We start from the raw sequence: 57,671 nt of genomic DNA on the forward strand, positions 1-57,671 counted from the left end.
AGATTTCTTTAGGGTCGTTGAAGACGACAACGTTGATAGGATGCAGGTGTAAAGCTGGAGACAGCAAAGCCGAGCATTACTAATTGCCCGAAAGCTTTCCTTATCCGCGCCGGGCGGATGGAAGACACAATAATCCATGAAGGATGATATATACGTTTGGCCGTTGTGCTGAGATTGCTTGCTTGTGAGTCATGACAATATAATGATATTAAGGTGACTATGGCGCGAAGGTTCCACCTCTTCCCATTCCGAACAGAGAAGTTAAGCTTCGCCACGCCGATGGTACTGCGTACAAGTGGGAGAGTAGGTAGTCGCCGTTTTAGATAGAGCCTCGAGGCAGAAATGCTTCGGGGCTTTTTTGTGCCCTCACGGGAACGGGAAACGGCGGGGCCGGATATACATTCGGAATACGGGGGGTCAACGTAAAAACCTGAGGGATTCGTTGGTCAAGCATAAGTTTTAGCTGGCCGGAATAGAAAGGATACGGCCTTTGGCTCAGGAAAGACTATTTCGCCACGGTGTTCCTTCCGCTTTCTTCTTTTTATGCGGTACACTCCGGAAATACGGCCTTTTCCGTGGCGGAAGGAACCTCTACCGGAGGTTTTCGAATGTGGATTCTTTTAAGCAGGAGGTAAGGCGCATTGTTTTCTTTTTCCCTTTGCTTGCTTTGTCTGTAGAATCTCTCTTTTTGAATTCTTTTCCTCTTTTCTTACACTGTTTCTTGTTTCGTCGTATATTCCTTATATTATTCTCTTTTCCCTTGTTATAGCGTTTTAAAAGGCTGTAGACTTGAATTTAATCCGTTTTTCTTGTTAAAAGTTTCGTTTATGCTTGTGGATTTAAGAAAAAGCATTACATTTGCGGTGTACTATTAAACTATTACACTAATATCATTAATCAACAACATGAACACGTCTATGATAAGAATCGAAGGATTGACCTTCAGTTATGGAAAGAAAGCTTCCATTTTCCAGGATTTTTCCCTGGAAATGGAGGCAGGAAAGGTGATAGGCCTTTTGGGAAAGAATGGGACGGGTAAATCGACTTTACTCTATTTGATAAGCGGTTTATTGCGTCCGCAAGGTGGCAATGTCTGGATGAAGGGGATAGATGTACAAAAACGTTTACCGATAACTTTATCCGATCTGTATTTGGTTCCGGAAGAATTTACCTTGCCTAACTTGAGCCTGAAACAGTTTGTGAAAGTAAATGCCCCGTTTTATCCTCGTTTTAGCTGGGAACTATTGCGGACCTGTCTGAATGATTTTGAATTGAATGAAGACATTCACTTGGGAGAGTTGTCCATGGGACAGAAGAAAAAGGCTTACATGTGTTTTGCTTTGGCCACTAATACTTCTTTACTCCTGATGGATGAGCCGACCAACGGACTGGATATTCCTTCCAAGAGTCAGTTCCGTAAAGTCATCGCTTCGGGTATGACGGAGGAGAAATCGGTGGTGGTTTCTACGCATCAGGTGAGGGATATTGACCGTTTATTGGATCAGGTAGTGGTAATCGATGGGAATGAGGTGCTGCTGAACCGTTCGGTGGTAGACATTACGGACAAACTCTTATTTGCGGAACAAGGGATGAATGAGCCAACGGATGATGCCCTTTTTGTACAGCCTTCTGTACATGGGAACAGCGTGATATGGCCTAACCTTTCGGGAGAAGAAAGTCCGTTGAATCTGGAGTTGCTGTTCAACGCTCTGTTGACGGAACGTGGGAAAATACAAGCGATATTTAATGATAAATAAACGACACGGCATGATGAATACAACTTTTAGTATGGTACGCGTGCGGAATATTATGCGACGCGATTTGATGGAGAACTGGAAAAGTAACCTTTATGGTTTGCTGGGTATTTTTGCAGCCTTCTTTTTCCCTATGTTGGGCCTTTTGTGGTCGGCAGAGGATGGGGTAGAAACAGTATATCCGGAGGTTTATTCCTTTTATCGCTTTTGTGGCAATATGTTAGGAGTAATTGGCATGGTAGTGAGTTTTGCGATGCTTTTTTATGCTTCCCGAATTATGAAATGCATGGACAGCAAGGAGAAACGCATCTCTTATTTGTTGCTTCCGGCTACGAAGCTGGAAAAATTCTTTTCACGGGCTGTATTTGTGACCATAGGTACCTTGTTGATGGTGCTGGTAGCCTTACTGGCATTGGAACTTACTCATTATCTGTTGCTGCCTTTGTTTGATTTATCGGCGATATATAGCCAGCCAATATTAGTGGAAGTATTTTCCATGAAATGGGCTACACATGCTTCGGTAGATGCAACAGGCGAACCCGTATATTCTTGGTGGTTGATGCAGCTACTCGTATGGATATTCTCCCTGTGGAATCACTCCCTCTTCATCTTGGGAGGAAGTTTCTGGTATAAGCATCCTTTTCTGAAAACCATTGGAACCTGTCTGGCAGTGACGATTCTCGGAGGGATTATGTTTGCCAGTTGGGCAGAAGGAGGAGCTTTGATTCGTCTTTCCGAGTGGATGCAGAAGCATTTCCAAGATACCCCCCAATTTGTAGATGGGGTGTTGGCAATAATTACTACTTTCTTCTTTTTATTTACTCTTTTCAACTGGTGGCTGTCGTACCGACTGTTTACCCGTTCACAAGTAATTAAACGAAAACTGTAGCGCCTATGACTTTTAAAGAGAATAAACCGATTTATTTGCAGATTGCCGACCGCATCATGGATGAAATTCTTCAGCATGTATATGAGGAAGAGGGACGCATCCTGTCGGTCCGTGAATATGCGGGCGTAGTGGAGGTCAATGCCAATACAGTGGTCCGTACGTACGATTACCTGCAAAATCAGGGCATTATTTACAACAAGCGGGGATTAGGCTATTTCGTGTCCCCTGGGGCTGCACAGAAGATAGTGGCACTTCGAAAAGAAACTTTCCTTCAACAAGTATTGCCCGATGTGTTCAAGGAAATGTATTTGTTGCATATTCCGATGGAAACCTTGGCAGAAATGTTCGAGGCTTATCAAAAAGAACGGAGGAAGTCTGAGTAAGTCTGGGGAAGATAAAACTGGTACCGATGATTTTTGTAAGGAATCGGTGTTACAACAGGAAAGATATATGATTGCTGATAAGAAGACCAGACATCGCAACAAGCCCAATCGTATGAGCAATGTTGAGATGACGGTTCTTTTGAATGCTGTTAGATAAAAAGAAAGGAGCTGAAGTAGGAAAGAAACCAAATATTCCTCTCTTCAGCTCCTTTTTATTTTATGCGCACGGATTATAGCGTCACTGTATGCATAATCTTTTCCAAGGCACCGGCATTGTCTCGTACATAGTTTCCGGCTTTTTTGCCTGCTTTGTCCAAGGCTCCGTAATTGGTCAGGAACTCGTCCATGATTTTCTTGAAGTCTTTCGCTCCCTGTATTTCGAAGCCACCCTTGCATTGCAGCAAACCCTGTGCTTCGCGGAAACGTTTGTTGTTCGGACCGAAGATGACTGGCATACCGTATACCGCCGCTTCCAGTACGTTGTGGATACCCACTCCGAATCCACCTCCGATGTAGGCTATTTCTCCGTAGCGGTAGATAGAAGACAATAGACCGAAACAGTCAATCAGCAGGCAGTCGGCTTCTTTCACCTTTTCCTCTGTGGCCTGCGTGTAGCGTACGACCGTACGGTTCAGTTTACCGATAATCTCTTTCAAATGGCTTTCCTCAATCACGTGGGGAGCTATAATGAGTTTCACCTCTGGATGTGCGTTGAAGTACGGGATGAAGATATCCTCATCTGGTCCCCATGAACTGCCGGCCACAAAGGCGGTATGTTCTCCTTTGAACAGTTCTACCAAAGGAAGTTCTTTGGCTTGACGGCAGATTTCCAGTACGCGGTCGAAGCGGGTGTCACCAACAATCGTTGTATTCGTGATGCCGATGGACTGCAACAGCTTCACGGATGCTTCATCCTGTACGAAGAGGTGTGTAAACGTGTTCAGTACCTTGCGGTAGCTTTTCCCATACCAGCGGAAGAAAATCTGTTCTTTCCGGAAGATGGAAGACACACTGTAGACCGGAATATTCCGTCGTTGCAGTTCCGTCAGGTAGTTCTGCCAAAACTCATACTTGATGAAGAAAGCCATGTAGGGCTGGGCCAGATCCAAGAAACGCTTCACGTTGCCCGGCGTGTCCAGCGGAAGATAGCAGACGATGTCCGCTCCCTTGTAATTCTTCCGTACCTCGTATCCGGAAGGCGAGAAGAAGGTTTGGAGAATTTTATATTGCGGATATTTTTTCCGGATTTCCTCAATCAGTGGACGGCCTTGTTCAAATTCTCCCAAGGAAGCCGCGTGAAACCACAGGTACTTTTCGCCGCGTACAATCTGATTCTTCAGAATGTCGAAAGATTCCTTTTCCCCTTTGACCATCAGGGCCACTTTCTTATTAAAAAGTGCAGCCAATCTGACTGCACTTGTATAAAGGGCGATAATAAGATTATAAATCATGTCTTCGTTTATTTGAGTACCTCTACTGCACGGCGCATACGTGCCACTGTTTCTTCTTTGCCCAATACAGCTGAGATATCAAACATGTGAGGACCTTTTCCTTCTCCTACCAGTGTCAGGCGGAAAGCGTTCATGATGTTACCCATGTGATAACCTTTGTCCTCAATCCATTTCATGACCACTTCTTCCTGATGAGCCAGTGAGAAGTCATCCAGTGATTCCAGCAGGTCAGCCAGTTCAGTCATGCGTGCGGCTGAATCTTCTTTCCAGCGTTTCTTTACGGTCTTTTCATCGTATTCTGTCGGAGCCACGAAGAAGAACTTGCAAGTATCCCACAATTCCTTGATGAAGCTAACACGGCCCTTCATCAATCCGACCACGGTAACCACCTTGTCCATCGGTGCATCGATGCCGTGCTCTTTCAGAATCGGCATGAACAGCTGGGCGATTTCTTCGTCGCTCTTCATCAGGATATATTCATGATTGAACCATTTTCCCTTTTCATAATCGAATTTGGCACCGGCCTTGCTGCAACGGTGCAGGTCGAACAACTTGATCAGTTCGTCCATCGACATGATTTCCTGGTCGTTGCCCGGGTTCCATCCCAACAGGGCCAGGAAGTTGATGACTGCTTCTGGCAGATAACCAGATTCACGGTATCCGGAAGAGACTTCCCCTGTCTTCGGATCGTGCCATTCCAAGGGGAATACCGGGAAGCCCAGACGGTCGCCGTCACGTTTGCTCAGTTTTCCGTTTCCATCCGGTTTCAACAGCAGCGGCAGGTGAGCGAATTCCGGCATGGTATCTTCCCAACCAAATGCACGGTACAGCAGTACGTGCAACGGAGCAGAAGGCAACCATTCTTCTCCACGAATCACGTGGGAGATTTCCATCAGATGGTCGTCTACGATGTTGGCCAGGTGGTAAGTCGGCAGCTCGTCAGCAGATTTATATAATACTTTGTCGTCGAGGATAGAAGAGTTGATGACCACTTCTCCACGGATGATGTCGTGTACATGCACGTCTTCGTTCGGCTCAATTTTGAAGCGGACCACATACTGCTTGCCTTCTGCAATCAGCTTGTCTACTTCTTCTTTAGGCATGGTCAGCGAGTTGCGCATAGACATACGTGTGGAAGCATCGTACTGGAAGTTCGGAACTTCCTTGCGTTTGGCTTCCAGTTCTTCGGGCGTGTCAAATGCGATGTAAGCCTTTCCGTTGTCCAGAAGTACCTGTACATACTTCTTGTAAATGTCACGGCGTTCCGACTGGCGGTACGGACCGTAGTTTCCTCCGAAGCTGACACCTTCGTCGAACTTGATGCCCAGCCATTTGAACGATTCGATAATGTATTCCTCAGCACCCGGAACGAAACGGTGTGAGTCGGTATCTTCAATACGGAAAACCAGTGCTCCCCCGTGCTGGCGGGCAAACAGATAATTGTACAAAGCGGTACGTACGCCGCCGATATGCAACGCACCTGTGGGACTCGGTGCAAAACGGACTCTTACTTTTCTTTCTGACATTGTGGTTTTTATCTAAAAATACGCCGCAAAATTAATCTAATTTTCCCGTTTTTTTCTTATTTTGCACGCAAAATATCTTTTTGACATGAAAAGTTTACAGACCGAACGACAGTTTTCCTATAAAGGATTGTTATATAAATTAGGTATATTCATCGTAACCGTTAGCGTAATTGTCTATTTCCTGCCGCGTGAAGGGAGGTTCAACTATCAATTTGACATCAACAAACCTTGGAAGTACGGACTGCTTCAGGCCTCGTTTGACTTTCCTATCTACAAGGAAGATGCTGAAGTGCAGCGCGAGCAAGACAGCATCATGCGGTTATATAGTCCGTATTATCAGATGGACAAAACGGTGGGCGAACGGATGATACAGCAGTTTAAGAAAGCCTATACTGACAGTTTGCATCGCATCATTCCTGCACCGGCTTATGAGCATCACATCGAACGCTTGCTGAAAGTGGTGTATGAAAAGGGTATCTTTGCGCCCAATGATTGGGAAAAGTTACGGAAAGACAGCGTACATGCCATTCAGTTAGTGGACAAGAATACGGCCAATCAGGTGGATGTGAACAGTCTTTACACTTTCAAGACTGCCTATGAGACCTTGATTTATTCGGATACGCTTCATTATCGGAGGAGCTTGTTGCAACGGTGTAACTTGAATGAGTACATTGCTCCGAATATGGTATACGATGCGTCGAAATCGGAGGCTGCCAAACAAGATTTGTTGTCCGAATTGTCGTGGGCTAACGGCTTTGTGATGAACGGACAGAAAATTATCGACCGGGGAGAAATTATCGACAGTCATACCTACAACATCCTGAAATCACTGGAGAAGGAGTGGAACAAACGTAGTGAGACCGTGTCAGAGAAGCGGCTGACTTTGTTGGGACAATTGCTTTTTGTGGCCTTGCTGGTAGGCTGTTTCATGATTTACCTGGAATTGTTCCGGAGAGATTATTACAAGAAACACCGGATGTTGGTTCTGCTGTTCATTATTATGATTGCCTTTCCGGTTATTTCTTCCGTCATGGTGGAACATGCCTTCATGAGTGTCTATATTGTGCCGTTTGCCATGATACCTCTGATTATACGTATATTTCTGGATTCCCGTACGGCATTTATGGCCCACATCATTACCATTCTGCTGTGTTCCATCTGTTTGCGTACGCCCCATGAGTTTATCTTGCTGCAGACAGCGGCAGGCATGGCCGGTATTTATAGCTTGCGGGAGCTGTCTCAGCGTTCCCAGCTGTTCCGTAGTGCGTTGATTGTGGTATGTGCCTATTGCTTGATGTATCTGGCCCTCGATTTGATACACGTCAGTGAAATCGCACAGTTGAGTACGCACATGTATATGAATTTTGTATTGAACGGCATCCTGCTGTTGTTTACGTATCCGTTGTTGTTTATTTTAGAAAAGACCTTCGGCTTCACCTCAAACGTGACACTGGTGGAATTGTCCAATATCAACAACAAGCTGATGCGGGAAATGTCGGAAGTGGCACCGGGCACGTTCCAGCATTCCCTTCAACTGGCCAATCTGACGGCTGCCGCAGCCAACCGCATCGGAGCAAACAGTCAGCTGGTACGTACAGGAGCCATGTACCATGACATCGGTAAGATGATGAATCCCGCTTTCTTTACGGAAAACCAGTCGGGCGTGAATCCGCACGACCAGCTCAGCTACAAGCAGAGTGCACAGATTGTCATCAGCCATGTGACCGACGGAATGAAACTGGCCGACAAACACGACTTGCCGCAGGTGATCAAAGATTTCATCTGTACGCATCATGGAAAAGGACTGACCAAATATTTCTATATCTCCTATCAGAATGAACATCCTGACGAGGAGGTCGATAAAGAAGCCTTCCGTTATCCGGGACCGAATCCGTTTACCAAGGAACAGGCCATTCTGATGATGGCCGATTCAGTGGAAGCCGCTTCCCGAAGTCTGCCGGAGTATACGGAGGAAAGTATTTCGGCCTTGGTGGAGAAAATTATCGACAGTCAGGTAAACGAAGGCTATTTCAAGGAATGTCCGATTACGTTCAAGGATATTGCTACGGTAAAGGCAGTGTTCAAGGAGAAACTGAAAACCATGTATCACACCCGCATCAGCTATCCGGAACTGAAGAAATAAGAATGACAGAAAAGAAAAGAGTCACGGCGTCAGAAAGGGATGCCGTGACTCTTTTTTATATACGTCCGAAAGATCAGAGTTTAATCAGTTTATACTTCGGTACCAATGCTTTCATGACGCACCATGCAATCAGGTAAGCTACGGCACAGATGCAGAAGATAATGAAGTAGCCGGCTTCCTTTCCTTCGAATCCCAGGAAAGCCATTTTGGTAGCTTCTGCATAATCGAACAAGATACCTGAACACATGTTGATGAGGAAGGCACCTACGCCTCCTGCCATTCCGCCGATACCGATGATGGTTGCCACTGCACTCTTGGGGAACATATCGCTACCTACGGAGTAAATGTTGGCCGACCAAGACTGGTGGGCAGCTCCGGCAATACCGATGATGATAACCGGGAACCAGTAGGAGATATTACCTAACGGCTGGGCAAACAAGGCCAGCAACGGGAAGACGGCAAAAATCAGCATGGCTTTCATGCGGGCGGCATACGGGTCTTTTCCGGTCTTGTTGATGATAATGGTCGGCAGTTTGCCGCCGTAGATAGAGAGCATGGTGATGGCGTACAATACAAAAATCAACAGTTGGGCAGTAGAACTGTCGGATGAGAAACCATACACATCGGAGATGTAAGCCGGGGTCCAGAAGAGGAAGAACCACCATACGCCGTCGGTCAGGAACTTACCGAGGGCTACGGCCCAGGTCTGACGATAAGTGAAACACTGCCAGAGGGTAAGCTTCGGTTCATTTTCCGTATGGTGAGAGGCATCTTCATTCTCTTTGTCCTGCTGGATGTAAGCCAGTTCCGCGGCATTGACACGCGGATTTTCTTGGGGTTTCTTGTATACGAACAGCCAAAGGCCCATCCAGATGAAACCCAACGCACCGATGACGATGAAAGCCATTTCCCAGCCGTTGCCTACACCGATACTCTTGAAATAACTGGCCAGTGAAGGAATACTGACCGGGGCAATGAGGGCACCGACGGTAGCTCCCGCATTGAAAATGGAAGTGGCGAACGCGCGGTCCTTTTTCGGGAAATATTCGGCGGTCACTTTGATGGCGGCCGGGAAGTTGCCGGATTCGCCTACAGCCAGCACGATGCGGGCCGCAATGAAATAATACACGCTGGTAATGGCGATGGTAGAGGTCAGGGCACCGGAAGCGGCAAGCATGTCATTTACATCCTGAAGGCCTACACTCATTTCGGTAGCCCAGCCGCAGAGGGCATGCAGGCAGGCACCGACCGACCAGATGGCAATGGCCCATAAATATCCTTTTCTGCTACCCAGCCAGTCGACGAAACGGCCGGCAAAGAGATTCGCAATGGCATAGATGATGGAAAAAATGGCGGTAATGGTTCCGTAGTGTGTATCTGTCCAGTGAAATTCAGGAGCAATAAAGTCTTTCCAGGTGAGGGAAAGTACCTGACGGTCCAGGTAGTTGACTGTAGTGGCGAAAAATAGCATGAAGCAAATAATCCATCGGTAGTTGCTTATTTTTTCGCTGGTTGTTTTAAATGTACTCATATGCTGATATTAGATTAAAGATATTTCTTTTACAAACGTTTTGCTTGTAAGTACGGATGAGAGAATTCAGCCCATGTCAGTCTGAATTCTCGAAAATATTTGGTGAATTGGGGTATGGTTTCTTTCCAAACTGGAAAGAATGTGTTATCTCATTTCTGTATATTGGATTTTGTCCATGTCGCCATAGTCCAGATTTTCCCCGGCCATTCCCCAGATGAACATGTAGTTGCTGGTTCCGGCAGCTGCGTGAATGGACCATTCCGGCGACATGATGGCCTGTTCGTTGGCCATCCATACCAGGCGTTCTTCCTGGGGTTGTCCCATCAGGTGGCAAATCATGTTGCCTTCAGGCACATTGAAGTAGAAATAAGCTTCGATACGGCGGCTGTGTGTATGGGCCGGCATAGTGTTCCACACGCTTCCCGGTTTCAGTTCTGTCAGTCCCATTTGCAGCTGGCAAGGACCTTCTTTCAGCACGTTTTTCACAATCAGCTGGTTGATGACGCGGTCGTTGCTTTCTTCCATCTTACCGGCAGCAAAAGAGTTTGCTTTCAGCGAGCCCTTACGCCCATCGATGGTAACCCATTGAGTCTTGTATTCTTTGTGGGCGATGGCAGAATTGAGGTAGAACTTGGCCGGTTGGCTGGCATCCTTGCTCTTGAAGGTCACTTTCTGCTTGCCGCGTCCTACGTAGAGGGCTTCCTTGAATTTCAGTTCATATTCCTTACCGTCTACCGTGACAATACCGTCACCGCCGATATTGATGACTCCCAGTTCCCGGTTGAACAGGAAGTAAGGAGCTTTCAGCGGATCGATGGTATCCAGTGACAGTTCTTTGTGGACCGGCATGGCACCACCGAAGATGAAACGGTCGTACATGGAGTAGGTGACGTTGATTTCATCGGCCACCAGCACTTTCTCCATCAGGAAGCTGCTGCGCAGCCTTTGGGTGTCGTAGGTTTTTACATCTTGCGGATTGCAGGCGGTCTGCATCCGGTAGTTTACCTGGGCATGAGCCGAAAGAGCCGCCACGCCCAGCATCATAGCCATTGCTAATTTTTTCATAAGCGCTTTATTTATTTTTTTATTCTTTATTCTGTAAAGTCTCGTGCAGGATACGCCGGCGGTTGTATACGGCCATGCCCAAAGTGACAAGGACCAATACCACCGAACCGATTATCTTGAGATGATAGACTGCATGGAAAATCACCCAGGAGAAGATGCTTGAGGCAAAGTCGAGGGCACCTCCCTGGAATCCTTCCGGTATCTGTACGGCAGTGTCGTGCGTCTTGACAAAAACATCCTGGGCGGCTTGTGTGAAGAACGGGGCCAGGTCGGTCACGAAATACAGACCAATAATCAGAGCCACCAGTCCGACGAGGAAGGTTTTCAGCACGTTGCCTTTGGTGATAGGCAATACGGCCGGGAATAGATAGAACATGCCGGCCAGTGAAGCCAAGGGCAAAAACTGGTTGCCGGGCAGAACCACCGACAGGAACAAAGTGACCGGAATCAGCAGGAGGGAAACCACTAAGGTGGTAGGATGGCCGATAACCAGTGCCGGACTCATGCCGATGTTCAGGCTGGTACTGTGCTTGAATTTGCGGGCAATCAGTTCACGGGTGGCGTCGGAAATCGGGCGCAGCCCCTCAATGAATAAGGAAGTGATGCGCGGAATCAGTTCCATGACCGCTCCCATCTTGATGCCCAGTCCTAAGATAGACGGAATCCTGTCAATCAGTTCCTGGGTGTTTTTGCAGGCCAGGACTCCGATAAGGCAGCCCACGATTACGCCGAGAAACAACGGCTCTCCCATGATGCCGAATTTCTTTTTCATTCCTTCCGCATCGATGTTGAGCTTGTCGAAGCCCGGAATCTTGTCGAGTAGCTTGCTGAGGACGAGGGCAAAGGGCACAAATCCCTGACAGAAAGGCTGGGGAATGGATATGCCCTCCATTTTCTCATAATAGGTCTGGAACTGCTTGCTGGTCAGGTCGGCCATAATCAGTGTGAGAATATAGCAGATGATGGCCGAGAAGAATCCCCACCAGATGTTTTCCGTAGCAAAGTAGACCACCGCACCAATGAAGGCATAATGCCAGTAGTTCCATAGGTCGATGTTGACCGTTTTGGTCGTCTTGGTCAGCAGCATGAGGATATTGATGCCCAGGCATACCGGAATGATGAAGGCTCCCACGGAAGTGTTGTAGGCCACGGAGGCGGCCGCCGGCCAGCCCATGTCGAAAATACCCAGGCTCAGGCCATAAATTTCGGTCACTTTCTTCAACGGTTCCCCTAAGCTGCTGGTTAAAAGTGCCGTTACCACGGAGAGTCCCACAAAACCTACTCCGACCAACAAACCGCTTTTCAGTGCTTTGCCGAATTTAATCCCAATACATACGCCTGAAATGGTAAACAGGATAGGCATCATCACGGCTGCCCCAAGCCCGATAATATAGCTAAAAACTTGTTCCATGTTTTTCTTTTCGTTCCCTCTATCAGGTGGATTTCAGGTTAAAAATAAATGATTGCGTGTCAAAATTACGTCCTTTTATTCTAATATCCAATTGACAAGACCTTAATTTTCGCAACTTTGCCGATTAAATAACATTTTTTCGTTTACGCACACGGATATGTTTTCTCAAAGAATCCTTTGCGATTTGTGTCAATTTGGTGGATGAGGGTATCCGTAGGAAGAAAAGGGACGGGGAAAGATTAAATGCGAAATGCAGAAGAACTAAAAAAGAAATGGCAGGGCAGTTTCTCTGTTTCGCAGTGCGGGATTTGTATCCCACACTGTGAAATATATATCCCACACTGTGGTTTTTGTATCCCACAGTGTGAAACAGAGAATTCATGGGCATGTTGAGGCAAATTTTCCGATGCGTTTAGGGGTTTTCAGTCTCCTGAATGAAGATTTTTCCGTTCTTCTTTTGTATCTGTACCTGGCTGCCTTTGGTGTTCAAGTTGAAAGGAGTCACTTCGTCGGTACGGTTGTCCACCACCATCAGGGTGTTTTCTTCGGCAAAGCGTTTCACTTGGAATTTGACGGAACTGTTGCCTAAAGTGGAATTGAACAGCAGGCTGTCATTGATGTAGACCGAAAGGCTGTCGCCGGTGAAGGAATCGGCTATCTCTATGGCATAAAGTCCTTCGAAAGTCTTGGTCTTGTCATCGTTTTTTGACTGTCCCCGGAAGCCTAAATACAGGAAGAGGCATACGATGAAGAATACGCCGAATGCCAGGATTCCGTTGCCTATCATGAATTGCTTGTTGCTGTTGATACTTTTGTTGTTCATAAATTAAGGTAATTAAAAAAGCGATATTACCCTGCAAAGTAAGTTATTTTCAGTTTGTTTATCGTGTATGTTATAATTTTTTTTCTACATTTGTCCCGAAAAATATAAAAAACGGAATACAGAATATCATGCAAAATAACCTGGTCATAGTGGAGTCTCCGGCAAAAGCTAAGACAATCGAAAAGTTTTTGGGGGAGGGTTATAAAGTTATGTCAAGTTACGGACATATCCGCGACCTGAAACAGAAGGCGTTTAGTATCGACATAAAAGATCATTTCAAACCGATTTACGAAATACCGGAAGATAAGAAGAAACTGGTGTCTGAATTGAAAGAGGAAGCGGCCAAGGCCGATATGGTATGGCTGGCATCCGATGAGGACCGGGAGGGAGAAGCTATTTCCTGGCACTTGTTTGAGGTGTTGAAACTGGATCCGAAGAAAACGCGACGTATTGTATTCCACGAAATCACAAAGACAGCTATCCTGAAGGCGATAGAACATCCTCGGGACATCAATATTGATTTGGTCAACGCGCAGCAGGCACGACGGGTACTCGACCGTATTGTAGGTTTTGAATTATCTCCTGTACTGTGGCGGAAAATCAAGCCGGCGCTTTCGGCCGGCCGTGTACAGTCGGTGGCTGTACGCCTGATTGTGGAACGCGAACGTGAAATCAATGCATTTACCAGTGAGGCTTCTTACAAAGTGGTCGCTGTATTCAAGGATGCGGCAGGGGCCTCTATCCGGGCCACGCTGGGACGTCGCTTCAAGACCAAAGAAGAAGCCCGCCAGTTCCTTGAAAAGTGCAAGGATGCTGATTTCACCATCAAAGATATCATTACCCGTCCGGTGAAGAAATCGCCGGCTCCTCCTTTCACCACCTCTACGCTTCAGCAGGAAGCCGCCCGTAAGCTGGGTTATACGGTGGCACAGACCATGATGATTGCACAGCGTCTGTATGAAAGCGGATTGATTACTTATATGCGTACCGACTCAGTGAACCTTTCTGAACTGGCTTTGGCTACGAGCCGCGATGCGATTCTGTCCATGATGGGCGAACGTTATGTGCACACACGGCAGTATGCCACCAAGACAAAAGGAGCACAGGAGGCCCACGAAGCCATCCGTCCGACGTATATGTCGAATGAATCCATTGAGGGTACTTCGCAGGAGGTACGTCTGTATGAACTGATTTGGAAACGTACGTTGGCTTCTCAGATGGCCGATGCGGAACTGGAGAAAACCACGGCTACCATCTCCATAAGTACCTGTGACGATGAGTTCCAGGCAGTGGGTGAAGTCGTTGTGTTCGATGGTTTCCTGAAAGTGTACAAGGAGTCTTTCGATGAAGAGACCGAACAGGAGGATTCTACCGGGCTGCCGAAGATGGAGGTGGGCGAGAACCTGCAACGTGAAGAAATCTCGGCCGTTCAGCGATTCAGTCAGGCTCCGGCACGCTATACAGAAGCCAGTCTGGTGCGCAAGCTCGAAGAATTGGGCATTGGACGTCCGTCTACGTATGCACCGACCATTTCCACGATTCAGCAAAGAGGTTATGTGGAGAAAGGAAATAAGGAGGGTGTGAAACGGGAATATTCCTTGTTGAGGCTGAAAGGCAAGGATGTAAAGGAAACCGTGCAGACGGAAATGAGCGGAAGCGAAAAGTCCAAGTTGATTCCGACCGATGTGGGTTGTGTGGTCAATGACTTCCTGATGCAGTATTTTCCGAAGATTATGGATTATAACTTCACGGCCAGCGTGGAGAAAGAGTTTGATGAAGTAGCCGAAGGCGAAAAGAAATGGACCGACCTGATGGAAGTCTTTTATGAGAATTTCCATCCGCTGGTAGAGACTACACTGGCCACGAAGACCGAACATAAAGTGGGGGAACGTATGCTGGGTACAGACCCGAAGACCGGGAAACCGGTTTCTGTAAAAATCGGCCGTTTTGGCCCGGTGGTACAGATTGGGTCTTCCGAAGACGAGGAAAAACCGAAATTTGCTCAGTTGAACAAGGGACATTCCTTGGAAACCATCACCCTGGAAGAAGCGCTCGACTTGTTCAAACTGCCTCGCACCTTAGGGGAACTCGACGGGCAGGCTGTTTCGGTAGGAGTTGGTCGTTTTGGACCTTATGTACGCCACGGCAACGAGTTTGTGTCTATTCCGAAGGACAAAGACCCCATGACGGTAACCTTTGAGGAAGCAGAGCAGATGTTGCGGGAAAAGAAGGAACAAGAGGCCCAGAAGATTATCAAGCAGTTCCCCGACAATCCGGACATGCAGATTCTGAACGGCCGTTACGGTCCTTACATTGCATATCAGAAGAAAAACTATAAGATTCCAAACAACGTGAATCCAGCCGACCTGAATCTGGAAGCTTGTTTCAAGGTGATTGAACTGCAAAACCAGAAGGCGGAAACGCGGAAAATGAAAGGAGCAAAAGCAAAGAAAAAATAATGAAAAGAGTTTTCTTGATTGGCTATATGGGTTCGGGCAAGACCACACTGGGAAAAGCTTACAGTGCGGCTACTGGACTACAGTTTGTCGACCTTGACTGGTATATTGAGGAGCGTATGCGTAAGCCCATCTCCGACTTGTTTGCGGAAAGGGGAGAAGAAGGCTTCCGCCTGCTGGAACAGCGGATGCTCCATGAAGCCGGTGAGTTTGAAAACGTGCTGATTGCATGCGGGGGAGGAACTCCTTGTTTTTTCGATAACATGGATTATATGAATCATACAGGCGAGACAGTATTTCTGGATGTATGTCCGGAGGTACTGTTCCGTCGTTTAAAGATAGCAAAGGCCAAGCGTCCCTTGTTGGCGAACAAAACGGACGAAGAGCTGATGCAGGTCATCACTTCCGCCTTGGAAAAAAGACTGCCTTATTACACGAAGGCAAAATGGCGTTTCAATGCGGAGGAACTTGAAAGTTATGAACAGATTGACAAGGCGGTAGACCGCTTGAAGAAATTGATAAATTAAAGAAGTATAAATCTAGACTTTATGTAGTGAAATGAGAAAATGGCGTATTGAAGACTCTGAAGAGCTCTACAACATTACGGGGTGGGGCGTTTCATACTTTGGTATCAATGAAAAGGGTCATGTGGTAGTCACTCCACGTAAAGACGGGGTAGCCGTCGATTTGAAAGAACTGGTAGATGAATTACAGCTCAGGGACGTGACAGCGCCCATGCTGGTACGTTTCCCGGATATCTTGGACAATAGGATTGAGAAAATATCCAATTGTTTTCATCAGGCTTCCGAAGAATATGGCTATCAGGCCGAAAATTTCATCATTTACCCGATCAAGGTAAACCAGATGAGACCGGTTGTGGAGGAGATTATCAGTCATGGAAAGAAGTTCAACCTGGGACTGGAGGCCGGTTCCAAGCCGGAGCTTCACGCCGTAATTGCCATCAACACGGATTCGGATTCACTGATTATCTGTAATGGCTACAAGGACGAAAGTTACATTGAACTGGCGCTGCTGGCACAGAAGATGGGCAAACGGATTTTTCTGGTAGTAGAAAAGCTGAATGAACTGAAGCTCATTGCCAAGATGGCCAAGCAGCTGAATGTGCGTCCGAATATCGGAATCCGGATTAAACTGGCTTCTTCGGGAAGCGGAAAGTGGGAAGAAAGTGGAGGCGATGCCAGCAAGTTTGGCTTGACTTCCAGTGAACTGCTGGAAGCCCTTGATTTCCTGGAGAAGAAGGACTTACGGGACTGCCTGAAACTGATTCATTTCCATATAGGCAGTCAGGTGACTAAAATACGCCGCATAAAGACTGCATTGCGCGAGGCTTCACAGTTCTACGTGCAGCTGCATCAGTTAGGTTATCCGGTGGAATTTGTGGATATTGGTGGTGGATTGGGAGTGGATTACGATGGAACCCGTTCTTCCAACAGCGAAAGTAGTGTGAACTATTCCATTCAGGAATATGTGAACGACTCTATCTCCATCATGGTGGATGCCAGTAACAAGAACAACATCCCGCATCCGAACATCATCACGGAGAGCGGACGTTCGCTCACGGCTCATCATTCCGTCTTGATTTTTGAGGTGCTGGAAACGGCTTCTCTGCCTTCCATGGACGAGGATTTCGTGGTGAGCAAAGACGATCATGAACTGGTGCAGGAACTTTATCAGATTTGGGACAACCTGAGTCAGAGCCGGATGCTGGAGGCTTGGCACGATGCGCAGCAAATCCGGGAGGAATCGCTCGACCTGTTCAGCCACGGTATCGTCGACCTGAAGACACGGGCACAGATTGAACGGATGTACTGGTCGGTGACACGTGAAATCAACCAGATAGCTTCGAACCTGAAACATGCCCCGGATGAATTCCGCAACTTGGACAAACTGCTGGCCGACAAGTATTTCTGCAACTTCTCACTGTTCCAGTCATTGCCGGATTCCTGGGCCATCGACCAGATTTTCCCGATTATGCCGATTCAGCGACTGGACGAACGTCCCGACCGCACGGCTACATTGCAGGACATTACTTGTGACTCGGATGGAAAGATTGCCAACTTCGTGACCAGCCGGAACGTAGCGCACGATTTGCCGGTACATACCATCAAGGCGAAAGAATCTTATTATATAGGAGTTTTCCTGGTAGGAGCTTATCAGGAAATCCTGGGCGATATGCACAATTTGTTTGGTGACACCAATGCCGTACACGTGAGTGTGGACGACAAGGGCTACAGCATTGATCAGGTGATTGATGGGGAAACCGTGGCCGAGGTACTCGACTATGTGCAGTATAACCCGAAAAAACTGGTTCGTACATTGGAAACCTGGGTGACCAAGTCGGTGAAGGAAGGACGTATTTCTTTGGAAGAAGGAAAAGAATTCCTGGCCAACTACCGTTCCGGATTGTACGGATATACTTATTTGGAGTAAAATGGGAGATAAGATATGAAAGAGAAACTGACAGTCATAAAGGTAGGAGGAAAAATTGTAGAAGAGCCTGACACATTGAATCAGCTGTTGAACGATTTTTCTTCTATGCCCGGTTATAAGGTGCTGGTGCACGGAGGAGGCCGTTCGGCTACCCGTATTGCGGCACAACTGGGCATTGAGAGCCGGATGGTAAACGGACGTCGCATTACCGATGCCGATACCTTGAAAGTGGTGACCATGGTTTATGGGGGCTTGGTGAACAAGAATATCGTGGCCGGTTTGCAGGCAAGAGGCGTGAATGCCGTCGGATTGACGGGAGCCGATATGAACGTCATCCGTTCCGTGAAGCGTCCGGTAAAGGATATTGACTACGGTTATGTGGGCGATGTGGAGAAGGTAGATGGAGCCGCTTTGACCGATTTGATTCATCGGCAGATTGTGCCTGTCATGGCACCGTTGACGCACGACGGTCACGGCAACCTGCTGAACACGAATGCCGACACCATTGCCGGAGAAACGGCAAAGGCCTTGGCTGAGTATTTTGAGGTGACACTGGTCTACTGTTTTGAAAAGAAAGGCGTGCTACGCGACGAGAATGACGATGACAGCGTGATTCCGGTGCTGACCCCCGACTTGTTCAAACGTTACGTGGACGAAGGTGTGATACAAGGAGGCATGATTCCGAAACTGGAAAATTCTTTTTCGGCCTTGGACGCTGGAGTTTCACAGGTTGTAATTACCTTAGCATCAGCCATTCATAAGGACGCGGGAACCATTATCAGAAAATAATTAAAAAAAATCGACGGGTGGGTGTAACTTTTATGAAACTCACCCGTCATTATTATAGAAAGCAATGCAAGAGATCAGTTTTCGTGACGATATCCTACCGCTGAAGGACAAGCTTTTCAGATTAGCCCTGCGTATTACGTTCGACCGGGCTGAGGCGGAAGACATTGTTCAGGATGCACTGATTAAAGTGTGGAACAAACGCGACGAATGGGCGCAGCTGGAATCGGTAGAAGCCTATTGTCTGACGGTTGTCCGCAATCTGGCCATTGACCGAAGTCAGAAAAAAGAAGCTCAGAATCTGGAACTGACTCCTGAAACGCAAGAAATGCCGGATGCATTGACTCCTGAAAGCCAAATGGAACGGGATGAACAGTTCCGGCTGGTGCACAGGCTGATAAACGAACTTCCTGAGAAGCAACGGACCATCGTACAGCTCAGGGATATTGAAGGTAAGAGTTATAAGGAAATTGCGGAGGTGCTGGACATTACAGAAGAGCAAGTGAAGGTAAACCTTTTCAGAGCTCGCCAGCGCATCAAGTTAAAATATAGTGAAATAAACGATTATGGACTATAAGTACATTGAACAACTTCTGGAACGCTATTGGAACTGTGAAACTTCCGTAGAGGAAGAACAGATTCTACGGATTTTCTTTCAGCAGAAAGAGATTCCTGCTTATTTGCGCCGTTACCGTTCTTTGTTTACTTATCAGGAGGCAGCAGGCGAGATGAAGCTGGGTGAAGATTTTGATCAGCGTGTGCTGGCAGAAATTGAACGTCCGGTGGTAAAGGCCAAACGACTGACGCTGTATACGCGCTTTATGCCGTTGTTTAAGGCTGCAGCCATGATGATTCTGCTTTTCACCTTGGGTGGTGTGGTAAAACATGCGGCAGGTGACGGAGATACTTCAGGCATCGTTTATGTATACGACCAATACGAGAATCGTCAGGGAGACCCTCAGGTTGCTTATGAAGGTGATTCGTTGAGAACCTTGATGAAAGAAACTTCTCCCAAGCCCAGGCTGGAGGAGAACAATAACAGATAGAACATTTTCATTTGCTTTTATATAAATATAGTTAGTGCTTATTAGAACTTAAAACAACAATGAGGCTGTGAAGTTTCAATTCTCTCAAAATTAATCTACTAACTAGATAAAAAAGGATTACCGCGTGAGCAGTAATCCTTTTTTGTTTGGAGCAAGTCCGGAAACTTCCGATGGGGAAAGAGGGGAATATTCTTTTTTCGCTATTTTTGCATCAGATTTTGAATAAGGTTACTACATGTTTACAGTAATAGGTGTCATGTTCGGTGGAATAGCAATAGGCTTTCTGCTTCGTCGTCAGAGATTATCCTGGATTGGTAGGGTGATTACCGTCTTGATCTGGGTACTTTTGTTCCTCTTAGGAGTGGAAGTGGGCGGAAACCGCCGGATTGTGGAAGGGTTGGCTACCTTGGGAGGAGAAGCGTTGATGATTGCCCTGGCTTGTGTACTGGGAAGTTGTGTCCTGGCTTGGGGGTTGTGGCATTGGCTGTATAAGAGGAAAGGGAGAAGCGTATGAAAGGAAGCTTGATTATTGTAGGCTTTTTTGTATTAGGAACCTTGTGTGGAGCTTTTCATCTGCTTCCTTTCGAGGTGGGGGAGAGTGACATCAGCTTCTATGCGTTGTGCGGTTTGATGTTCAGTGTGGGATTGAGCATCGGAAATGATCCGCAGACCTTGAAGAACTTCCGGGCCTTGAATCCGCGACTGGTTTTTCTGCCTGTAGCCACTATTTTGGGCACGTTAGCGGCCGCAGCCTTGGTCAGTTTGCTGTTGCCCCACCGGAGTATGGCCGATTGCATGGCAGTGGGCTCCGGTATGGGTTATTATTCGTTATCCAGTATTTTTATCACCGAGTATAAGGGACCTGAATTGGGGACGGTGGCGTTGTTGTCGAATATCTTTCGTGAGATTATGACGCTGTTAGGTGCTCCTTTGCTGGTTCGCTGGTTTGGCAATCTGGCACCTATCTCTTCGGGAGGAGCCACGACGATGGATACCACTTTGCCCATCATTACCCGTTGTTCCGGACAGCAGTTTGTCATCGTGTCCATCTTTCATGGGTTTGTGACCGACTTCAGCGTACCTTTTCTGGTCACTTTCTTTTGTTCTTTATAGAAGTGCCTTCGTTATCGATAAAAAGACAGCCTCCGGCATTAAATTTTCTTTTCGTGCCGGGGGCTGTCCTTTTCTTTATCAATGTAGTCGGAAGAATCAGTCTTGATAGTATACTCTCTTTACACGGTTGGAAACGCTCGTCAGGATTTCGTACGGAATTGTTTCCAATATATCCGAGAGTACCGTTACCGGAAGATCATCGCCGAAGATAATGGCTTTGTCACCTTCCTTGCAGTCGATGTCGGTCACGTCAATCATGCACACATCCATACAGATGTTTCCTACGTAAGGAGCTTTCTGTCCGTTGACCAGGCAATAGCCATGTCCGTTGCCCAAGTGTCGATTCAGACCGTCGGCATATCCGATAGGAATCGCTGCGATACGGGAATCGCGTGTCAGAACACCTTTCCGGCTGTAACCCACGGTATCGTCAGCAGGTACATTGTGGATTTGCAGGATAGTGGTCTTCAGGGTGGTAACATTATGCAGTATCTTATTGGTAAACGGGTCAATGCCGTAGAGTCCGATTCCCAGACGAACCATGTCGAATTGTGCGCCCGGGTAGCGTTCGATACCCGCCGTGTTACAGATGTGGCGGATGATTTTATGCTTGAACCCCTGTTGAAGTTCGGTGGAGGCTGCTTCGAAAGTTTCTATCTGGTGGCGGGTAAAGGCATCAAAACGTTCTGCATCACTTCCTACCAGGTGAGAGAATACAGATCGGGGGATGACCGCACTTTGTTTTTGCAGGCGTTGTACAAGCTGAGGCATCTCTTCTGGAGCAAATCCTAAGCGGTGCATGCCGGTATCAATCTTGATGTGAATTGGGAAATTGCTCACTCCTTCGCGTTCGGCTGCTTTAATCAGTTCTTCCAGCAGATGGAAACTGTATACTTCCGGTTCCAGACGATAGTCGAACATGGTTTTGAAGGCAGTAACCTCCGGGTTCATAATCATAATGGAGCTGTTGATACCAGCTTTTCGCAAATCGGCTCCTTCGTCGGCTACAGCTACAGCCAAGTAATCTACTCGTTGGTCTTCCAAGGTCTTGGCGATTTCAAAAGAACCGGCTCCATAGGCAGAGGCTTTCACCATGCAGACCATCTTGACTCCCGGTTTCAATTTGTTCCGGTAGTGGTTCAAGTTATCTACCAAGGCATTCAGGTTGATTTCAAGAATGGTTTCGTGTACCTTCAATTCCAATGCGTCGGTGATGTCATCGAAATGGAACACACGGGCCCCTTTTATCAGAATATCTTCGTTATGCAGTTGGTTGAGCAGACCTGAGTTCAGTAGTTCTGCAGTATTCTGGAAGAAATCCTTCTGAATTTCAAACCGGCCGGCTGCCGCAGAAATTTCTTCACCAACTCCGATGATATGATCTACTTTCCGGCTGTGTACCAAGTCGGCCACCTGACGGTAGAGCAACTTGCTGCTTTGTCCGCTTTCCAGCATGTCAGAAAGAATCAGTGTACGCTTGCGGGTTTTGTCTTCCGAGCGTCTCATCATGAAATCCAGTGCAATGTCAAGAGAGGCAAAGTCGGAATTGTAGCTGTCGTTGATCAATGTACAACCGTTTTTCCCTTCTTTCACTTCCAGGCGCATGGCTACCGGTTCCAGGTGAAGCATGCGTTCAGCGATGGCTTCGGGTGGAACCATCAGGTAGAGCGCTACGGCCAAACAATGCAGGGAGTTCTCAATGGACGCATCGTCGATGAACGGAATGCGGTATTCCTTGAAGAATCCCAGGTAGCGGTATTTGATGGTGGTGCCTGTATCGTCTTTCAAGATTTTCTCGATGAAGAGCGGCCGTTCTGAATCTTTGGTAGACCAAGCAATTTCACGGGCCGTGAACAAGGATTTGGTCACGCAGCTGGCAATGAGTTCGTTGTCACCGTTGTACACAATGACATCGCAGTCTTTAAACAATTGCAGCTTTTCCATGCACTTTTCCTGCAGGGAAGAGAAATTCTCCTGATGTGCTCCGCCGATATTGGTCAGAATGCCGATGGTAGGTTGGATGATGGGACGCAGAGCTTCCATTTCACCCATTTCAGAAATACCGGCTTCAAAGATGCCCAATTCAGTATGTTCGTTCATGAGCCAGACAGACAGAGGCACGCCAATTTGTGAGTTATAGCTTCTTGGAGAGCGGGTAATAACACGGTCAGGACTGAGCAGCTGATACAACCACTCTTTGACGACGGTCTTTCCATTGCTTCCCGTGATACCGATGACAGGTACCTGGAACTGTTCCCGATGCTTGGAAGCCAGTCGCTGCAAGGCTTTCAACGGGTTGGGGACAATCAGAAAATTAGCGTCCTGATAAGAGGAAGCCGTTTCAGGTATTTCATTCACGACGAAATTGCGTACTCCTTTCTGATAGAGATCTGGGATGTACTTGTGACCGTCGTTACGTTTTGTTTTCAAAGCAAAAAACAGGGTCTCTTCCGGGAAACACAAGGATCGACTGTCTGTTAGGATCCAGTCGATGGTAGCGGGCGTGTTTCCTCTGCGTTCAGCTCCCAAGATGGAAGTTATTTCTTCAATAGTGCTTGACATGACTTTATTTCCTTTTGAACATCTAAGTACGGTAATTTTTCTTTTAACTCCTCTATCTTTAACAGTATTTGACTTAAAAAGGTTTGATAGGCTTCCGTTTCGGGATTGAAAGGCTTGTGGGCCAATCCACGTCGTATCTTTTCCCATTCTTTCAGGAAAGAGAGGGTGGAAGGAGTGAAACAACAATTGCTGAAACATTCCCAAATATATTGGATGGCGAGGGGAGACGGATGCATCATGTCGTCGGCATAGAAACGGTAATCCCGCAGTTCATCCATCATAATTTCATAGGAGGGAAAATAGTGACAGAAATCGAGTTCCTGGCAAATCTTGTCGGTAGCCAGCAATAGATTGGCCTTGCTGAGCTGGTTGCCGTGAAGTCCGTCTTTGAGGTGACGGATTGGGCTGACTGTAAACAGGCATTGCAAGTTGGGCCGAAGTGTGTGAAGCTGTTGGAGAAGAGGAATATAGGCAGCGGCAATTTCCTCCGCACTGACCATTCTCCTTTCAAAGAGACGGGCTGGCAACTTGTGACAGTTACCTACAATGGCTCCATTTTCTTTCCATGTATACACGAAGGAGGATCCCCAGGTGATGAGTATCCAGTCGGCTTGTAGCAGATTCGCATGCCCTTTACGGATGCGTTCGTTGATTTTTCCCAGGCATTCTTCCTGTGAGGCAGCCGAAAAACAGCTGTGATGCATCAGGCTGTACCATGTATCGTCTGTATGGTGTAAGTCCTTCGGCTCGTAACAAGTTCCTTCCAGCAGGCATTGTATGGAAGTGGCAATCGACAGGGGATTGTATAATACTCCGAAAGGATTCATGTCGCAGGTGAATTTGTTCTCCATCAGCAGATTACCGATATGCTCGGAAAAGCAGGACCCCCAAATCATCAATTTGTCAGAATGATGTAGCTTCGGCCCCTTGACTGGTAGTTCAACTTTTGTCCTAAATTCCATAATCAGAGAAAATTTACTGCAAATGTAAATACATTATGTATATTTGTGCTATTTTTGTACGATTAAAGTTAACAAAGAATAAGGATGGAACAGACAACTTCATACGATTTGTTGAATAAGATAGATAGCCCTGAGGATTTACGGAAACTTTCTGTCGAGGCGTTGCCGGAGGTCTGTCATCAACTGCGCAATAAGATTATAGATGAGTTATCTTGCAATCCAGGACATTTTGCGTCCAGTTTAGGGGTTGTAGAATTGACGGTAGCTCTTCATTATGTATATCAGACACCCTACGACCGCATTGTTTGGGATGTGGGTCATCAAGCCTACGGGCATAAAATCCTGACGGGGCGTCGCGATCGTTTTTATACCAATCGAAAATTAAACGGTATTTGTCCTTTCCCTTCTCCTGCGGAGAGTGAATATGATACATTCACTTGTGGACATGCATCTAATTCAATTTCTGTGGCACTTGGAATGGCTGTAGCGGCTGCCCGAAAAGGAGAAGATAACCGTCATGTGGTGGCGGTTATCGGCGATGGGTCCATGAGTGGCGGCTTGGCTTTTGAAGGCTTGAACAATGCATCTTCTACTCCGAATAATCTTCTGATTATTCTGAACGACAACAATATGGCCATTGACCGTAGTGTGGGAGGTATGAAGCAGTATTTGATGAATTTGCATACCTCCGAAGGATATAATCGGTTGCGGAATGCGTTGTCGCAGAAACTTTACCGTTTGGGAATTTTGAACGATGAACGCCGGAAGAGCCTGATACGTTTCAATAACAGTCTGAAATCCATGCTGATGCAACAGCAGAATATCTTTGAGGGACTGAATATCCGTTATTTTGGTCCGATAGACGGACACGATGTGACGGCCCTGACAAGGGTGTTGCGAGAAATCAAGGACATGAAGGGTCCGAAGCTGCTGCATATCCATACCCGTAAGGGAAAAGGCTTCAAGCCGGCGGAAGAATCGGCCACGGTGTGGCATGCTCCTGGCCTTTTTGATAAAGAGACCGGGGAACGTATTGTTTCCGATACCACGGGGATGCCTCCCTTGTTTCAGGAAGTATTTGGAAATACGTTACTGGAACTGGCCCGCAAGAATGAGAAGATTGTGGGTGTGACACCGGCTATGCCATCAGGGTGCTCCATGAACATCATGATGAAAGAAATGCCCGACCGGGTATTTGATGTAGGTATTGCAGAAGGCCATGCCGTTACTTTCTCTGGTGGTATGGCGAAGGAAGGGTTGTTGCCGTTCTGTAATGTATATTCTTCTTTCATGCAGCGGGCATATGATAATATTATCCATGATGTGGCTATTCAGAAACTGAATGTGGTACTCTGCCTGGACCGTGCCGGTTTGGTGGGAGAAGACGGACCTACCCATCATGGGGCCTTTGATATGGCTTATCTGCGTCCGATACCCAATCTGGTCATTGCTTCTCCTTATGATGAACATGAATTGCGCCGGTTGATGTATACGGCACAGCTTCCCAATATGGGACCTTTTGTCATCCGTTATCCTCGTGGACGAGGTGTGCTGACCGACTGGGAATGCCCGTTGGAGGCAGTAGAGGTGGGAAAAGGAAGAAAACTGAAAGACGGAACCGATTTGGCTGTCATTACCATCGGACCGATAGGCAATAAGGCCGCTGCTGCGATAGACCGAGCCGAAAAGGAACTGGGTTGCAGCGTGGCTCATTATGATTTGCGTTTCTTGAAGCCGCTGGATGAAGAACTGCTGCATGAAGTCGGAAAGAAATTCACACGTATATTGACCGTGGAAGATGGAGTTCGTAACGGCGGTATGGGTAGTGCCATACTGGAGTTTATGAGTGACCATGGCTATTGTCCACAGGTGAAGCGACTGGGGTTGCCTGATCGTTTTGTGCAGCATGGTCCGGTCAAGGATTTGTATGCCATTTGTGGCATTGATGAGGAAAGTATATTGAACACAATCACTCAGATAATCAAGATATGAAAATTATTATAGCAGGTGCGGGTGCGGTCGGTACTCACTTGGCCAAACTGCTTTCGGGCGAAAAACAGGATATTATCCTGATGGACGAAGACGAGGGCAAACTGAGTGCCATGGGAAGCAACCTGGACCTTATGACGGTAAACTTGTCGCCCACTTCCATTAATGGTCTGAAAGAGGCTGGGGTAGCTGGAGCAGATTTGTTTATCGGGGTAATGCCCGATGAGAGTCGCAATATGACAGCTTGTATGCTTGCCACCAGTCTGGGCGCGAAGAAGACAGTGGCTCGTATTGATAATTATGAGTACCTGTTGCCTAAGCACAAGGAGTTTTTTGCCAAATTGGGTGTACATTCCCTGATTTATCCGGAAATGCTGGCAGCCCGTGACATTGTAGATGCCGTAAAGATGAGCTGGATCCGGCAATGGTGGGAATTTGCCGGAGGTGCGTTGGTTCTGTTGGGAACCAAGATGCGCGAGCAGGCAGAGATTCTGAATGTGCCTTTGCATGAGCTGGGAGGAAGAAACATACCTTTCCATATTGTAGCTATCAAGCGGGGGAATGAGACGATTATTCCGCGTGGTGATGATGTGATTAAGTTGAATGATGTGGTCTATTTTACGACGACCAAGAAATACATTCCTTATATCCGTAAAATTTCCGGAAAAGAGAATGAGGCGGATGTGCGGAATGTCATGATTATGGGCGGAAGCCGCATTGCTGTACGTACGGTGCAATACATGCCTGAGTACATGAAAGCCAAAATTATTGAAAGCGACCTTGCCCGGTGTAACCGGTTGACAGAACTGGTAGACGATGGAGTTATGGTGATTAATGGAGACGGGCGTGACATTCAGCTTTTGCTGGAAGAAGGCATCAAAAACACAGAAGCCTTCGTGGCACTGACAGGTAATTCTGAAACCAATATCCTGGCCTGCCTGGCTGCCAAACGGATGGGAGTGACCAAGACGGTGGCGGAAGTGGAAAATGTGGATTATATCAGTATGGCAGAGAGCCTGGATATCGGAACGGTTATCAATAAGAAATTCATTGCCGCCAGTCACATTTACCAGATGATGCTTGACGCGGATGTGTCGAATGTGAAATGTCTGACTTTTGCCAATGCGGATGTGGCAGAGTTTATTGTTAAGCCGGGCGCGAAGATTACAAAGCAGCCGGTGAAAGATTTGGGCTTACCGAAAGGAGCTACTATTGGTGGACTGATTCGGAATGGAGAAGGTATTCTGGTTACCGGTAATACCATGATTCAGGAAAACGATCATGTGGTGGTTTTCTGTCTTGGAATGATGATAAAAAAACTGGAAAAATATTTTTAACAGCCTTTTCTCGTGCTGTAGTGGTAGACGAATGAGTCTGGATACGTTATCCCAAATAAAAAGACTATGGAATTACGTATGCAGACTCATTTGCTTTTTGTCCTGTGGACCTGTGTGTTTCTTTTCTCCGGATGTGGTACTTATCCAGTGGAGGAAGAATCTGAAATGGTAGAGACCGTTGACTCTTGTGAAATGGATGTCACTTTATCCAATGCTTCGCTTTTTACTTCCCTTTATCCTTTACATCTTTATTTGTTTGATACGAAAGGAGAGTCCGTCTGGGAGGAAGAGATACAGAATCAGGCGGAGTGGCCTGTGTGGACTCAACCTGTCGGAGACTATGTGTTGACGGCTATCTCCGGACTTTCTTCCGAAGATTACTTGCCGCCAATGAGTCTGAACTCCAGGCAGATGCTAACTTTTTCGCAAGGAAATCATGCCCATACGCCGCTGGTGATGGGGAAGAATTCGGTACGGCTGAGAAATGATGTCAGGGTATCGGTTTCCTTGTCATATGCAGTAGCTGCTTTATATCTGTCCTTTGAGGGGATACCTGATGAGGCGGTAGAGGTGGAAGCCCGTATTTCTCCTGTCAGTTCTGGAATCACTTTTGAGGGGAACAGGAGTAATGACGGTCAGTTTGCTTCTGTGGTGTGTCAAAAAGAGAAAAATGCCTGGAAAGCAGGCCCGATTTATATTCTTCCTTCCGAGAGTACTCAGACGCATCTCTCACTCAATGTCAAGACAGAAACCGAAGAAACCGTATATGGTTATTTTTTCAATTATCCATTGGAGGCTGGAAGACCATATCGCTTTGTCAGTACAGGCAAAGGGGAGATTACGTTGGAAGGAAATGCGGCCGTTCAGGACTGGGTGACAGAAACCTTTGAAGAATTCCCTTTTGAACATATGACGCAGGAAGACGACTGGGACCAGCCGGAGGTAGAGGTGCCGGGAGAAGAGGAGGATGAGCCAAATGATGCTCCGGAAGAAGAGGAAGGAGGAAATGAAGATACGAATGGGGGTAATGAAGATTCGGAAGTAAATACGGGAGGTACGAACGAGGATGGAACAGTCGGCGGAGATTCCGATGTGTTAGTGTCTGAGGAGTTGCCTGAATCGGAAAGTATCTGGGGACCTTTCTTTGTGTGGAAAGTAGAGGCTGTTTCTGCAAACGAAGTCATCGCTACGTTGGTTTCTCCCCGACAGTGGTTATTGAAGAAAGCGGAGGCCATCCAGGTTTGTGAAGCGTATGAAGTGGACGGAATCACAGGATGGAGAACCTTTACGACCGAAGAGGCAAAAGAGTTCCGCGACCAGTATGATGATACACTTATCACACTGAGCGATATGTTAGCAGATCATGGTTTGGATCGTTTTAATAAATATGATTGCCGCTATCTGTGCAATGATTGTAATACTACTTTCTGCTTTTATAATACGATTGTAATGAAATCTGGGGAAACGCAGGATTACGCGTTGCGTTTAGTCAAACAGGTACGAATAGAAAAGGCAAAATAGAATTCAGACATAAAAAATCCCGTCACCCGGCTGAAGGAGCCTGTGGTGGCGGGAATATATCGTTAAATCAAGTGTTGAGCTTCCAGTTCTTTGGCCACGTTTTCCACTTCTTCATACCATGCTTCTCCGAATTTGCGGATGAGCGGTTCTTTCAGAAATTTATAGACCGGCAGATTTTCTTTTTTCCCCAGTAATACGGCTGCTTTGCATACATCCCAGCGATGATAGTTCAGTGCTTTATACGGGCCGTAGTCGCTGACACGGATGGGGTAGAGGTGACAGGAAATCGGTTTGTAGAAGCTACATTTCCCTTCGCGGAATGCTTTTTCGATGGCACAGTAGCAGAAGCCTTTCTCATCGTAGCAGGTAAACACACAATCTTTTCCGTTGACAATGGAAGTGACCAAGTCGCCGTCTTGGTCGGTGTAGACCACTCCCTGCCGGTTGATGACCTCCTGAGCCTCGGGCGAAAGGCTGTCCCATATCACGGGAAGCACTTCTTTCAGCTTTTCCACTTCTTCCAGTTCCACAGGGGCTCCTGCATCTCCTTCGATGCAACATTCTCCCTTGCAGGCATTCAGGTCGCACAAGAATTTCTCTCTGAAAATGTCCAGGCTTACTATTACGTCGTCAATCTGTACCATACGTTCATTTTTTTGCACGGCAAAGATACGAATCTTCTGCCATATCCCGTTAGGTCTTGGTCGAAAATCGGTGCATAACCTTGGGATAACTTCTGTCTTCCAAAGGTGGCAGGCCGGGAAAAATATACTACCTTTGCAGTCCGAAAAAAGAAAGAGGTAGATATGTTGTTGCCCTATTTACATAAAGAGTTGGTGGAGGCCGGATGTGATGAGGCCGGACGCGGTTGTTTGGCCGGAGCAGTCTATGCGGCAGCCGTCATTCTGCCTCCCGGATTCCGCAATGAAATGCTGAACGATTCCAAGAAGCTGACGGAAAAGCAACGCTATGAGTTGCGTACGGTCATTGAGCAGGAAGCTACGGCTTGGGCGGTAGGAGTGGTATCACCCGAAGAGATTGATAAAATCAACATCCTGAATGCATCTTTCCTGGCTATGCACAGGGCCGTTGCCCAGTTGAAGGTGGTTCCCCAGCACCTGCTGATTGACGGTAACCGCTTCAATCCTTATCCGGGCATTCCGCATACCACTATTGTAAAAGGAGACGGGAAATACCTGTCCATTGCGGCGGCCTCCATTTTGGCAAAGACCTATCGTGATGATTACATGAACCGTCTGCACGAAGAATATCCGATGTACGACTGGAAGAGCAACAAGGGCTACCCTACCAAGAAACACCGTGCAGCCATCGCTGCTTACGGCACGTCTCCTTATCACCGGATGAGCTTTAATCTGTTAGGCGACGGCCAGCTTTCCTTCGATTTTTAAGGTGTGGAAAACAAGACAGCCTGTTAATAACCTGTCGAAGTTATTAACAAGCTGTTGAAAACTCTGTTCGTTTTACACTGTTCCCTGAATAGACAGAAAGAAAAATACGCCTGTAGCTATCATCAGGAAACCAATCAGGGCGTAGAACCAGCGGGCTTGTTTCCGTCCCACATTTCTCACAATAAACTGTGTGTTCTTTGCCGTGAAAAACCAGTTCCAGTTACAGATGGCCGCCAGCAGGGACAAGAGCCCTACCAGGACAAACAAGGCCTGGATGAAATAGTGTACTCCCATTTTTAATCGTTATTCTCGTCGAAACGTACCGTGCGGGTACCGTCTTCGTTTTCATCGATGTGTACGCTGACCGCATCTCCCGGAAGCAACTCTTCAATCAGTTCCGGCCATTCGATGAAGCAGAGTGCCCCGCTGTATAAGTAGTCTTCATAGCCCATGTCGTACACCTCTTCCAGTTTCTTGATGCGGTAGAAGTCAAAGTGATAAATCAGTTCTCCGTTTTCATCCGAACGGTATTCGTTGACAATGGCGAATGTCGGCGAGTTGATGACGTCCGTCACGCCCAGTTCTTCGCATACGGCCTTGATAAAGGTTGTCTTTCCTGCCCCCATCTTTCCATAGAAGGCAAAAACCGTGTTGTCACCCATGGCTGCGATGAATTTCTTGGCAGCTTCGTGGATGTTTTCCAGTGAATCAATTTTTATTTCCATATACTGTAGTTTTAACTTGAATGCTTATATTACAAAATTAGGATAAATCTCAATTATTGTGCTCTTTTCTTGCGGAGCATGCAAAATAATTTGGCGGCTACATAAATCAGGATGGACACGAAAATGATAGCCGCTCCCGAAGGCACCCGCAGCTGGTATGACAGTAGCAACCCGCCCAGGCATCCCAGGTAACCGATACCGATGGAAAGCCAGATGATTCGTTTGAAACTGTAGGTGAAAAGGTTGGCCGTCATCTGCGGAAGGGTCAGCAGGGAAATGGCCAGTACGATGCCCACCATCCGGAGGCAGGCCACGATGGTCAGTGCGATGAAAGCCATCAGGGTATATTCGAAGGCACTCACGGGGATGCGCTGGGAACGGGCAAATTCCCGGTCGAAGGCAATGGCCGTGATGGGCCGGAGAAACAGGGTGAAAAAGGCGGTAAGCGCCAGGCTCAACACCACCAGCAAAAGGATGTCCGCCCGCGTGATGGTCAGGATGTTGCCGAACAGGAACGAAGAAAGGTCGGGCGTGAAGCCGGGAGCTAAGAAGCTGAAGATGATACCCACAGCCATGCCGAACGTCCAGAATACGGCGATGGCCGAGTCTTCGCGCATGTCGCTGCGCTTGCTGAGCCATTCCACGCCGAAAGCCGACAGCACTGAAAACACTGCCGCACTCAGAATCGGAGAGATACCGGCGTAGAGTCCGATACCGATGCCTCCGAACGACGCATGCGTGATGCCTCCGCTGATAAAGACCAGTCTTCGGGTCACGATGTACGTGCCGATGATGCCGCAGGCGATGCTGGCAAAAAGGCTGCCCAGCAAGGCATGCTGGAAAAACGTATAATGCAACAATTCGAGAATATTCATGGGCCAGTGAGGAGGTTAGTGGAAACGGCGTTCCCCGACTATCAGGAACAGCTCGTCTTTCAGTTCGTCGGGAATCTCCACGCCACGGAGTTGCAGGCTGCGGCACCATCCGGCCACTTCCTCCTCCTTCATGGTGTACATGATTTCCCGGAATTCATCAATCTCTTCTTCCGTATAGGTGTCCGACGGATGACCCTTGAAACGGTCCAGTTCTTCATCGTCGTAATACTCAATCTTTTTGCTGACGGCTGCCAACAGACTCTCTTTCTCGCAGACCTGATGCTGTCCACAGCATTCCCCGTCCACCGTCTTGACTTCCGGGGCTTCGGTCAATTCTCCACGGTCGATTTTCTTTTGTATGGAACGGTTATAAAAGTATCCGGCCACCAGTCCGAAGAGAACGACTCCAATTAATACAATGACTAAAATCCACATGATACAATCAATTTTGAGTGAAATGGAAACCTGCCTTCTGCAAATCTTCCCAGAAACGGGGATATGATTTGGAAACCACCTGCGGGTTGCGTACACACAAAGTTCCTTCCCGCAAGACTGTCGGAGCAAAGGCCATGGCCATGCGGTGGTCTTCGTACGTATCGATGACCGGTGGGTTCTGTGGTTCGCACCGTTGGCCTGTCCATGAAAGTACGGAACCGTCGCTTTCTTCCAGCACGTAGCCCAGTTTGCGCATTTCTGCGATTAAGGCTGCCATACGGTCGGTTTCCTTGATTTTCAGACTTTGCAACCCCGAAAAGCAGAAAGTGACTCCCAACATGGCACACGTCACCACGAAGGTTTGCGCCAAATCGGGCTGGTTCACGAAATTGTACTCCATGTGCTTCACGCAGGAATGGGTCTGATAAAGCGTGACAGTCTGTCCTTCCCTTTTTGTACCGACTCCCAGTTGCTCGAACAGTTCGGCCACCTTGGAATCGCCCTGCGGACTCTGATTAAAAAGTCCCGGAAGGCTTACGGTAGCATCCTGTGTGGACAAAGCTACTATCTCATACCAATAGGAAGCCGCACTCCAGTCGCTCTCTATATAATAAGGTAAGGCCTGATAGGGAGTAGGTGCCACATGAAGGCTGCAATCGGAAGTCCATTCCACTTCCGCCCCGAAATCCCGCATTACCTTCAGCGTCAGGTTGATGTAGGGACGTGACACGATTTCCCCACTGAGGGTCAGGTCCAGTCCTTTCTCCAGCATTGGGCCAATCATCAGCAAGGCTGAGATGTATTGGGAACTCACATTTCCCGGAAGGGTCAGACGGCTGCCTGTCAGGGTCCGGCCGGAAACTTTCAGAGGAGGGTAACCTTCGTTTTCCACATACTCGATGTCCGCTCCTAAGCTCCGCAAGGCATCCACCAAAATCTGGATGGGACGTTGCCGCATCCGTTCCGTGCCCGTCAGAATATGCGTGCCGGGAGTTACCGAAAGGTAAGCGGTCAGAAAACGCATGGCAGTTCCCGCTGCCATGATGTCAATGACTTCCGGCATGTGAGCCAGTGCTTCGGTCATGACATGCGTATCGTCGCAGTCGGACAAGTTCTCCAGTTTGCATGGACTTTGTGCCAGTGCGTGGATAATCAGTGCCCGGTTGCAGATACTTTTGGACGAGGGCAACTGAATGGTTGCCTGTATATGTTCCGGGGGAGTGAGGGTTATGCACTTCATGTTCAATCAAATCTTTGAATCGCAAAGATACATAATTTTATGCACTCGCATCATCCGTCTCCTTATAAAATCTCATTCCTTTTCCGGAGGGGTACTGACGGGCTGGGAGGTATGGCTGGCGATGTATTCGCCCGGTTTCATGCCAAACTGTTTCTGGAAGCACTTGCTGAAGTACGACGGGTTGTTGAATCCCACCATGTAGCTCACCTCGTTGATGCGGTACTGGTTCTCCAACAGCAGGGAAGCTGCTTTCTTCAACCGGATAATTTGAATCATTTCGTTCGGCGTGGTGTTGGCCAGCCCTTTTATCTTGACGAACAGTCCCGAACGGCTGATGCACAGTTTCTCGGCCAGAAAATCCACCGAAAGCTGGTCGTTGTTCAGGTTCTCTTCAATCAGATGGTTCATCTTTTCCAGGAACACTTTGTCGGTTTGGTTGGCGGCGATGGAATTGATGGAAACGGTCGGCATTTGCGAGAATTTCTGTCTCAGTTGCAGGCGCAGTTCCAGCAGGTTCTTGATGCAGGCTTCCAGGTATTGCAGGGAGAACGGCTTTTCGATGTACGCATCCGCCCCGCAGTTCATACTGGTAATTTTGGCCTCTGTGCCTGTCTTGGCCGTCAGCAGGATGAACGGGATGTGACTTGTCATCTGGTTGCTTCGTACCGCCTTGCACAGGTCAATACCGTTCATGTGCGGCATCATCCAGTCGCTGATAATCAGTGAGACTTCCTGCTCTTTCAACTTATGCAGTGCCTCGGTACCGTCGGATGCCGTTACAATGGTGTAGTTGCTCTGGAAATGGGAGGACAGGAAATGAAGCATGTCCTCGTTGTCGTCCACAATCAGCATGATGGGCAGCACTTTGGCTTGAGGGGTCGCATCATGCTGTTCGGGGATAATGTCTTCGGGTAGCGGGCCAGCCGATAAGATTTCTCCGTTTTCGGCAGCCTGTTTCTCTTGCTTTTGTGGGAGAGTAATGCTGAATACAGAGCCTACACCTGGTTGTGAGGTCACTTCCACTTTTCCGTTATGAGCTTCCACGATACCTTTCACGATGCTCAGTCCGATGCCCGTGCCCGGTTTGTTTTCGGATGCCTGATAGAAAGGCTTGAAAATCTTGCCCAGCTCCTCTTTATTCATGCCTTTCCCGTTGTCTTTCACCTGGATGGAGAACAACTGCTGTTCAGGTAGTGCCTCGAAACGGACCTCAATCATATTTTGCGTATACTTGTTGGCATTGGTCAGTAGGTTGCTCAGCACTTTCGTAATAGCTTCCTTGTCCACGTCGGCATAAAAATCCTTGTCCGGATAGACCACGGAGAAACTGACTCCTTTCTGGTGAAGAGTCGGGGAGAAGCGTTCGCACACGCTTTCCATCAGCTCTCGTATGGATTGCGGGGTGAAGCGCATCCGCATCTCCTTCTGTTCCACTTTCCGGAAGTCGAGCAGTTGGTTCACCAGATAGAGCAGGCGCTGGCTGTTGCGGTCGATGATTTCCAGTTCCTGCCGCTCGTTGGACGGGATGTGGGTGGATTGCATCACTTTTTCCAGCGGACCGATGATGAGCGATACCGGCGTACGGATTTCGTGGGCAATCATGGTGAAGAAGTTGATTTTTGCCTCGTGTATTTCTTTTTCCTTCTTGCTGTTCAGCTCGTCGATGGCCTTGGCATGTTTCTTTTCGCTCCGGCGTACCACGTAGCGCAGCAGCAGTCCGATGGCAAGGACAAACAGCAGGAAGTAGCCAATCTTGAACGGCAGGGAAAAGTAGAAGGGAGGATGTACGATGATACGGATGGAGGTACCTTCTTCGTTCCATACATTGTCATTGTTCGAGGCTTTGACCCGGAAGATATAAGTACCTGCCGGTAGGTTGGTATAGGTGGTGCTGTGCTGCGATTCTACATAGTTCCATTCCTTGTCGAAGCCTTCCAGAATGTAAGCATATTGGTTTTTCTGTGGGGTACAGTAGCTTAGTGCCGCATACGTCAGGGTGATGACATTATCCTTATAAGGAAGGTGGATTTCTTTCAGGTGGTCAATGGCCTCCGGCAATATTCCTCCCTCCTGCGTTTCTATCTTTTTGTTGAAGATTTCCAGTCCGGTCAGTACCACATTCGGTTTTTGGGTGTTCAGTTTCAGTTGGTGCGGATAGAAAGTATTGAAGCCGTTGATACTGCCGATGTAGAATTCTCCGTTGCGGGTTTTTAGGGCTGAGGCCATGATAAAGGCTTCACTTTGCAGTCCGTCACTCTTGGTGAAGATTTGTGTGGCTCTTGTGGTGGGCGTGTATTTCACCAGTCCCTTGGCCGTAGTGAGCCACAGACAGTCTTCTCCTTCCAGGATCGTATTGATACATTCGTTGGGAATCCGGAGCGGGTGATAGGAAAATGTGTCTTTAAGTGAGTTAAATAAGTAAAGTCCTTCTGCGGTGGCTATCCATAATTCATTTTCACGGTTGATGCATATATGGTTGATAGTGGGACAATCCAGTCCTTCTGGCTCGCTGTATTTCTTCCATATCTGATTCTGTGGGGAGAATTTAAAGACTCCTTTACCTTGGGTGGCAATCCAGATGTTGCCTTTGGCATCTTCTGCCATTGCAATAATCAATCCATCCAGGTTCTTAACCTGAGTAAAACGGTTGTTCTGTGGATTATATAAGCATACCCCACTCATGGATCCGGTCCAGATTTGTCCGTGGCTGTCTTGAAATAGGCAATAGATACTGCTTTCGTCTAGTCCGTCTGCTGTGGTATATTTTCTGATGTGTCCGGTGGAAGTTTGTAGAGCGTATATCCCGTCACTGTAGGTACCAATCCAAAGTTCTTTTCCCGTATAGCACAAGGCATGGACATTTTTGTGGGTCAGTTGCTCCCTTCCGGGAAAGTTCACAAACTGGCCTTGAGATGGAGAAAAGCAACTCACTCCCGCATCGTCCGAGCCAATCCATATCTCTCCGTTTTCCCCTTCACAGAATCGGCTGATGATCTGTCCGTTGAAAAAAGGGAAATTATCCGTTCCGGAATACCCTATGAATTGTCCGCAATAAGGGGGAAGGTAATTGACGCCGTTGTAGTAAGTGCCTATCCATACCCCACCTTCCCGGTCTTTCAGCATCGGATAAATGAATTTGTCGGACAAGGACTCATTGCCTTCCCCATATTGGTCGTAGAGAAAACTTTCCTGAGTAATTGGGTTGAAAACGGTCAGTCCTTCGTCGGAGCCTATAAAGAAAGTCTCGGGAGAGTATTCCAGGAGGGAATGGATGTGCCGTATGCCTATTCCTTTTTCGGAAACTAAAAACTTCTGTACTTCGTGTGTTTGTGGATTTAACTTCCAAAGCCCTTTTTCCCAAGTCCCAATCCAAAGGTTATGGGACGAGTCTTCACATAGAGCCATGGAATATACCCCTGTAGATTCTCCTTTGATGGAAAATTCTTCAAACGTATTATGGGCTTTGTTGAGCCGGCAGAGTTGGTAGGGGCCGGATAACCAGATGTTGTTTTGGGCATCGTTCAGTATACGGATGATGATATTGTCATTCTGAGGAATTTCATATTGTCTCAGTTTGTGAGTTTGCGTGTTGTATTGAAATACACCTTGCTTGCGGGTGGCAATCCATATATTCTTTTCTTTATCTTGAATGATGTGGGTTATCCACGAACTTATGCCTGTGTTATTGCTCGTTTTTTCCAAAAAGGGAGTAAAGGTATCTTTTACTTGATTGTAGATATACACTCCGTTTTCTGTGCCTAACCATAATTCATTGGTGTTTGTCTCGCAGATGGCATTTATGGAATTGGCATGAAAGTCAGGATAAAGTGGATTGTTTTTTTGATAGAAGACAAATTGATTCCCGTCAAATCTGCTTAGTCCATTGTCTGTTCCCAGCCAGATATAGCCTTTCTGGTCTTGTAGAATGGAGGCTATGCCATTAGAAGAAACCCCATTTTCGATGTTGTAATGGCGGAATTGAAAATGGGTAGGGAGTGCAGTATAACCCAATAAACTATATGACAGTAAAAACAGTAGGCAATAAAGTGTCCTCATACGTATATCCTTTTTAAGACTGTGCAAAGTTGCTTAAAATATATGAATAAGACGTGTAAAATAATCTAAAAAAGATGATGTGAAAATCTAATTGTAGGATTTGCCCCAAAGAAGAGAGTGGAAAACTGAGCGGGATGGATGCTTTGTATTAATCTGAATGCCTTGGCTTATTTCTAATAAGAGTGTGGTTTTTCTTATGTTTTTCAGTGCGAAAACGTATGTTCCCCATGGCGGAAACGTACGTTTTCCGATTGAGAAACGTACGTTCTTCTTACGGGAAACGTAAAATTTGCAAAGGGGAAATGTTTTTTATGGCAAGGCGTTTTTCGTTTTACGATGTAGGGATGGGTTTTCCTCTATTTTACCTTCATTAGTTTTAGGAAAAGAATGATAAAATCGTCCGAAGATATGCTATAAAAGTCTATTGAATGCTGTATAATTAGTTGATTTATAGTGTATTATTTCTAAAGTCGTATGTGGTTTGAATGCGACTATTTTTGTAGCTGAATGGATGATATTTTTACCCGTTATTCTTACTAAAAGCTACTTTTGCTAAAAAGAAATAAAACCAATTTATATCTTATGAAGAACAAACTTTTCATATTATTGATGAGCGGAATCGCTGTGGCGGGAATGACTTCCTGTACCAAGCCTGCTTATCAACAACCGGATGCTCCGATTCAGGAGGTTCCCTTTACCCAAGTACATATTAGTGACGGTTTCTGGTCGCCTCGTATTGAAACGAACCGCACCGTCTCCATCCCTTCTGCTTTTAAGGAATGTGAAAAAAACGGCCGTTTCGATAATTTCGCCATTGCAGGCGGATTGAAGAAAGGAGAACATCGCGGTGACTTCTCTTTCGATGATACCGATCCTTATAAGGTAATAGAAGGTGCCTCTTATTCACTGGCTGTGAAATATGATCCGAAATTGGACCATTATCTGGACAGCGTGATCAATATCATTGCGGCGGCTCAGGAACCGGACGGCTATCTGACCACCTGTGTCACCAACAAGTGCTACCGTCTTTCCGGATGGTGGGGCCATTCCAAATGGGAAAAACTGAACAGCCACGAACTGTATAACAGCGGTCACATGTACGAGGCTGCCATCGCACACTATCGGGCAACGGGCAAACGTACTTTCCTCGATGTGGCTATCAAGAATGCCGACCTGGTATGCAAGGTGTTCGGTCCGGGAGAAGGACAGAAACACGTGCCTTCAGGACACCCCATCGTTGAAATGGCATTGTGTAAATTATATAAGGTAACGGGCGACCAGAAATACCTCAACATGGCGAAGTATTTCGTGGAAGAAACCGGACGCGGTACCGACGGTCACAAACTGAGCGAATACAGTCAGGACCACAAACCGATTCTTCAGCAGGATGAAATCGTAGGCCATGCCGTACGTGCCGGATATCTTTATTCAGGTGTGGCCGATGTGGCAGCCTTGACCAAGGATACCGCTTATTTCCATGCCTTGACCCGTTTGTGGGACAATCTGGTGAGCAAGAAACTGTATATCACTGGTGGTATGGGTTCCCGGGCACAGGGAGAAGGTTTCGGACCGAACTATGAATTGCAGAACCATACCGCTTATTGCGAGACTTGTGCCGCCATTGCCAATGTGTACTGGAACTATCGTATGTTCCTGGCTACCGGTGAATCCAAATACATGGATGTGCTGGAACGTGCATTATATAATGGGGTGATTTCGGGCGTGTCATTGAGCGGTGACAAGTTCTTCTATGATAACCCGTTGGAATCCATGGGTGAACATGACCGCCAGCCTTGGTTTGGTTGTGCCTGCTGTCCGGGTAATATCACCCGTTTCATGGCTTCCATTTCCAATTATGTATATGCCACTCAGCAGAACGACATTTATGTAAATCTGTACATTCAGGGAAAAGCTGAAATGAAGACGGCCGACAATAAAGTAACATTAGAACAGACCACCCAATATCCGTGGGACGGCAAGATTGCCATCAAAGTCACTCCAGAGAAAGAAGGTAGGTTTGCCATCCGTCTGCGTATCCCCAGCTGGGCAAAATCAACTCCGGTAGCTTCCGACCTGTATGCGTATACAGATGCCGCCAAGAAATATACGTTGAAAGTCAACGGTTCCGATGTGAAAGGCATGGAAGGTGACGGTTACGAAACGCTTGTTCGCACCTGGAAACCGGGTGATGTGATTGAATTGAATTTGCCGATGGATGTACGTCGTATCACGGCCAACGACAAAGTGGAAGTCGACCGGGGTATGGTAGCTTTGGAACGCGGTCCGATTATGTTCTGTCTGGAAGGGAAAGACCAGCCCGACAGCATCGTGTTCAACAAGTTCATTCCGCGTGATGCCAAGATAAAGGCTACTTACGATGCTAACCTGCTGAAAGGGGTAATGGTATTGAGCGGAACTGCTAAGGAACTGGGTAAGGACGGTAGTGTGAAAGATGTACCGTTCCGTGCCATCCCTTATTCTACCTGGGACAACCGCGGGTCTGACCAGATGGAAGTCTGGATTCCGGAGACGAAAGAATATGCTACTCCGACCCCGGAACCGACCATCGCTTCCAAGGCCAAGACATTCTCCATCCAGGCTCCTATTCAGAAAGATGCCCCTGAATCAGCTTCTGTAATCTCATACGCATGGGGCGTGAACGACCAGTGGGAACCGAAACGTTCTTCCGATACTTCCAAACCTTATTTCTACTGGTGGTTGAAAGAAGGAACATTGGAATCTCTGGCCTACGAGTTTGATCAGCCTTACACCGTGTCGAAAGTAGAAGTCTACTGGCTCGACTTTGACCATTACGACGGTGATTTCCGTGTACCGCAGAGCTGGAAACTCTATTACAAGAATGGAAATTCTTGGAAAGAAGTAGAAACTAATGATCAATATGGCGTAGAAAAAGACAAGTACAATGTAGTCAGCTTCAAACCGGTCAAGACTACCGGATTGAAAATTTCCGCACAGCTTCAGAAAGGGGCTTCGGGAGGTATTATAGAATGGAAAGTAGAATAATAATATAATTATTAACCCTTAAATACAAACAAGATGATTACACATTTAAATCGCATGTTGTTTAGTCGTGCATTTGTAAAAGTGTCGGCATGTGTGGCGCTTTCTGCAGGTTGCCTGCCTGTGGCAGCTTATGCGGAATCCAATGGGGCACCGGTGGTAGAGGCTGTGTTACAGCAGAAAGCCATTTCCGGTAAGGTGGTAGATTCAAAAGGTGAAGCCATTATTGGTGCGAATGTAATGGAAAAAGGTACCACGAATGGTACAATCACTGATCTTGATGGTAAGTTCAATTTGAATGTATCGGCGAAAGCGGTACTTCATATCAGTTACATTGGTTATAAATCGCAGGATATTCCTGTGAGCCAATTGAAGAAAGGTGCTGTCATTACGTTGAAGGAAGATACCGAGGTGATGGATGAAGTAGTGGTAATTGGTTACGGTACGCAGCGTAAAGGCGATGTGACCAGTGCGATTGCTTCTGTGAAGGCGGAAGATTTTACGGCAGGTAAGATTACCGATGCAGCCGACTTGGTAAAAGGTAAGATTGCCGGTTTGAGTGTGACCAATTCTTCTGGTGACCCGACAGCCACTTCCAGCATCATGTTGCGTGGTATCACTACCATTAAGGGAAGTGTCACTCCGTTGGTGTTGGTGGATGGAGTAGAAGGTTCCCTTACCACGGTGGCTCCCGAAAACATTGAATCCATCGATGTGTTGAAAGATGCGTCTGCGGCAGCAATTTACGGTACACGAGGTGCGAACGGTGTAATCTTGATTACAACCAAGACGGGAAGACGTGAATCCAAGGCGAGCGTTTCATATTCAGGCTATGTTTCTTTGTCAGACTGGTTTAAGACAGCAGATTTCATGGATACGCACGACGTGATTTATGGGCTGACTCCGTTTGAATACGAAGGTTATGATACAGACTGGCTGGCAGCCGTTACCCGTAAGGCTGGTTTTAAACACAACCATTCTTTGTCTATTGAAGGAGGTTCCAAAAATTCCACTTATTCTGCCAACGTGACTTTCAGCGATGAACAGGGTATCATGCGGAAGAGTGACAACCAGAACCTGAAAATGCAGATGGACTATACTCAATATGCCTTGAATGACATCTTGAAGTTCAACGTCAATATGTTGTATGGCCGTCAGACCTATACGAATAATAATAACTCGTATGTCTATCGTCAGGCCATCATCCGCAACCCGTCTTCACCGATTTATAATGAAGATGGTTCTTACAATGAGAACTTTGACAAGTTGTATTACTACAATCCGGTTGAAATCCAGAACGAGCTGATTGGAGATACAAGAGTCAATTGGGCTCGATTGACCGGAAATATTACCGTAGAACCCATCAAGGGATGGAAAACAAACTTGATGTTGTCTACCAAAGAGAACATAACCCGTGGAGAAACGTATTATTCAAGCAAATATTACGACCAGGCTCAACAGAAAGTGAACGGTTATGCTTCAAAATCTGAAGGAAGTTCTCGGAGCAACAACTTGGAACTTACGTCAAACTATGATTTCTCTATCGGAAAACATCATGTAAATGCATTGGTCGGTTATAGCTACTTGTATACCGTAAACGATGGATTTGGCGCAGGAAACGGTGATTTCCCGACTGAGGCTTATTTGTATAACAACTTAGGGCTGGGTAATTATCTGACAAATGAGAAAGCACCTCACGCTTCAATGAGTTCTTATAAGAATGATAATACATTGGTTGGTTTCTTTGGACGAGTCAGTTATGGTTATGCCGACCGTTATAATTTGATGGTGAGTGTACGTCGTGAAGGTTCTTCTAAGTTTGGTGCCAACAATAAATGGGGTACCTTCCCGTCAGCTTCTGCCGGATGGACGATCAGTAATGAGAAGTTCATGCAGAACACGAAGCATTGGTTGGATAACTTGAAGTTAAGATTTGGTTTTGGTGTGACAGGTGTGATACCGGGTGATTCTTATAAGTCACTGTATTTGTACAATTATGATGCATACGGCGATGTGATGTCACAAGAAGGTGAATGGATAAAGACTTTGGCTATTGTCCAAAATTATAATCCGAATCTGAAGTGGGAAACCACTCGTGAGTTCAACCTTGGTTTGGACTGGAGCGTATTGAGTGGCCGTTTAAGCGGTTCTATCGATGTCTATGACAAGAAGACATCTGACTTGCTGTATGACTACGCTGTTCCTGTACCACCTAACTTGTATGGTACAACAACTGCTAACGTAGGTCAGATGCGTAATCGTGGTATTGAAATTATGATTAATGCTATTCCGGTACAGACGAAAGATTTTGAATGGAGTACGACATTGACACTTTCACATAATAGCAACAAACTGTTAAGTCTTTCTAATGACTTGTATGAGACGGATAACTTCCAAGAATTGTATGGAGGTTTGGGTGAACCAATCAGTACCCCTACTCACTGTATGGAAGTAGGGCATCGTCTGGGCGATTTCTGGGGCTTGAAGTCCGTGGGAGTAGATAAAGACGGATTTGTCTTGGTAGAAGTAAAAGATGATAATGGAAACTGGACGGTGAAACCTTTCAATACCAATTTGAATGTGGAAAGTAACCGTCAGCGTTTGGGTAACGGTCTGCCGAAGGTCTATGCCGGATGGAACCATACCTTCCGTTACAAAGGTTTTGATTTGAGCTTGCAGTTCACCGGACAGTTTGGTTATCAGATTTTGAATGCACAGCGTTGTTTCTACGAAAACAATTCCATTGCCTACAACCGTTTGAAATCTGCCGCCAACTATTATCCGGCAATCAATACGGACATGACTCCTGTAATTGACGAAGCTACGGGTGAACAGAAGATGGTTCGTCTTTCAAATTCCATGTCACAGGGTTATTGGAGTGACCATATTGAAAATGGTGATTTCGTAAAACTGTCAAGTGCAACTATTGGCTATACAGTGCCGTTGAAAGGAAATCTCCGGAAATATATTAATAATTTACGAGTTTATGTATCAGGCCAGAACCTGTTCTGTATTACGGGATATTCAGGTCTTGACCCGGAAGTGGACAATGCCTTTATGACACCAGGTGTTGATTATCAGGATAAATATCCGACCACTCGTTCATTTACTTTTGGCTTGAATGTTAACTTTTAATTGATGTAGATTTATGAAAAACTTGAGATTCAAACATATATTGGTAGGATTGGCTGCAAGTTCTTGTTTGACATTTGGTTCATGTACAGATTTGTCAGAGAATTTATATGATTCGTTGAACGAGAGTAACTTGGACTTTACCAGTGAAAATGATGTGAATGCATTGATGGGGCAAGCTTTTGCACAATTCCGCTACATTTATTGGGCATGGAATGGCTATTTTGACTTGCAGGAAGAATGTAGTGATACATACATGACCCCGAAACGAATTGGCATTGGCTGGGGTGACCTGTATGTGAATATGCATAAACATGATTGGGATTATAACTTGGGCCACATTGATGGTTTCTGGAACTATGCGTATAAATGCATCGGATATTGTAACCAGTGTCTGGATGTCCTGCCGGAAGCAAATGCTGCGGATAGAGCCCAATTGCGTTTCCTTCGTGCTACCGTATATTATATGTTGATGGATGCATTCCGCAATGTGCCATTGGAGACAACAAGAAATGTCCCTGATGGGCATCTTCCGGCTCAAAGTTCGGCACAGGATATTTTTGATTTCTGTGTGACTGAGCTTTCAGAAATCAAAGATGATTTAGGTACAGAGCACGTGTTTGGCTATGCCAACCGTTATGCGGCTTGTATGACATTGGCCAAATTGTACCTGAACCACAATGCTTATTTTGGGGGTGATGATAACTCTTGGTATGAGAAAGCTTATACAGAAGTAAATGAGGTGATTAACGATGGAGGTTATTCGTTGGCCGAAAATTATCTGGATAACTTTAAACATGACATTGATTCTTCTCCAGAGGTGATATTTGCCATTCCTTTGGATATTACGCATGCCTCTCATAATTATCTGTCCAGTAAGTGTCTGCCGCAATCAGGTTTGGCTGCGTATGGTTGTACCGGTGCGGCTCAGAATGGTAGCTGCGCTGTGCCCCAGTTCATTGATACTTATGATGCTGAGGATAAACGTCTGACTGATACCTGGGCTGGTGGCATTCAGAAAAATGCGGTGAAGAACTCTGATGGAACTTATACTCCGCAGGCTGGTGATCCTATTACGTTTAGTGCGGATGACTGGTCGGGTACTGGATATTTGAATTATAATAAGGATGTACATTCTATTGACAATCCGGGTGCTTACCAGCAGGAAGGTTACCGTTTTGTCAAGAGTGAAATCTGTTCAGGTACCGACGGTACGTATGGAAACGATGTGGCATTCTATCGTTTGGCCGATGCGATGTTCATCAAGGCCGAATGTCTGCTGAGATTGGGCGGATACAACGGTGAAACAGAGCAGACAGCTGCCGATTTGATAACGGAAGTTCGTAAACGTTCTTTCGACTCTGTGGCAAAAGCCACTCGTACTGTAGCACAGCTGAAAGGTGGAAGTGTGTATGATTACGGTCACCGTGAATATACTTGCGAAGGTTTCGCAAACTGGGACAGAGCTTCTTATGTATCTACACAGGAAGGCGGTAGTGATATTATTCTCGGTGGTTTGCTAGATGATCTTGGCTGGGAATTTGTAGGTGAACACCATCGTCGTCAGGATTTGATTCGTTTCAAGATGCAAGATGGACGGAATGTATTTAATGGAAAATCTTGGTTCTGCAAGGATGCAACTACTGAAACCAAATGGAATTATTTCCCTCTTCCTAAATCAGCTTTGGATGCGAATATTAGTTTGAAACAAAATGAAGGTTATTCTGGTAATTGATTAAGATTATGAAAAAACATTTATTATATGCGGCATTATTGGGTGGTTTGTGTTCTTTGGGAGTTACAAGCTGCGGGGATAATGAAGATGTTTCGAGAGAGCATGTGCTTACCGATGCTGAAATCGCAGAAATGGCGCGTCAGGATTCCATCGAAGAAGCGCAAAGAAATCAGATTAATGCAGATTTGATTTTGGAATATACAGCAGATATCACGTTGAGTACCGTAGCGTATGATGGGGCTCAGGTTACGGTGGAGACAGATAAAATAGCTGAGTTGTTTGGAATCTCAGAAGAAGACCTGTTGGCAGGTATCGCCTTGGAATCTGGAGCACCTGAGATTACAGGCTTTGCCATTGAAGGTTCTACTCATGCCGATAATATGACGGCTTCAAATAGTAACTCCACTTGGGGACATTGGTTTGACGCCAAAGGAGATGTTGTCGCATGGGGAACTTCTGCCATGGTTTGTTGTGAGTTCAATACGGAAGATAAGTTCTTTAATGTAATGCAGTATCCGGGTCATCTGACCGATGGACAGACTGTAAAGGTGATTGAAGGATTGAAGTATGGTGAAAAACGTGTGGCAGTGGTTATTACGGTAAATGCACATGGAGCGGCAGCCATTACGGCACCGGTGGTTTCTACTCAGAAACTCAGTATTGACGTGAATCCGGCAAGTACATACGATTTGAACAATGTAGAGTTTAATGCCGATCAGGTAAAAGCCGATTTGGGTATCTCATCAATGGATGACGTAGAGAAGTTTGTGGCTGTGAAATCTGATGGAAGCTATGCACAGGAATCAGATGCCGGAACAAATGGTTTCTGGTTCGACGTGGATGGATATGCCAGCGGATATTCTGACAACTCTCGTATCTATACATCCTATGGAGGTGATGAATGGGTTGAAAATGAAATCGGTATCGGTCAATATCCGGGCAAGACGGCTGTGGGAGATTCATATACATTCAACTATGGATTCCTGGCCAACAATAAGATTGTAATGATGGAAATCACGGTCAATGTGGTAGCTTACAATGATCCGGAAACCGCTCCGGAAGGAACACCGGAAGAAAAGACCATCGATGTGACACTGACCAAGAATTATACCACTGATTATGCGAATGTGCAATATGATATTCGGGATGTGCTTCGTCAAGCCTTTAAGATGACGACTTACCAGATTCACAGTGCACGTGTTTCAAAAGAATTGAAAATCTATTGCAAGGAGGAATCTTCTGAAGATCCTGAATATACTGCAGATGTTCCGGGATATTGGTTGGGAGAAGATGGTTCAGCCGTCAAGTTTGCCGAAGGTATTGGCTGGGTAAGCTTGGGAACCAGCGAAACAGAATTGTACCTGTATGGAGGTAACCATCCTGAAAATGTATCACCTACAGCAGGAGCTACCGTGAAGACTACTTACATCATTACTTGTAACGGTGGAAAAGTGACGGTGAACCTGACATTGCAGATTGATCCTCAGGTGGAAGAGTGAGAATAGTTGATTAATTAATAAAAAAGGGGAAGATGTGTTTGATTGTTTATGGTTAAGCACATCTTTCTTTTTTAATAAACAGTTTTATGAAAAGCACATTGAGATGGATAGGCTTATGCTTGCTCTCATTTTTATGGGTGGTTTCGCTGAATAGCTGTAAAGAAGAGGAGCAAGTGCAAGGCGAAGAGATAAAAATAGATGAAACTTCATCGCAACTGACATTGGAAGCGGAAGATACTTCTGCCTCTGTGAAGTTTACCGCCGTATCGTCGTGGAAAGCATCGTTGAAAGAGGATTCGGCAGCTGATTGGATTACACTCTCGGAAACCAGTGGAGTAGGAGGAGCCATCACGTTGAACCTGACGTTCTCCATCAATGAAAATGAGGCGGCGAGAACGGCCACTTTGGTGCTTTCTTGTGGAAGTACCGTGAAAGAAATTGGCATCACGCAGGGAGGAGGTTCTTTGCAGGTGATGGACGAGTCGGAGGTGGAAGATTTCGACAAATACTACAAGCCGGCAGAGTTTGAAGGTATGGACATGTTGCGCAGCGATGCCAAATGGTCGTGGTTCCGTTCCAAACAGAGCGAACATTTCTTCGTGTTCTGGGAAGCCGGATTTGGAGATGACCCGAATGCGGAAACGGTACCTGCCAATTTGCGGGTAGACATCGATGACCTTTTGAAAAAGGCCGAGCAGTTCTATAAGACTAATATCGAAAAGCTGAAGTTTGCGGAAACCGGACAGGGCAAATCATTCCTGGACCGCTACAAGATGGAAATCTATCTGTTGTATCAGGAAGAATGGCTCGCTACGGGTTCCGGGTACGACAATACCATTGGGGCTTTGTGGGTAAATCCAAGTACGTGTCAGCCTGTGGGGTCTACCATTGCGCATGAAATCGGGCATAGCTTCCAGTACCAGGTGTATTGTGATAAATTGTGTCAGGGAGGAAATGACGATTTCAAGTCGGGTTTCCGTTACGGATATGAAGGAAGTAACGGCGGAAACGGTTTCTGGGAGCAGTGTGCCCAATGGCAGTCTTTCCAGGATTATCCGGAAGAGATGTTCACCTCTTACTATTTTGATGTGTGGTTGAAGAATAATCACCGTCATTTTGAAAACGAATGGATGCGTTATGCCAGCTACTGGTTACAGTCTTATTGGGTGATGAAACATGGCATTGAGACGATTGGTCGCATCTGGAGAGAGTCTGTGTATCCGGAGGATGCCATCTCGGCTTATACACGGTTGTATTGCAACAACGATTGGAACAAGACGAAAGAAGAGCTGTATGATTATGTCAGCCGGATGGCTACTTTCGACATCGATGGGGTACGTGAATATTCCGATGGGTATCTCGGACGGTATCACACCACATTTTATACAAGTGGAGACTATTATCAAGTGGCGTATGCCAATTGTCCGGAAGCTACCGGTTTCAATGTGATTCCTTTGAACCTGCCGGAAGCCGGCAATACGGTGGTGACAGCCGATTTCGTAGGACTGGAACCTGGTGCCGCATTGGCAGCGGGTGATCCGGGTGAGTACATGGAATCGGAGGCTGTGAAGGGTACAACCACGAAATACAATACGGCAGGAAGTGCCGGAAATATGGGCTGGATGTATGGTTTCGTGGCATTGAAACAGGATGGAAGCCGGGAATACGGTGAAGCACATTCGGACAAGAACGGGAAAGTTTCCTTTAATGTACCGGCTGGCACGCAGAGTTTGTATTTCATTGTACAGGCAGCTCCGCAGGCCTATACGGTTCATCCGTGGGATGAAAAGGAATTGACCGACCAACAGTTCCCGTATAAAGTGAAGTTCGAGCATACGGATTTGTTGGGAAACGTGACGATTGACCCGGATGCAGCGCCCCAGAACCTGACACTGACGTACGACGTTTCTTTTGCAGCGAGTGCGACAGATTATAATGGGACTTCTGTCAATATTTCTGAACTGGGAGACCTCACGAAAGTAGCACAGGCACTGACCATGCAGCCTTCACAGCTGACATCGCAGATGTTGTCTGCAAAAGCGGAGCCTCAAGAGGGAAAAATCGCCTTTGCCGCAGTAAAGGCAGACGGCAGTCTGGACTACAATACGACAGCCAACGGATATGGCTTCTGGTTTGACAGCCTGGGTAATTCCATTGGATGGGGTAGTGACAATGACAGTAAGGTGTATGTGGAATACGATGCGGAGAACTTTATTTTCTCCATCGGACAATATCCGGGAAAATCGGCCTCCGGTGATACTTATACGGTGAAGGAAGCCTTGGTTTATACCGAAGGAGGGAAACCGTATCGGATAACTTTTGTCTTTAATATTCATATCAAATGAACAAACGATTTATAGGAGCATTTCTTTTAGCGGCAGTGTGTACTGCCGCTTTTTCTCAATCGGTGTGTCCCGTTGATTTGTGCAATAACAAACTGAGGGGCAAGGAAATTTACATTCCCAAAGATTTGCAGGGCATGGACCTTCATAACCCGGACTCCAAATGGAGTTATCAGCGGATGTGCTGCACGGACAATGTGGCGGTGTTCTGGGAGAAAGAATTCGGCAATGATCTGGCAAATCCTCCTCAGCTGGAAGGACACGACATGCACGTGGACTTGAATAACCTGACGGACAAGCTGGAATATTTTTATACGTTTTTTCGGGACTCCTTGCTATTTACCAAGCCGGGGTCGAAGAGCGACCGCTACCGGATGATGGTTATGATTAACTATTCGCTTGAGGGAACAGCTTATGGCGGGGATTATGACCAGCAAATTGGAGCTTTGTGGGTGGCTCCTAACCGTATCCAGGATGAAAAGCTGAACTGTGTGGCACACGAACTGGGCCATAGTTTCCAGTCGCAGATTTCATGTGACGGGGAAGGAGAGGCTTGGGGCGGTTCCGGTTTCTTCGAGATGGCTTCACAATGGATGTTGTGGCAGGTCAATCCGGATTGGCAGACCGATGAAAAATATCACTGGGATGCATTCAAGAAACTGACGCACAAGGCTTATCTGCACTTGGAGAATATCTATCACTCTCCGTACATTTTGGAGTATTGGGGAATGAAACGGGGCCGTCCCATCATTGCCGAACTTTTCCGGCAGGGAAAGAAGGGGGAAGACCCGGTGATGACGTATAAACGGCTGACGGGGCTGTCACAGGAGGCTTTTTGTGACGAGATGTTCGATGCCAGCCGCCATTTGGTGAACCTGGATTTTGAACGGGTGTGGAAGAATACGCGGCCTTATGCTAATCAGTATGATTGTAAGCTGACGAAGCAGGCTGATGGCTGGTATCAGGTGCCTGCGGAGGTTTGTCCGGAAAACTACGGCTTCAATGTCATCCCGTTGGTGGTACCGGAACCGGGAACGAAGGTAACCTTACAATTTGAGGGATTGAAAGGTCCGCAGGACGGTTATGTATCGGTTCATCCGGAAAAAGCAGGTTGGCGGTATGGTTTTGTAGCTGTAAAGGCGGACGGAAAAAGTCTGTATGGCGAAATGAGTGCCAAGCAGAAAGGAAAACTGACTTTTAAAGTGCCTGAAAACGAGAAGTTAGTATATTTGTGGTTGGTAGTGATGGGGGCCCCGGAGGAGCATTGGATGAATCCCTTACCGGAAAGCGGAGAGAAAGATGCACAATGGCCTTATCGCATCAAACTGAAAGGAACGGATTTAAAGAACTAAAAGGATAAAACTATGTTTGCAAAAGAAACGTATGTCGCCCGCAGGCGGCAATTGATGAAGAGTGTGGGCTCAGGTCTGCTCCTCTTTTTAGGGAACGACGAGTGCGGAATGAATTATGAGGACAACACGTACGATTATCGGCAGGATTCTTCCTTCCTGTATTTCTGGGGATTGTCGTATGCCGGACTGGCTGCGGTAATTGACATTGATGAGGGACGTGAAATCATTTTTGGTGACGAACTGACCATCGACCATATTGTGTGGATGGGCACGCAGCCTACCTTGCACGAGAAAGCACAGCGGGTAGGGGTAACGGAAACACGTCCGTTGGCAGAACTGAAGATATACGTGCAGAAAGTGGTGGCACAAAAGCGGATGGTGCATTATTTGCCGCCTTACCGTGCCGAGCATCGGTTGAAACTGATGGATTTGCTGGGCGTGAAGCCGGGAGTGGAGATGCCTTCTGTACCTTTTATCAAAGGAATTGTTGACTTGCGGAATTACAAGACGGAAGAAGAAATTGCGGAGATTGAACGGGCTTGCAATGTGACGGCAGAAATGCACCTGGAAGCCATGCGGGTGTTGCGCATCGGCATGAAAGAGTATGAAGCGGCTGCGGCTTTGGAGGCAGTGGCACGGGCACACGGGTGCCGTTTGTCTTTCCCGACTATTACCACAGTGTGCGGACAGACGCTTCACAACCATTATTACGGCCATACGGTGAAGGAAGGTGACATGCTGTTAGTGGATGCCGGAGCAGAAACGGAGATGGGTTATGCCGGAGACATGTCGTCTACTATCTGCGCCGGAAAGAAATTCACCAGCCGCCAGAAGGATGTGTACGACATTCAGGTGGCGGCGCATCGGGCGGCAGTGGAAGCCTTGAAGCCGGGGGGGTATTTCCGGGATGTATACGATTTGGCTTGTCGGGTCATTTGCGAAGGCCTGAAAGGACTGGGCTTGATGAAAGGCAATCCGGCGGATGCCGTGGAACAGGGAGCACATGCTATGTTCTTCCCTTGCGGGCTGGGGCACATGATGGGACTGGATGTACACGACATGGAGAACTTAGGTGAAGTGTGGGTAGGCTATGACGGACATCCTAAGAGTACGCAGTTTGGACGGAAATCATTGCGTCTGGCTCGGAAACTGGAACCGGGATTTGTGCTGACCATTGAACCGGGCATTTATTTCATTCCGGAACTGATTGACTATTGGAAATCGGAACATCGCTTTACGGATTTTATCAATTACGAGAAGCTGGAAAGTTACCGTGACTTTACGGGGTTGCGTAACGAGGAAGATTATCTGATTACGCCCACTGGGGCACGGCGACTGGGCAAGAAGATTCCGTTGACAACTGAAGAAGTGGAGGCCCTGAGATGACGAACGACAACAAGGCGATTGCGTGTGCCTGTGTGGCCGTACTGAGCTGGTCGACGGTAGCCACGGCGTTCAAGATGGCGTTGCGCTACCTGACGCATTTTGAGATGCTGTGGGTGGCCAGTCTGACCTCACTGGTGATATTTACGGTGCTGCTTACCGTACAGCGAAAATGGAGGCTGTTGGGAGGCCTGACCGGGAAGCAATGGCTGTATTATGCCGCATTGGGCTTGCTGAATCCGGTGGCCTACTATCTGGTGTTGTTCAAGGCGTATGAACTGCTTCCGGCGCAGGTGGCACAACCCATCAACTATGCGTGGCCGATTGTACTGCTGATTTTGCTGGCGCTGTTTGCCGGACAACCCATTCCGAAGAAGAAGTACATCGGTATGTTTGTGTCGCTGGCTGGAGTAGCGTTGATTTCCATCGGTACCGGATTTGAAGGGGAAATGGTGGTGTCGGCTGAAGGCTTTCTGCTGGCTGCGTTAAGTGCGGTGTTGTGGGCTGCCTATTGGATGTTCAACAACCGGAATAAGGTACAGACAGACGGCAGTGTGGTACTGTTCCTGACTTTCCTGTTTGGTTCGGTGTATTTGTCAATCGGCGCGTTGTGTGTCGGCTTGGACTTGCATTCTCTGACTGGCGTATTGTCGGGCATGTATGTGGGAGGTTTTGAAATGGGTATCCCTTTTATCTTCTTCGGACTGGCCATGCGGAAGACCTCCAATCCGGCGTTGATCAACCAGCTGTGTTACCTGTCTCCTTTCATGTCATTGTTCTTCATTTCCGTTGTGTTAGGTGAACGCATTGTCTTTACCACTTACATCGGATTGGTGATGATTGTGTTAGGCATCGTGTTTAACCAGTATTTTGTGAAGACTAAAAATCAGGCAAAAATCGTCCAGTAGGATGAAAAAATAGTACAAAATCCCTTCTTCTAAGTGTAGGAGAAGGGATTTTGGGATGATATTGTTATCGTTTCAGACTTCCCTGTCAGAAACTTATTGGTTTATCTTTTTTCTTTGTAATCGAAAAAAGTAAATATTCTGTGGGTATGAAAAATACATCGTTTTTAGTGAGTGCCGTTTTATGGCTTTGCGGTTGTCTGTCTGTAATGGCAGCCAGCAATAAAAAATATGTGGTGCAGTCGCCGGATAAACACCTGAAGGTAGAGGTCTCATCCGGTGCAAATGGGTTGACTTATTGTATATATCATAAAGACTCTCTTATTGTTGTAGATAGTAAATTAGGGTTAATTCAAGAAGGAAAAACGTCGGCTCCGGCTGGCGGGGAGAAAGTGATTTCTTCTAAGACGAAAAAGATGATTCAGGACATTGATGCACCTTTTTATCGCTTCAAGTCGTTTCGTGCGATTTGCAATGAAATGGACTTGAAGCTGAAAGGTGGCTACGGAATTTATTTCCGTGTCTACAACGACGGAGTGGCTTATCGCTTTTATACTTCTTCAAAAAAGGATTTGATTATCAAAAACGAAATAGCGGAGTTCCGGTTTGCCGGTGATTATACAGCTTATCTTCCGTATTCTACAAATAAGGAAAAGCCGATGGCGATGGCATTCCAGAATACGTATGAGGTAAAACCGTTGTCGGAAGCACCGCAGGAACTGGCCTTCTTGCCGGTCACGGTGGATTGCAAGCAGGTAAAGGTGACGTTGCTGGAGTCGGACTTGGAGGCGTATCCGGGTATGTTCGTGCAGCCGGATGGGAAGCAGGCCTTAAAAGGGGTGTTTGCTCCTTATCCGAAAAAGACGGACTTTTATCCGTGGCGCAAGCAAGAGTATGTGACGGAAACGGAAGATTACATTGCACATGTAAAAGGTAACCGTACGTATCCGTGGCGTATCTTAGCTATTACGGAAAAGGATACCGATATGCCGGTAAACAACTTGGTGTATGCCTTGGCTTCACCGAACCGTATCGGTGACTGCTCGTGGGTGAAACCGGGAAAGGTGGCTTGGGACTGGTGGAATGACTGGAACCTGAAGGGAGTACCTTTCAAGGCCGGTATCAACATGGATACCTATAAATATTATATTGACTTTGCTTCTCGCAACGGACTGGAATATGTGGTACTGGACGAAGGATGGTACGACCCGAAGAGTGGGGACATGCTGAAGACGATTCCGGAACTGGATTTGCCGGAACTGGTCCGCTATGGAAAGAGCAAGGGCGTGGAACTGGTACTTTGGACGGTATTTAACGTATTGGATTCGCAGTTGGATGAGGCTTGTCGGAAATATTCAGAAATGGGTATCAAGGGATTCAAGGTGGATTTCTTGGACCGGGATGACCAGACGGCAGTAGAGATGATTTATCGTATTGCGGCAAAAGCTGCCGAGTATAAACTGATGTTGGATTACCATGGCATTTACAAACCGACAGGTTTGAACCGTACGTATCCGAACGTGGTGAACTATGAGAGTGTGTTCGGCATGGAGGAAATGAAATGGAGCGAAGTGGAAAAGAACATGCCGCTCTATGACGTGACTTTCCCGTACATTCGCTTGATGGCGGGATACGTAGACTATACGCCGGGAGCGATGCGGAACTTGTCGAAACGTGACTTCCAGCCGATGTATTCTACTCCGGCCAGCATGGGCACACGTTGCCACCAGCTGGCAGCTTATATCGTGCATGATTCTCCGTTCACGATGTTGTGCGATGCACCGACGAATTATCAGAAAGAGCAGGAGTGTGTAGACTTTATCAGTTCGATACCGATGGAGGTGGATTCTACTTTTATTTACTCAGGTAAGCTGGGTGAGTCTATCGTGACGGTTCGTAAAAAGGATATCAATTGGTATATCGGTGGTATGACGAACTGGGATGAGCGGAATATTACCTTGGACTTCTCGTTCTTGGGTAAAGGAGAGAAATACAAATGTACGTTGTTTAAGGACGGTATCAATGCTTCTCGTCAGGCGGAAGATTACGTAAAGCAGACCTGCATCGTAGATGCCAATACAAAACTATCTATCCATCTGGCTTCAGGAGGTGGTTTTGCCTTGAAACTGGAACGCACGTTTGTGGCAGAAGTGAAGCCTTCGGCCGTGCCGGAGGGAAAAGGCATCCCTTCTTTCTATAAGAAATACTTAGCAGTGGACGGTTTGTACATTGTATCCTCAGAACATGTGCGTGATGAGGCGTTGGAAAAAGCTTATGAGATAATTTCACTGATGACGGCAAAGCGTCCGGATATCAAGAAAGAGATGGTGAGCAAAGGTTGTCATGTGATGATAATTGGAGAACATGAAGAGGTGTGCGACTTGCCGGAATATGCCCACATCTGCAACTCACCGGAAAACATCGCTTACTGGAACAAGCGGGCCAGAGGATTTGGCGGAGCACCGGAAGATGCTTTGTCAGCCAGCTGTGGAGAAGAGAATGTGTTGGCTCTCCCGGGTGACCGGTATGTGGGTGAAAACATCCTGATTCATGAGTTTGCGCATTTGTTCCATACGATTGGAATTGTGGGGGTAGAGCCCGATTTCAATGACCGTCTGGAGAAATGTATGCAGCATGCCATTGCCAAGGGGTTGTGGAAAGATACCTATGCGCTTTCCAATAAGGAAGAATATTTTGCAGAGTGTGTACAATCGTTCTTCAACTGCAACCGTTATTCGGAGACTCCCAATAAGGTACATAATTCCATGAACCGTCGTACGAAACTGAAATCGTACGATCCGGAGATGTATCAGTTGCTGAAAGAGTATTTTTATGAAATAGAGATACCTATTTTGAATGAAGTTCACCGATAAAAAATAAGAAAAAGAGAAACACAATGAAAAAGCAAGTTCTGACGGGTTTGTTTTTGGGAATGGCCTTGCAGACGATGTATTCACAGAAAGTAGAATGGAATACACCGGGAGCAGGCAATCCTTTTATCCCCGGTTATTTTGCGGACCCTACCGTAAAGAAGTTTGGAGATACTTATTATGTATATGCTACGACGGATGGAAGCGGGGCCGGCTTTGGCCCTTCACAGGTGTGGTGCAGCAAGGATTTTGAGAACTGGACCATTATGCCGATGAATTGGCCGGACAGCCATTGGATTTGGGCACCGGATGTGATGAAGCATACAGACGGGACTTATCGGATGTTCTATTGCCAGCCGTGTAATGTGTATGAAGGAATGGCTGATACACCGCGTGGCCCGTGGAAGAATGTGCTCGGCGAGAGTGAAGCAGTGCTGGTACCCGACCGGTTTGTAAAAAATGCCATCACACTGGACGGGCAGTCGTTTGTGGATGACGATGGTTCCGTGTATCTGTACTGGGGAACATGGGGCATTTACAAAGGCTTCGGTTGTGGGGCAGGAAAAATGACGCCTGATATGAAAGGTTTTGTGGAGACCAAACTGATTCCTAATACAGAAATCAAAGACTTTTTCGAGGCTCCGTTTGTCATGAAGCGGAATGGGATTTATTATTTCATGTATTCTTCCGATTCTTGTCATGACAGTACCTATCATGTGCAGTACGCTACAAGTACGGTGGGTCCACTCGGCCCTTATACGTATAGAGGTACAGTACTAAAAACCTCGGCTGACGGTACGGTGCATGGTCCGGGTCATCACAGTATTCTGAAGGAAGGCAATGATTATTATATCGTATATCATCGTCATGACAATCCTCATTCCAATCGTGGATTCCATCGTCAGCTTTGCATTGACAAGCTGGAGTTCAATGCCGATGGCTCGATTGTACCGATGGAAGGGACACACAGTGGGGTAGGAGCTTTTGCTAAGAGTGTATTGAAATCGAAGAATCTGGCTTACGGAAAACCGGTTAAGGTTTCTTCTTATTATGACGAGAATTTCTTGCCCGAATATGCGGTGGATGACAATAACGGTACATTGTGGCGTCCGAAAACCATGGGGCAGGAATGGATTGAAATTGATTTGCAGAAGGTGGAAAAGATACGTACCATCTGGACACAGTTTGAATATGGTACTTCGTATTATCAGTACTTGATTGAAACCTCAGTGGATGGCAAACAGTGGGAAGTCTTTGCAGACAAGCGTGACAATTACCTGGCAGGAAGTCCGATGGTGGATTTTGGAGAAACGGATGCACGTTATGTACGGTTGACAACCGCGGGAACACAGAAAAACGGTTTTGCCGGTGCGTTGTGGAACATCAAGGTATTTGGGGAATACGAAACGGCTTCTCCTCAACTGTGGATGGGACTCTCTGGACTGGATTGGAACGGTACGGAATGGAAGAACGACGGCGGCATGCTGGGCGGT

Annotated in this window: 41 protein-coding genes, 2 rRNA genes and 1 pseudogene (1 of these 44 running past the window's edge); 29 read left to right on the forward strand and 15 right to left on the reverse strand. The window is 46.8% G+C overall.

The features are described from left to right. From H6A28_RS10315 to H6A28_RS15180, 6 genes and pseudogenes are all read left to right on the forward strand, one after another. A 23S ribosomal RNA gene (locus H6A28_RS10315) occupies window positions 1–104 on the forward strand; the annotation flags it as partial. A 105-nt stretch (window positions 105–209) separates the two neighbouring features. Next, a 5S ribosomal RNA gene (gene rrf / locus H6A28_RS10320) occupies window positions 210–320 on the forward strand. A gap of 597 nt (window positions 321–917) precedes the next feature. Beyond that, window positions 918–1,757 (forward strand): ABC transporter ATP-binding protein, encoded by an 840-nt coding sequence (locus H6A28_RS10325; RefSeq protein WP_204480164.1) that lies wholly within the window; start codon window positions 918–920, stop codon window positions 1,755–1,757. Window positions 1,758–1,767: 10 nt separating this feature from the next. Then, window positions 1,768–2,643, forward strand: a complete 876-nt coding sequence (locus H6A28_RS10330) for a hypothetical protein (RefSeq protein WP_204480166.1) — start codon at window positions 1,768–1,770, stop codon at window positions 2,641–2,643. Between the two features lie 5 nt (window positions 2,644–2,648). After that, the gene (locus tag H6A28_RS10335) at window positions 2,649–3,026 is read left to right on the forward strand and encodes a GntR family transcriptional regulator (protein WP_204476052.1); all 378 of its coding nucleotides are present in this window, start codon (window positions 2,649–2,651) and stop codon (window positions 3,024–3,026) included. Continuing rightward, window positions 3,019–3,168 (forward strand): annotated as a pseudogene (locus H6A28_RS15180) (IS982 family transposase); the annotation flags it as partial. The gene H6A28_RS10335 and the pseudogene H6A28_RS15180, both read left to right, overlap by 8 nt. Window positions 3,169–3,256: 88 nt before the next feature. Here H6A28_RS15180 and H6A28_RS10340 read toward each other — a convergent pair. Both H6A28_RS10340 and gltX read right to left on the reverse strand, forming a co-directional pair. Beyond that, a complete protein-coding gene (locus tag H6A28_RS10340; protein ID WP_204480168.1) occupies window positions 3,257–4,477 on the reverse strand; it encodes a 3-deoxy-D-manno-octulosonic acid transferase in 1,221 nt (406 codons plus the stop codon). An 8-nt stretch (window positions 4,478–4,485) separates the two neighbouring features. Next, on the reverse strand, window positions 4,486–6,003 hold the full coding sequence (gltX, locus tag H6A28_RS10345; protein ID WP_204476054.1) for a glutamate--tRNA ligase: 1,518 nt from the start codon (window positions 6,001–6,003) through the stop codon (window positions 4,486–4,488). An 85-nt stretch (window positions 6,004–6,088) separates the two neighbouring features. On the opposite strand from gltX, the gene H6A28_RS10350 reads away from it, so the two are divergent. Continuing rightward, window positions 6,089–8,146 (forward strand): HD family phosphohydrolase, encoded by a 2,058-nt coding sequence (locus H6A28_RS10350; protein ID WP_204476055.1) that lies wholly within the window; start codon window positions 6,089–6,091, stop codon window positions 8,144–8,146. Between the two features lie 73 nt (window positions 8,147–8,219). On the opposite strand, the gene H6A28_RS10355 is transcribed toward H6A28_RS10350, so the two are convergent. The 4 genes from H6A28_RS10355 to H6A28_RS10370 form a co-directional block, all read right to left on the reverse strand. Beyond that, entirely contained in the window at window positions 8,220–9,677 is a 1,458-nt protein-coding gene (locus tag H6A28_RS10355) for an MFS transporter (RefSeq protein WP_204476056.1), read from the reverse strand. A gap of 144 nt (window positions 9,678–9,821) precedes the next feature. Continuing rightward, window positions 9,822–10,742: a 5-dehydro-4-deoxy-D-glucuronate isomerase gene (kduI, locus tag H6A28_RS10360; RefSeq protein WP_204476057.1), complete on the reverse strand. Its 921-nt coding sequence runs from the start codon at window positions 10,740–10,742 to the stop codon at window positions 9,822–9,824. A gap of 19 nt (window positions 10,743–10,761) precedes the next feature. After that, window positions 10,762–12,153: a PTS galactitol transporter subunit IIC gene (locus H6A28_RS10365; RefSeq protein ID WP_204480170.1), complete on the reverse strand. Its 1,392-nt coding sequence runs from the start codon at window positions 12,151–12,153 to the stop codon at window positions 10,762–10,764. 412 nt (window positions 12,154–12,565) lie between these two features. Continuing rightward, a complete protein-coding gene (locus tag H6A28_RS10370) occupies window positions 12,566–12,976 on the reverse strand; it encodes a hypothetical protein (RefSeq protein WP_204476059.1) in 411 nt (136 codons plus the stop codon). A gap of 128 nt (window positions 12,977–13,104) precedes the next feature. On the opposite strand from H6A28_RS10370, the gene topA reads away from it, so the two are divergent. The 8 genes from topA (at window position 13,105) to H6A28_RS10410 (ending at window position 20,828) form a co-directional block, all read left to right on the forward strand. Next, window positions 13,105–15,435 carry a type I DNA topoisomerase gene (topA, locus tag H6A28_RS10375; RefSeq protein ID WP_204480172.1) on the forward strand — a complete coding sequence of 777 codons (2,331 nt, stop codon included), beginning with the start codon at window positions 13,105–13,107 and terminating at the stop codon, window positions 15,433–15,435. After that, complete coding sequence (locus H6A28_RS10380) at window positions 15,435–15,959, forward strand: shikimate kinase (protein ID WP_204476061.1); 525 nt, start codon at window positions 15,435–15,437, stop codon at window positions 15,957–15,959. The genes topA and H6A28_RS10380 overlap by 1 nt, the downstream gene beginning before the upstream one ends. Before the next feature lie 31 nt (window positions 15,960–15,990). Then, entirely contained in the window at window positions 15,991–17,883 is a 1,893-nt protein-coding gene (speA, locus tag H6A28_RS10385; RefSeq protein WP_204476062.1) for a biosynthetic arginine decarboxylase, read from the forward strand. 15 nt (window positions 17,884–17,898) lie between these two features. Continuing rightward, on the forward strand, window positions 17,899–18,672 hold the full coding sequence (gene argB / locus H6A28_RS10390; protein WP_204476063.1) for an acetylglutamate kinase: 774 nt from the start codon (window positions 17,899–17,901) through the stop codon (window positions 18,670–18,672). Window positions 18,673–18,736: 64 nt separating this feature from the next. Then, window positions 18,737–19,246 (forward strand): RNA polymerase sigma factor, encoded by a 510-nt coding sequence (locus H6A28_RS10395; protein WP_204480174.1) that lies wholly within the window; start codon window positions 18,737–18,739, stop codon window positions 19,244–19,246. After that, window positions 19,236–19,715 carry a hypothetical protein gene (locus H6A28_RS10400; protein WP_204476065.1) on the forward strand — a complete coding sequence of 160 codons (480 nt, stop codon included), beginning with the start codon at window positions 19,236–19,238 and terminating at the stop codon, window positions 19,713–19,715. Before H6A28_RS10395 ends, H6A28_RS10400 begins: the two co-directional genes overlap by 11 nt. A 235-nt stretch (window positions 19,716–19,950) precedes the next feature. Beyond that, complete coding sequence (locus H6A28_RS10405) at window positions 19,951–20,229, forward strand: LysO family transporter (protein WP_204476066.1); 279 nt, start codon at window positions 19,951–19,953, stop codon at window positions 20,227–20,229. After that, on the forward strand, window positions 20,226–20,828 hold the full coding sequence (locus tag H6A28_RS10410; protein WP_204476067.1) for a lysine exporter LysO family protein: 603 nt from the start codon (window positions 20,226–20,228) through the stop codon (window positions 20,826–20,828). The genes H6A28_RS10405 and H6A28_RS10410 overlap by 4 nt, the downstream gene beginning before the upstream one ends. Window positions 20,829–20,924: 96 nt before the next feature. Here the strand turns inward: H6A28_RS10410 and H6A28_RS10415 are convergent, their stop codons facing one another. Together H6A28_RS10415 and H6A28_RS10420 are read right to left on the reverse strand one after the other, a co-directional pair. Beyond that, on the reverse strand, window positions 20,925–23,390 hold the full coding sequence (locus H6A28_RS10415) for a bifunctional UDP-N-acetylmuramoyl-tripeptide:D-alanyl-D-alanine ligase/alanine racemase (protein WP_204476068.1): 2,466 nt from the start codon (window positions 23,388–23,390) through the stop codon (window positions 20,925–20,927). Next, complete coding sequence (locus H6A28_RS10420; protein ID WP_204476069.1) at window positions 23,366–24,352, reverse strand: GSCFA domain-containing protein; 987 nt, start codon at window positions 24,350–24,352, stop codon at window positions 23,366–23,368. Before H6A28_RS10420 ends, H6A28_RS10415 begins: the two co-directional genes overlap by 25 nt. An 84-nt stretch (window positions 24,353–24,436) precedes the next feature. On the opposite strand from H6A28_RS10420, the gene dxs reads away from it, so the two are divergent. The 3 genes from dxs (at window position 24,437) to H6A28_RS10435 (ending at window position 29,199) form a co-directional block, all read left to right on the forward strand. Continuing rightward, window positions 24,437–26,344 (forward strand): 1-deoxy-D-xylulose-5-phosphate synthase, encoded by a 1,908-nt coding sequence (gene dxs, locus H6A28_RS10425; RefSeq protein WP_204480176.1) that lies wholly within the window; start codon window positions 24,437–24,439, stop codon window positions 26,342–26,344. Then, window positions 26,341–27,678, forward strand: a complete 1,338-nt coding sequence (gene trkA / locus H6A28_RS10430; RefSeq protein WP_204476071.1) for a Trk system potassium transporter TrkA — start codon at window positions 26,341–26,343, stop codon at window positions 27,676–27,678. Before dxs ends, trkA begins: the two co-directional genes overlap by 4 nt. A 66-nt stretch (window positions 27,679–27,744) precedes the next feature. Then, window positions 27,745–29,199 carry a FimB/Mfa2 family fimbrial subunit gene (locus H6A28_RS10435; RefSeq protein ID WP_204480178.1) on the forward strand — a complete coding sequence of 485 codons (1,455 nt, stop codon included), beginning with the start codon at window positions 27,745–27,747 and terminating at the stop codon, window positions 29,197–29,199. A 62-nt stretch (window positions 29,200–29,261) separates the two neighbouring features. Here H6A28_RS10435 and H6A28_RS10440 read toward each other — a convergent pair whose 3' ends face one another. Further along, window positions 29,262–29,843, reverse strand: a complete 582-nt coding sequence (locus H6A28_RS10440) for a DUF3109 family protein (protein WP_204476073.1) — start codon at window positions 29,841–29,843, stop codon at window positions 29,262–29,264. A gap of 162 nt (window positions 29,844–30,005) precedes the next feature. Here H6A28_RS10440 and H6A28_RS10445 point away from each other — a divergent pair, with 162 nt between their 5' ends. Further along, window positions 30,006–30,608: a ribonuclease HII gene (locus H6A28_RS10445; RefSeq protein ID WP_204476074.1), complete on the forward strand. Its 603-nt coding sequence runs from the start codon at window positions 30,006–30,008 to the stop codon at window positions 30,606–30,608. A 72-nt stretch (window positions 30,609–30,680) separates the two neighbouring features. On the opposite strand, the gene H6A28_RS10450 is transcribed toward H6A28_RS10445, so the two are convergent. The 6 genes from H6A28_RS10450 to H6A28_RS10475 all read right to left on the reverse strand — a co-directional run bounded on the left by H6A28_RS10450 (window position 30,681) and on the right by H6A28_RS10475 (window position 37,939). Next, a complete protein-coding gene (locus H6A28_RS10450; RefSeq protein WP_204476075.1) occupies window positions 30,681–30,902 on the reverse strand; it encodes an immunity 17 family protein in 222 nt (73 codons plus the stop codon). Window positions 30,903–30,904: 2 nt separating this feature from the next. Further along, on the reverse strand, window positions 30,905–31,333 hold the full coding sequence (gene tsaE / locus H6A28_RS10455) for a tRNA (adenosine(37)-N6)-threonylcarbamoyltransferase complex ATPase subunit type 1 TsaE (RefSeq protein WP_204476076.1): 429 nt from the start codon (window positions 31,331–31,333) through the stop codon (window positions 30,905–30,907). Window positions 31,334–31,386: 53 nt separating this feature from the next. Further along, entirely contained in the window at window positions 31,387–32,208 is an 822-nt protein-coding gene (locus H6A28_RS10460; RefSeq protein WP_204480180.1) for a metal ABC transporter permease, read from the reverse strand. Window positions 32,209–32,223: 15 nt separating this feature from the next. After that, window positions 32,224–32,643 carry a phospholipase gene (locus H6A28_RS10465; RefSeq protein ID WP_204476078.1) on the reverse strand — a complete coding sequence of 140 codons (420 nt, stop codon included), beginning with the start codon at window positions 32,641–32,643 and terminating at the stop codon, window positions 32,224–32,226. A 7-nt stretch (window positions 32,644–32,650) separates the two neighbouring features. Next, the gene (locus H6A28_RS10470) at window positions 32,651–33,883 is read right to left on the reverse strand and encodes a 3-phosphoshikimate 1-carboxyvinyltransferase (protein WP_204480181.1); all 1,233 of its coding nucleotides are present in this window, start codon (window positions 33,881–33,883) and stop codon (window positions 32,651–32,653) included. Window positions 33,884–33,955: 72 nt separating this feature from the next. Next, on the reverse strand, window positions 33,956–37,939 hold the full coding sequence (locus H6A28_RS10475) for a hybrid sensor histidine kinase/response regulator transcription factor (RefSeq protein WP_204480184.1): 3,984 nt from the start codon (window positions 37,937–37,939) through the stop codon (window positions 33,956–33,958). 582 nt (window positions 37,940–38,521) lie between these two features. Between H6A28_RS10475 and H6A28_RS10480 the strand changes: the two genes are divergently transcribed. The 10 genes from H6A28_RS10480 to H6A28_RS10525 all read left to right on the forward strand — a co-directional run. Further along, on the forward strand, window positions 38,522–40,963 hold the full coding sequence (locus H6A28_RS10480) for a glycoside hydrolase family 127 protein (RefSeq protein ID WP_204480186.1): 2,442 nt from the start codon (window positions 38,522–38,524) through the stop codon (window positions 40,961–40,963). A gap of 33 nt (window positions 40,964–40,996) precedes the next feature. Then, the gene (locus H6A28_RS10485; RefSeq protein ID WP_204480188.1) at window positions 40,997–44,095 is read left to right on the forward strand and encodes a SusC/RagA family TonB-linked outer membrane protein; all 3,099 of its coding nucleotides are present in this window, start codon (window positions 40,997–40,999) and stop codon (window positions 44,093–44,095) included. 13 nt (window positions 44,096–44,108) lie between these two features. Next, window positions 44,109–45,827: a RagB/SusD family nutrient uptake outer membrane protein gene (locus H6A28_RS10490; RefSeq protein WP_204480190.1), complete on the forward strand. Its 1,719-nt coding sequence runs from the start codon at window positions 44,109–44,111 to the stop codon at window positions 45,825–45,827. A gap of 8 nt (window positions 45,828–45,835) precedes the next feature. Further along, on the forward strand, window positions 45,836–47,326 hold the full coding sequence (locus H6A28_RS10495) for a DUF4859 domain-containing protein (RefSeq protein ID WP_204480192.1): 1,491 nt from the start codon (window positions 45,836–45,838) through the stop codon (window positions 47,324–47,326). Window positions 47,327–47,412: 86 nt separating this feature from the next. Further along, window positions 47,413–49,671 (forward strand): DUF6055 domain-containing protein, encoded by a 2,259-nt coding sequence (locus H6A28_RS10500; protein ID WP_204480194.1) that lies wholly within the window; start codon window positions 47,413–47,415, stop codon window positions 49,669–49,671. Continuing rightward, entirely contained in the window at window positions 49,668–51,020 is a 1,353-nt protein-coding gene (locus tag H6A28_RS10505; RefSeq protein ID WP_204480196.1) for a DUF6055 domain-containing protein, read from the forward strand. Before H6A28_RS10500 ends, H6A28_RS10505 begins: the two co-directional genes overlap by 4 nt. A 12-nt stretch (window positions 51,021–51,032) precedes the next feature. After that, on the forward strand, window positions 51,033–52,406 hold the full coding sequence (locus tag H6A28_RS10510) for an aminopeptidase P family protein (protein ID WP_204480198.1): 1,374 nt from the start codon (window positions 51,033–51,035) through the stop codon (window positions 52,404–52,406). Then, a complete protein-coding gene (locus H6A28_RS10515; RefSeq protein WP_204480200.1) occupies window positions 52,403–53,311 on the forward strand; it encodes a DMT family transporter in 909 nt (302 codons plus the stop codon). Before H6A28_RS10510 ends, H6A28_RS10515 begins: the two co-directional genes overlap by 4 nt. A gap of 146 nt (window positions 53,312–53,457) precedes the next feature. Beyond that, on the forward strand, window positions 53,458–56,181 hold the full coding sequence (locus tag H6A28_RS10520; protein ID WP_204480207.1) for a glycoside hydrolase family 97 catalytic domain-containing protein: 2,724 nt from the start codon (window positions 53,458–53,460) through the stop codon (window positions 56,179–56,181). A gap of 59 nt (window positions 56,182–56,240) precedes the next feature. Continuing rightward, window positions 56,241–57,671 carry the 5' portion of a family 43 glycosylhydrolase gene (locus H6A28_RS10525; protein WP_430641276.1) on the forward strand. 948 nt of this gene lie beyond the right edge of the window, so 1,431 of the gene's 2,379 nt are visible here — the first part of the coding sequence; the start codon lies at window positions 56,241–56,243; the stop codon falls past the right edge of the window.

The organism is Bacteroides mediterraneensis (assembly GCF_016900355.1).
Taxonomy (GTDB): domain Bacteria; phylum Bacteroidota; class Bacteroidia; order Bacteroidales; family Bacteroidaceae; genus Phocaeicola.

What these genes read in the sequence shown, in the direction of transcription:
- H6A28_RS10325 (WP_204480164.1), top strand. Translation starts at nt 918, where the DNA reads ATGATAAGAATCGAAGGATTGACCTTCAGTTATGGAAAGAAAGCTTCC.
- H6A28_RS10330 (WP_204480166.1), top strand. Translation starts at nt 1,768, where the DNA reads ATGATGAATACAACTTTTAGTATGGTACGCGTGCGGAATATTATGCGA.
- H6A28_RS10335 (WP_204476052.1), top strand. Translation starts at nt 2,649, where the DNA reads ATGACTTTTAAAGAGAATAAACCGATTTATTTGCAGATTGCCGACCGC.
- H6A28_RS10340 (WP_204480168.1), bottom strand. Translation starts at nt 4,477, where the DNA reads ATGATTTATAATCTTATTATCGCCCTTTATACAAGTGCAGTCAGATTG.
- gltX (WP_204476054.1), bottom strand. Translation starts at nt 6,003, where the DNA reads ATGTCAGAAAGAAAAGTAAGAGTCCGTTTTGCACCGAGTCCCACAGGT.
- H6A28_RS10350 (WP_204476055.1), top strand. Translation starts at nt 6,089, where the DNA reads ATGAAAAGTTTACAGACCGAACGACAGTTTTCCTATAAAGGATTGTTA.
- H6A28_RS10355 (WP_204476056.1), bottom strand. Translation starts at nt 9,677, where the DNA reads ATGAGTACATTTAAAACAACCAGCGAAAAAATAAGCAACTACCGATGG.
- kduI (WP_204476057.1), bottom strand. Translation starts at nt 10,742, where the DNA reads ATGAAAAAATTAGCAATGGCTATGATGCTGGGCGTGGCGGCTCTTTCG.
- H6A28_RS10365 (WP_204480170.1), bottom strand. Translation starts at nt 12,153, where the DNA reads ATGGAACAAGTTTTTAGCTATATTATCGGGCTTGGGGCAGCCGTGATG.
- H6A28_RS10370 (WP_204476059.1), bottom strand. Translation starts at nt 12,976, where the DNA reads ATGAACAACAAAAGTATCAACAGCAACAAGCAATTCATGATAGGCAAC.
- topA (WP_204480172.1), top strand. Translation starts at nt 13,105, where the DNA reads ATGCAAAATAACCTGGTCATAGTGGAGTCTCCGGCAAAAGCTAAGACA.
- H6A28_RS10380 (WP_204476061.1), top strand. Translation starts at nt 15,435, where the DNA reads ATGAAAAGAGTTTTCTTGATTGGCTATATGGGTTCGGGCAAGACCACA.
- speA (WP_204476062.1), top strand. Translation starts at nt 15,991, where the DNA reads ATGAGAAAATGGCGTATTGAAGACTCTGAAGAGCTCTACAACATTACG.
- argB (WP_204476063.1), top strand. Translation starts at nt 17,899, where the DNA reads ATGAAAGAGAAACTGACAGTCATAAAGGTAGGAGGAAAAATTGTAGAA.
- H6A28_RS10395 (WP_204480174.1), top strand. Translation starts at nt 18,737, where the DNA reads ATGCAAGAGATCAGTTTTCGTGACGATATCCTACCGCTGAAGGACAAG.
- H6A28_RS10400 (WP_204476065.1), top strand. Translation starts at nt 19,236, where the DNA reads ATGGACTATAAGTACATTGAACAACTTCTGGAACGCTATTGGAACTGT.
- H6A28_RS10405 (WP_204476066.1), top strand. Translation starts at nt 19,951, where the DNA reads ATGTTTACAGTAATAGGTGTCATGTTCGGTGGAATAGCAATAGGCTTT.
- H6A28_RS10410 (WP_204476067.1), top strand. Translation starts at nt 20,226, where the DNA reads ATGAAAGGAAGCTTGATTATTGTAGGCTTTTTTGTATTAGGAACCTTG.
- H6A28_RS10415 (WP_204476068.1), bottom strand. Translation starts at nt 23,390, where the DNA reads ATGTCAAGCACTATTGAAGAAATAACTTCCATCTTGGGAGCTGAACGC.
- H6A28_RS10420 (WP_204476069.1), bottom strand. Translation starts at nt 24,352, where the DNA reads ATGGAATTTAGGACAAAAGTTGAACTACCAGTCAAGGGGCCGAAGCTA.
- dxs (WP_204480176.1), top strand. Translation starts at nt 24,437, where the DNA reads ATGGAACAGACAACTTCATACGATTTGTTGAATAAGATAGATAGCCCT.
- trkA (WP_204476071.1), top strand. Translation starts at nt 26,341, where the DNA reads ATGAAAATTATTATAGCAGGTGCGGGTGCGGTCGGTACTCACTTGGCC.
- H6A28_RS10435 (WP_204480178.1), top strand. Translation starts at nt 27,745, where the DNA reads ATGGAATTACGTATGCAGACTCATTTGCTTTTTGTCCTGTGGACCTGT.
- H6A28_RS10440 (WP_204476073.1), bottom strand. Translation starts at nt 29,843, where the DNA reads ATGGTACAGATTGACGACGTAATAGTAAGCCTGGACATTTTCAGAGAG.
- H6A28_RS10445 (WP_204476074.1), top strand. Translation starts at nt 30,006, where the DNA reads ATGTTGTTGCCCTATTTACATAAAGAGTTGGTGGAGGCCGGATGTGAT.
- H6A28_RS10450 (WP_204476075.1), bottom strand. Translation starts at nt 30,902, where the DNA reads ATGGGAGTACACTATTTCATCCAGGCCTTGTTTGTCCTGGTAGGGCTC.
- tsaE (WP_204476076.1), bottom strand. Translation starts at nt 31,333, where the DNA reads ATGGAAATAAAAATTGATTCACTGGAAAACATCCACGAAGCTGCCAAG.
- H6A28_RS10460 (WP_204480180.1), bottom strand. Translation starts at nt 32,208, where the DNA reads ATGAATATTCTCGAATTGTTGCATTATACGTTTTTCCAGCATGCCTTG.
- H6A28_RS10465 (WP_204476078.1), bottom strand. Translation starts at nt 32,643, where the DNA reads ATGTGGATTTTAGTCATTGTATTAATTGGAGTCGTTCTCTTCGGACTG.
- H6A28_RS10470 (WP_204480181.1), bottom strand. Translation starts at nt 33,883, where the DNA reads ATGAAGTGCATAACCCTCACTCCCCCGGAACATATACAGGCAACCATT.
- H6A28_RS10475 (WP_204480184.1), bottom strand. Translation starts at nt 37,939, where the DNA reads ATGAGGACACTTTATTGCCTACTGTTTTTACTGTCATATAGTTTATTG.
- H6A28_RS10480 (WP_204480186.1), top strand. Translation starts at nt 38,522, where the DNA reads ATGAAGAACAAACTTTTCATATTATTGATGAGCGGAATCGCTGTGGCG.
- H6A28_RS10485 (WP_204480188.1), top strand. Translation starts at nt 40,997, where the DNA reads ATGATTACACATTTAAATCGCATGTTGTTTAGTCGTGCATTTGTAAAA.
- H6A28_RS10490 (WP_204480190.1), top strand. Translation starts at nt 44,109, where the DNA reads ATGAAAAACTTGAGATTCAAACATATATTGGTAGGATTGGCTGCAAGT.
- H6A28_RS10495 (WP_204480192.1), top strand. Translation starts at nt 45,836, where the DNA reads ATGAAAAAACATTTATTATATGCGGCATTATTGGGTGGTTTGTGTTCT.
- H6A28_RS10500 (WP_204480194.1), top strand. Translation starts at nt 47,413, where the DNA reads ATGAAAAGCACATTGAGATGGATAGGCTTATGCTTGCTCTCATTTTTA.
- H6A28_RS10505 (WP_204480196.1), top strand. Translation starts at nt 49,668, where the DNA reads ATGAACAAACGATTTATAGGAGCATTTCTTTTAGCGGCAGTGTGTACT.
- H6A28_RS10510 (WP_204480198.1), top strand. Translation starts at nt 51,033, where the DNA reads ATGTTTGCAAAAGAAACGTATGTCGCCCGCAGGCGGCAATTGATGAAG.
- H6A28_RS10515 (WP_204480200.1), top strand. Translation starts at nt 52,403, where the DNA reads ATGACGAACGACAACAAGGCGATTGCGTGTGCCTGTGTGGCCGTACTG.
- H6A28_RS10520 (WP_204480207.1), top strand. Translation starts at nt 53,458, where the DNA reads ATGAAAAATACATCGTTTTTAGTGAGTGCCGTTTTATGGCTTTGCGGT.